This window comes from Butyrivibrio sp. LB2008 (assembly GCF_000621565.1).
In the GTDB taxonomy this organism is placed as follows: domain Bacteria; phylum Bacillota; class Clostridia; order Lachnospirales; family Lachnospiraceae; genus Butyrivibrio.
This window is the reverse complement of sequence record NZ_KK211306.1, coordinates 143,620-201,290: the sequence shown is the minus strand read 5'-3', so window position 1 is coordinate 201,290 and position 57,671 is coordinate 143,620. Positions and strand designations below refer to the sequence as shown.

The window sequence follows — 57,671 nt, the reverse complement described above, 5'->3', positions numbered from 1 at the left end:
CGTGACCGTATATCGTCTTATTATGGAGAATACTATAGAAGAGCGTATAATCACGCTTCAGAACAGGAAAAAAGAGCTTGCAGACAAGCTACTCAATACAGGTAATATGAGTAATCCGACTCTTACCAAGGAAGAGCTCCTCGAGCTTCTCGGATAATAAATAAAAATCAAGACGCAACCATAACAATAAATGGTTGCGTCTTCTTTATACTTCGTGATAAAGGATGGGGAAGAGATCGGCCTGGATAATACTGATATCGTGCGGGTCGTCTTCTCTAAAGGCGATATAATCGCCAATCTCACCGGTGTAGTAGCGCTCTTCATTCAAAGCGGTGAAGAGCTTGACTTTTTTGGTGAGAGGTTTTGCATATATTTTTGTTTTGCCGACGCTGATCGCGGTCTTAGCGAAAGACATTACTTTTTTCTTTTTGCCGGTCGCAGTGTTTCTTATGCTCGGAGCATATTCGAAAGTCTTGTCAAACGGCTTGTCCAGAGTCTTGTAGGAGTTTCTGAGTTCGTTTTCCGTAATGGGATAAACTTCACCTGCAAGACCTATCATCAGATAGGTTGTGGTGTCTATGAGGACATCCATATCGCCATCCAATGTTCTTATCGTTATCTCTGTATTGTCAGGGAAGATATCGTCAAGCTTTACATAACCAAGCTCTTGAGTTGTCTTTGAATATTTTTTCATCTCGCTTGCATCAAGCGTCATTTCTTTTGCATAGATTATCTCGTATGTATCAAAGTATCTTTCCATACGTTCGTGAAGTATATTGGTGGAAAAATTCACATACTGTTCATCGGTCTGCAAAGGGAAAAGATGCATAAGCTTCTCGGGACGAAGTGTTCCGCCGGCTTTGTATATGTGACCGCCGCCACCGCCTATTCCTTTTGCAAGAAAAGCGGCAAGCTCATTTGCATGAACTTCTTTTATGCAGCTTCTGACAGAAAACTTTACTTCACTCTGACTTATATAATAGCTAAGGCACACGTCCACACCTGCGGTTTCGAGTGAGAAGTCACTCATTACTCCGAGTATGTTGGGATCGCAGGGCTCCGATTTTATTATCAGATATTTGTGATCGCTGAAATATTCGTAGTTCAGTATCGCATTTCCTGTTACCTTGAGCTCGTCAAGGGAAATGTTTGAATTACTCATCTCCACAATGATGCTTCTGTTAATAACAAGCTCGTCCTGCATATCCTTATCAAGCGGGTGGGAGATTTCGGAAAACTTGTTTGTGTCTGTATAAAGACCGTAGTAAAGAGCTGTTGCAAGGAGCGGCTCGTCGTTTACGTCAAGGCCTTCCTTTTTGAGCAGATCCCAGATAATCGTAGAGGCACTTCCTATACCGTTTTTTACTTCGGAATGTTCGGGAAAGTCATCAATTATCTGGTGATGGTCAATTATGGCTATGTGCTTTGCAGGTGTCTTTGTGACATTCCTCTGTCCGTATTGACAATCTACGGTTACGAGGAGTTCCGGAACATCGGCAAAATCGGGTTCATAGCTGACCGGTATATTTAGCTTGTCCAGCATGATTGTAAGATTACTTTTCCTGATCATATTTTTGCCGCGGTATATCAGCCTTACTTTTTTGTTGTTGTTTTTAAAATACCACCACAAACCATATCCGGATGCCAGTGCGTCGGCATCCGGATTGTCATGACACTGTATGACAATATCATTGTATTTCAGGAGTTCGTTCAATCTCATAATTAGTCTATTCCGTATTCTGCTTTCATTTCATCGCTCATTTCGATGTCCCCTATTATATTTTTACCCTTTTGGATGAGTTCTTCAAGTGTATAGTGCTTGAAAAAACCAAGTTTATTGAACTTATTCTCATCGTAAAATGAAACTATAAAGGTATCGGATTCGCTGTTATATCCAAAGCAGGACTTGATAGCAGTAAGCTCAAGCCATCTGCCTGTATTTAAAATATTGAGTGTTGTGCCTTGTTGTATGTATAAAAGTCCACTATCTTTATAATAATCAAATTTTATATTATGTAAAGTAAGCCCTGTGTGATCAACGGTCAGTTCCGATTGTCCGAGATATTCTCCGGTCTCTGCGTCATATCTGTACAAAAAGCCCTGATCGTAAGGAATCAGAAGGATTTTCTTTTCGGCAGGATCTTCGGGTGCATAGATCGAAGCGCAGTAAGGCTCAAGGTCCGGACATTTTATCTCATAAAGAGTATTTGCCGAATAATCTTTTACCAAAATAGATGATCCGTTTGCTATGACGATTCTCTGTTCGTCCGAAATGAGGCTCATCATTGTTGTCTTTCCCCATTTTTCGGGAAGTTGAACCTTCTTGGCACTTTGTCCGTTGAGCGTAATAATGTAATCGACATTTTGACCCGACAAATAAATTATACCTCCGGAATAGTCAAATTGTAGGTTATCATATGCGACAATTTCAGAAGGTATGAGATAACGATTTTTTTTCTCAGTTGAAAGTTCGTATACTTCAATGAAAACCTGGTCATTCTGTTCCTTCTTGTATGCTATTGCACCGTGGTCAAAATAGATCTTTGAATCCGAGAGAGGGGAATCTCCGGTGGAAACGGCGTAGTCTTTCTTGTCCCCGGTTTTTACATCTATCGCGGTTATCGTGTTTTTCTTGGATGCAGACAAAAGAGAAACGAATATCTTGTCTTCGTATACATCCAGAATTTCATATCTGCAAGCCTCACTGTATCCAAGTTCAGTCTTGGTGATAAATTTCTTGGTGGTCGCATCGAAGATTGATGCGTATTCTGTCCCTTTTTCTTTGCTTAGAACAACAGCGGTATTTCCTGAAACAAATGTGTTTGAAGGATTTATCATATAGAAATCGGGGCAGTTCTCAAATGCCTTGAGGTTTGAATCATATACATTATCTTTGAACTGAATGATCTCATCACTGTCTTTTATATGTACAAAAAAGCCGTTTTTCTCCGCGGAACGGTCAATATTATCCGGGAAAAATCGCTCTGATTCCATATAATTTGCTTTTGCGGAAGATTGTATCTGAGATACACAGCCGCTGCTTGTTACAAGCACTGGATCGGGCATACATCCTGACATGTGCATGTTGATAATAGACGAGTTCAGATCATAGCTGCCTATGACCTCGCCGGTTTCATAGTCCAGAAGTCTGAACATATTTCCTTCATATACATAAACAATATTTTTTGCCGGAATACTGATAAGTTCTGAGTTGTAGGGGACTGTGGTGTATGAAAAATCGTATTTCCAATTTGTTCTAAGATCATCGGTAGTTAAGCATACGATGTCGCTGTGATTTTCTGTCTGAATGGTCTTGCCGTACTTCTTTGAGTTCTTCGTTGTTTCTGCTATGTAAATCTTTATGTATATATTTTTTTCATCCTGCCAAAAGACATCTGAGATGTAATCTCCGGTGTTATACTCGCCAAGAGTATCAAGGGTTACGGATTTGGTTGTATTTTCCTGTGGATCAAACAAAACAAGCGTATCCTTAGGAGAAGAGAGTGTCGCAATATATGCAAATCTTTCATCGGAAGGAGATGCAATATACTTTTCGGGTGTCGGTACTTCTTCAGATTCAAAGGCAGGCTTATATGTTGCTGTTAATTTTCCGTCTGTTGCTGAAAAGACGTACACTGTTCCCTGAGTGTTCGGAACAAGGAAAGTCTTTCCCGAGACGATTATATTCTCACTGTCGTAGGTCTCGTTTTCCTGAGGAAATATGTTCCACAGTGTCTTTCCGGTCTGTGCATCCACACAGCAAAGCTCATTTGCTCCGGTCAAAAGAAGCATATTATTTGGGATAAAAGATATACCGGAATAATCTGCAGCGGATAGCGAAAAAGTATTTTTGTGAGTCTCAGTGTCCCAGATCATAATGTTGCGTCCGAGATCTGTTGCTGCAAGATACTTTCCGTCACCTGATACTTCATAATACTGTACTGCGGTCTGAGGAACTTTGTAATTCCACACGGAACTGCGTTTTGCGGATGAATTGGAAACATATGCAAGTGAAGCCCTTGTAATTGCCCGTTCTGCCTCGGGAGTAACCGGGCAGTCGGGATTGCTTTCGCTTGGAAGAGCTTCGAGAGCAAGTTGTATTGCCGGGAAGCGCTCGCTATTGGCAAGTTTTTTATCCGATCCGTTTGCAAGGAGCTGAGATCTGTCTTCAAGAGATTTGATATATTTTTCCTGTACCTGCTGTCTGCTTTTTATCATATAGTTTGCGAATCCTGCAAATAGTGCGATAGTGCAGAACGCTGCGATGGAAAAGTATATTAGCTGTTGCTTGAACTGTCTTTTTTGTACAAGCCCTTCGTAGGAACAGCCGGTAATTGTTGCAAGGAGCCTTGGAAGTTCCTTGCGTACAGCGCTCTTATTGCTTGCCCTGAAATCAAATGTTATAGGCTGATGTGGTTCATGCACTGTTTCATAGCTTCCGTTACTGTTTTTTCTTATGATCTTCTTGCTCTTAAGGATTTCGGGAATCGCATCACAGGTTTCTCCGTCTGAAATGACGGCTAAAATGTGTTCTATAGTATGATCCTGTAAAAAGAGCTTTATTTCCTGTGTGATCCTGTCCGATTTGGCTGTTTCGGGCGAGCAGACAACTATCATGTAATTTGAAGTTAATATCGCATTGTTGATATTATCGAGAGCCGTATTGTTTATAGGTGGCTCAATCGGATATCTGAATATTTTTTCTATTTTTTTTGTATCAGAGTCGTTTAGAAGCTTTTTTGGAATAGGATAGTATTTCAGCTTCATTTCAATCATCTCTGAAATTTTGTTGTTGAGCTCTGAATGCTCATATGTAATATACGCGGTATACTGTTGTTTCATTTAATAATAAATCCTTAACTAACTATTAATAAAAAAATCACCAAATGCTAGAATAATATATCTATTGAAAAAAAACAAGAAAAGAATGATAATATGTAAATTATGACGAAGAAAAAGCTTGCTCTCGAGGTGATCTCGAGGTTAAAAAAAGAATATCCCGAGGCAAAATGTACTCTTGCCTATGACAAAGCCTGGCAACTTCTTGTAAGTGTGAGACTTGCGGCGCAGTGTACGGATGCAAGGGTTGACATGATCACTCCTGTTTTAATTGAAAAATATCCGACAGTGAAGGCACTTGCAGAGGCTCCCGTAGAGGAAATTGAAAAGATAATCCGTCCCTGCGGACTCGGCAATTCCAAAGCAAGAGACATTTCTGCATGCATGAAGGCCATAAACGAAAAGTACGGCGGCAATGTTCCTGATAATATGAAAGAACTCCTTGCGCTCCCCGGGGTTGGAAGAAAGAGTGCGAATCTTATAATGGGCGACGTTTTTGGACAGCCCGCTATCGTTACGGACACGCATTGTATCAGACTTTCCAATCTCATTGGCCTTGTCGACAACATAAAAGAACCTGCCAAGGTTGAGAAAGAACTTTGGAAGATCATTCCACCCGAAGAAGGCAATGACCTCTGCCATCGCTTTGTCCTTCACGGCAGAGCGGTATGCATCGCCAGAAGACCCGACTGTGCAAACTGCTGCTTAAGGGATATATGCAAAAGCTCAAAATGAAATTAATAATAGAAATGTTTTCGTCCCTTGATCCTTCATAATTCAAACTCTTATTTTCTTGATTTTGCTCAAGTTCTCTTTTTATTCAATGTGATAGATTAGTTAAAGGTAACGCGATTAAACCGGAAGGAGAGAGAATGAGAGATATCGAATATCTTAGACTTCTCAGCAAAGAGTTTCCCACATCAAGGAAAGCCGGCGCTGAGATTATCAATTTGCGGGCAATCTGCGCACTCCCAAAGGGGACGGAATATTTTTTTTCTGATATTCACGGGGAGTATGAGAGTTTCTCGCATCTTTTACGAAGTTCATCAGGTATTATACGAGCCAAGATAGAAGAGACTTTCGGGAATATGATGTCCGAAGATGATCAGCTTGAGCTTGCCAATCTGATATATTATCCGACTGAAACAATTGAAAAAAAGAGACATGATGAGAATATCACTATCAAGCAGCTTCATGACGGTCAGAAGATTACGATAAACAGGCTTGTTGCCATATGCAAGGTCGTAAGTTCCAAGTATACAAGGTCAAAGGTGAGAAAAAAGATGCCGCCCGATTATGCATATGCAATCGATGAATTGATGCATCTTGATATGAATGATTCCAATAAAAAGGCTTATTACAATGAAATTATAAACGGAATAATCGAGATTGAGTCGGCAGATGAATTTATAATCGCGCTTTGTGAGCTGATTCAAAACCTTACGATTGATTCGCTTCATATTATAGGGGACATTTTTGACCGTGGACCAAGGCCGGATCTTGTAATGGAAGAAATCATGAATTTTCATGATGTTGACATTCAATGGGGCAATCATGATATCGACTGGATGGGGGCTGCGTGTGGAAATACGGCGTGTATAGCCAATGTTTTGCGAATAGGAACAAGCTATAATTCTTTTGATGCGCTTGAAGACGGCTACGGAATAAACTTAAGGCCGCTTTCCATGTTTGCGGCGGAAGTTTACGGAGAAGATCCGTGTGAAAATTTCAGGCCGCATCTCCTTGATAAGACCGAGTACGACTGCGTAAATCCCGATCTTGCGGCAAAGATGTGCAAAGCGATAAGTATTATCCAGCTAAAGCTTGAAGGCGGGCTGATAAAACGTCATCCTGAGTACAAGCTCGAAGACAGGCTTCTTCTTGACCGAATTGACTACGAAAAAGGCGAGATAGACATTCTTGGAAAAAAATACAGATTAAGCGATACGAATTTTCCGACGATCAATCCTAAGGCTCCTTATGAGCTTACGCCTGAAGAAGAGGAACTTGTGCATACATTAAAGCTCAGTTTTATGCATTCAAAGCTCCTTAGAAAGCATGTTCAGTTTCTTTATTCACACGGATCGCTGTACAGGACGATAAACAACAATCTTCTTTATCACGGATGCATTCCCATGGAGGAGGATGGAAATTTTGCATGTATGACAACTTCTGACGGAAGTTTTTGCGGCAAGAAACTTATGGACTACCTTAATTCCAGGATTCACGATGCTTTTTTCCTCGACATCAGAGATGACAGGGAGAAAAAACAGGATGCAATTGATTTTATGTGGTATCTGTGGTGCGGGCCGAAGTCGCCTCTTTTTGGAAAAGACAAGATAACTACATTTGAACATCTTTTCCTCAAAGATTACAAAGAATTATGTGTGGAGAACTATAATCCGTACTATAAATATTCTGCGGAGGAGCTTTATGCCGATAAGATTCTGAAGGAATTCGGTCTTGATCCCGAGTGGGCGCATATAATAAACGGACATGTTCCGGTTAAGACCAAGAAGGGCGAGAGCCCTGTTAAGGCAAACGGGAAGCTCTACATTATTGACGGAGGACTTTCCAAAGCCTATCATGAACAGACCGGAATTGCCGGATATACGCTTATCTATAATTCGAATCACCTTGCTCTTGCGGCGCATAAGCCGTTTGTAAAGGGGCAGGAGAATACACCGACAATTCGTATTACGGAAACGACCAAGAAGCGCATACTTGTAAAAGATACGGATATAGGAAAAACGCTGATCGGGCAGATTGAAGATCTTAAAGAGCTTCTTGCAGCCTATGAAAGCGGGCTGATAAGGGAAAAATAATACTGAAAAAAGTTTATAAAAAAGTTATTTGACGTTTTTTGCGAGTTTGATTAAAATAACTATAACCTAGGAAGTATGTGCTAATTTAGTGCAAAAGTACAGAGTACGAAGGGAAAAGGGTCTATATGGATACAAGTGGACTTAGTGCGGAACAGCAGGCTTTATTGGCCAGTATAATGGGTAAATCCTCACAGGCAGGTGGGGGTGGATTCAATCCTTCGACGCCGGCATCGGCAGGAGGAGCAGCGCCTGTGCCTTCGGCTGCGGATAATGGCAAGATGCTCAGCCAGGCAGAGATAGATGCTCTGATTGCTTCAATGGGCAAATGAGGATAATGGGTCAAGCAGGATTTATAGGAATTTTTTGGCGTCGACATAGTATGTCGGCGCTTTTTTATTGAATAGGAAATTTCTCTGAAATTTCCTATTCAATAAAAAAGCGCCGCAGGGATGCGCAGCTCGCGGTAAGGAATATATTGCATACGCAATCCGCTCACGCGCTAGCATTTCGCGAGCGAAATGCTTTTTTACTTTAAGAATTGCAAAAAATATATTATCATAATATTGTGAATAAATGATTGCTTATATGCGAATTGGTGTTCGTGTGACAACGTAAGCAGCGCCTTATCTAACGGTTGAAATGTTTGGAGGGAGAAAAAGATGTATATTGCGATGCAATGCAGTGACAGCAACGGAACCCTGAATACGGAAGTTTGCACCTTTTGCGGAATAAGATATGACACAAGGTACAAATCGGCAGTTATTTCCACGGAACATCTCAACCATGACTATGTTATCCCTATGGAAGCAAAAGATTATGAGAGTGCAGTGAGGCAGATAATGGACGCGCTTAAGAATCATGCGGATATCATAAGAATTGAAGAGGGAATAGTATGCCGCGGAAGAAAAGGGGAATCTCGGCATGTTGAACCGCAGAAGCTGGTTATTGCACAGATATGACAACAAGGAGGAAGACAATGGGTAAAAAAGTATTGGTGGCTTATTTTTCTGCCGGAGGCGTAACCGCAAAAGTTGCAAAAGAGCTTGCCGCAGTTACGGATGCTGATATTTATGAGATTGTTCCAAAGGAAAAATACACGGCGGAAGATCTTAACTGGCAGGATGAAAAATCGCGAAGCAGCATTGAGATGAAGGACGTTGCTTCACGACCAGAGATAGCAGACAACTCTGCAAACGTAGATACGGCGGATGTTATTTTTATTGGCTTTCCCATCTGGTGGTATACAGCGCCGCACATCATAAACAGTTTCCTTGAATCCTATGATTTTGCGGGTAAGCACGTAGTTCTTTTCGCAACATCAGGCGGAACCGATATTGAGAAGAGTGTAAAAGACCTTCAGAACACCTACACTCGCATCCGTTTTGACGGAGGGAAAAAGATAAATATAGGAACTTCCATGGACGAGCTTAAGACATGGGCCGGAAAATACATTTCCTAAAAGATTGAAGGATATAGCCTGATTGATGGCTATATCCTTTTTACGTCAATATTTTTCCCACCTCATTTGACATCCGTTTTGCTTGTGGTAAAATTTTGTAGATAGTCTATGCTTTTATTTATAATAGAAAGCATGGTTTGAATAGTTATATTGGAGGAGTAATATCTCATGTCAGAAGTATACAATCATCATGTAGTTGAAAAGAAGTGGCAGCAGGTCTGGGACGACGAGAAGGCTTTTGCTGCAACAAATGACTTCACAAAGCCTAAGTACTATGCGCTTGTAGAATTTCCTTATCCTTCGGGACAGGGACTTCATGTAGGACATCCCCGTCCTTATACAGCGCTTGATATTGTAGCAAGAAAGCGCAGAATGCAGGGATATAACGTACTATATCCTATGGGCTGGGATGCGTTCGGACTTCCTACAGAGAATTATGCTATTAAGAATCATATTCATCCCAAGATCGTTACAGAGAATAATGTGAAGAGATTCAAAGAGCAGCTTCATTCACTCGGATATTCTTTTGACTGGGACAGAGAGATAAATACAACGGATCCAAAGTATTATCACTGGACACAGTGGATCTTCAGAAAGCTCTTCGAAGAAGGACTTGCTTACAAGAAGGAGATGCCTATCAACTGGTGTACTTCATGTAAGGTCGGCCTTGCAAACGAAGAAGTTGTTAACGGTGTCTGCGAGCGTTGCGGATCACCCGTTGTTCGTAAGGTAAAGAGCGAGTGGATGCTCAAGATCACTGAGTATGCGGACAAGCTCATCGATGGACTTGATACTGTTGATTACATCGAGAGAGTTAAGGTTTCACAGAAGAACTGGATTGGACGTTCAACAGGTGCCGAGGTAGACTTTGCGATCAAAGATACCGAGGACAAGCTTACAGTATATACAACAAGATGCGATACACTCTTTGGAGCTACTTATATGGTAGTTTCACCTGAGCATCCTTATCTTGATAAGTACAAGGACAAGATCGCAAACTTTGATGCAATCCTTGCTTACCGTGAGGAAGCTGCCAAGAAGTCTGACTTCGAGCGATCAGAGCTTGCAAAGGATAAGACAGGTGTACAGGTTGACGGTATTGTTGCTGTTAATCCCGTTAACGGCAAAGAGATTCCTATCTGGGTTTCAGATTATGTACTTATGAGCTACGGAACAGGTGCTATCATGGCCGTTCCCGCACATGATGACAGAGACTGGGAATTTGCAAAGAAATTTGATCTTCCTATCATCCAGGTTGTTGCAAAGGATGGAGAGGAAGTTGACGTTAATGCTGCTGCATTTACTGACGTTGCAACAGGAGTACTTGTTAATTCAGGATTCCTCAACGGTCTTTCTGTAGCAGATGCCAAGGCTAAGATGATTGAGTTCCTTGAGGAAAAGAAGATCGGACATGCCAAGGTTAATTATAAGCTTCGTGACTGGGTATTCTCACGTCAGAGATATTGGGGTGAGCCTATCCCTATAGTTCACTGTGAGAAGTGCGGATATGTATCTATACCTGAATCTGAGCTTCCTCTTCTTCTTCCCGAAGTAGAGAGCTACGAGCCTACAGATAACGGTGAGTCACCTCTTGCAGCTATGACAGACTGGGTAAATACAACATGTCCTTGCTGCGGCGGTCCCGCTAAGAGAGAGACAGATACAATGCCTCAGTGGGCAGGATCTTCATGGTACTTCTTAAGATACTGCGATCCTACAAACGACAACGAGCTTGCAAGCAAAGAAGCTCTTAAATACTGGATGCCTGTAGACTGGTATAACGGAGGAATGGAGCATACAACACTTCACCTTCTTTATTCAAGATTCTGGCACAAGTTCCTCTATGATCAGGGCGTAGTTAACACACCAGAGCCTTATCAGAAGAGAACTTCTCACGGAATGATCCTTGGTGAGAACGGCGAGAAGATGAGTAAGTCAAGAGGAAACGTAGTTAACCCTGACGATATCGTAAGAGACTACGGTGCAGATACACTTCGTACTTATGAGATGTTCATCGGAGCATTTGACCTTGCGGCTTCATGGTCAGAGGACGGTGTTAAGGGATGTCGCAGATTCCTTGACAGAGTATGGAAACTCCAGGATATCATGACTGACGAAGAGGGCTATTCAAAAGATCTTGAGACCAAGATGCACCAGACAATCCAGAAGGTTTCATTCGACTTTGAGAACCTTAAGTACAATACAGCTATCGCAGCAATGATGGCACTTATAAATGACTTCTACAAGAAAAATGCCGTTACAAAGGGCGAGTACAAGACACTTATTACACTCCTTAACCCTGTTGCTCCTCATATCACAGAGGAAATTTGGCAGGCAATCGGATGCGAAGGTCGTTTATATCAGCAGAGCTGGCCTGAATTTGACGAGGCTAAGACAGTTACTAACACTGTTGAGATCGCAGTTCAGATCAACGGCAAAGTAAAGGCAACTCTTAATATCAACAAGGAAGACCATAAGGACGAAGTAATCGCAAAGGGTAAAGAGCTCATTGCCGACAAGATTGAGGGCAAGAACATAGTAAAAGAAATCTATGTTCCGGGAAGAATTGTAAATATTGTAGTTAAGTAATCACTAGGTTAGTTTTTTCGAACCTGGTTCGAACGTGTCGCACTGAGCAAAGTGAAGTGCGACTTTCATTAAAAAGAACATCTATAGCAAGAAGCAGTAATCGTGTACCGACCCCCAAAAGTTAGATTTTTGGTCTAACTTTTGGGGGTCGGTACAAGTCTTAGTGGGCTATTGCTTCTCTTTTTGCATATATAAATGTTATAATGTTAATAGATGTGCCAAATACCATCATCAAAAGAGTTTGACTTGCCGGGCACTATCATATACAAGAATTTGGGAAAGAGGTAAGAAACGGGATGCCAGGAGGAGTTTACGATACTATCAATAGGATTTTCGATACCTTCGCGGTTACATCGAGAAGCCGTTATGTATTTGTCTATGATATGGCAAAAAATATTTCAAGATGGTCACTGAATGCAGTTGACTATTTTGGGCTTACGAGTGAATACATTTATAATGCTTCGGCAGTGTGGGAGAGCAAAATCCATCCGGATGACAGAGAGAAGTACAACGAGTATCTCAAGCAGGTTTTCGTCGGTGTTAAGCTCGATCCTAATTTCGAATACAGAGCAAGAAATAAAAACGGTGAATATGTGGCATGTTCATGCAGGGGAGTCGTAATAAAAGACTATGTCGGTAAGCCCTCTTTTTATGCATGCTCAATAACAAATAAGGGAATAATAAACAATAACGATCCGATAACTCTTTTGCCCAATCAGTATGAAATGCTCAATGACATGAGGAGTCTGAAAAATGATAAGAAGACCTACGCGGTTCTCATGATCAATTTCATAGACTTCGGTGATGTCAACAGACGATACGGTTATATGACGGGTAACAGCGTGCTTAGAACGCTTGCAACTAAGTTTGCAAATGACGGTGCACCTATAGGAAAGGCATACAGAGGAGAGGGAACAATCCTTGGATTGATAAGCGAGAATATTGATCTCGAACCGCTAAAAAGGCTTTTTACAAGGCTTAAAAACTTTACCAGAGAGGGTATTGTAGTTGACGGAAAAAGAGTCGTTGCCGAGCTTGGCGGAGGCATAATAGTCGCTACGGACTTTAATATAGACGAGCATTCCATTTATACCAGCGCCAAATATGCACTTGATTATTCCAAGACGCAGAAGCGCGGAAATCTTATGGTCTTCCAGAACGACAGGGCGGAAGGCAACAAGAGCAATATGGCTCTTGTAAATGAGATAAGAAACAGTGTAATAAACGGATATGACGGTTTCTATCTTGAGTATCAGCCGATCTTTTCGGTTACGGATAATCAGCTGGTCGGAATGGAAGTGTTTGTCAGATGGGAGAAGGAGCCGTACGGATCGGTCTCACCGTCTGAGTTTATTCCATGGCTTGAGCAGGACCCTGTTTTCTACGCACTTGGAAACTGGATATTGGAGACAGCGCTCGGAGAAGCGATTGAGATAAAGAGAAACCATAAGGATTTTTACCTGAGTGTCAACCTCGCATTTATGCAGCTTGAAAGATCTGAATTCAGAACGGTTCTTTTGGAAATACTAAGAAGAACAGGTTATCCTGCGACGGGGCTTTGCCTTGAACTTACAAAGAGCAGCAGGCAACTTGGAATGGAACACTTAAAGAGCCAGGTGGAGTTCCTTAAATCATGCGGACTTAAGATAGGACTTGATGCCTCAGACTTTGCGGCGATGGATCTTGTAAGACACCTTCCGATTGATCTGGTGAACCTTGTTCCTTCCATGACAGGCGGAATGGAAGACAATATTACAACCAAGTACATGGTTGAGGCGGTTACTTCTTTTGTGCACAGACTGGGGATCAGGACCTGTTTCACCGGAGTTGAGGACGAAGAGACCGCAAAGATTGCCAAACAGTACCCGATTTCCGATATGATGGGTTATTACTTCGGCCATCCGTGCAGGATAGAGCAGTTTAAAAAAGAATATTTATGATATAGGAGCAAATAGTCAGAAGTTTATTATAAGAAAGGATCAAGATGAGCAGAACCTTTCGTTATATTCAAAATGATGATGTTCTTAAGTCATTCATAAAGTTCAAAGATACCATACTTATTGAGAGGCCGCTTGTCATAGCGCGGCACGGGGACTACAGTCTTACTATGACCAGAGTATCCGACAATTCGCTAAGGCTTACGATATTAAATTCTGAGAAGAAAAAGAAAGTCTTCAGCAGGACCTATGATGTGGATAAGACGACAGATGCGCTTGTATCACGAGGCACAAGACATGCATGCCAGAAAATGGCGGAGCTAAGTGATGAGGAAGTAAACAGAAAAAGGCTGCAGATCTGGAAATGGTATGTCCTTGACTGGCAGGAGGAAAATATTGACAGTGACGGAGAAATCCTGAAAGCAGAACTCATGTGGGATGAGTATGTCGACAGGACCAAAAACGATGTGCTTGATATCGAGGCGTTTCTTCACGGTGATTACCTGAATCTCGGTAATACGCTGATGCTTATAGAAAAGTACATGAACGATCCGCTTCTGCAGGAAATGTTCAGAAAATTCGCAATCGAAGACATTATGGAGATGACAAGCGAAGATACCAAGGACAAATCAATTGCTGATAATGAAGCCAAAAATCAGACGGAAGAGATAAAGAAGCACACATATAGGTTTACGGTGAGCGTCGAAGCTACGGACAAAGAGCATGCAAGACAGGCACTGTTATATTATCTTGCGGGAGATGAGAGAATAAAAGTACAGAAATAATGCAAAAGAAATAAAGCACCAAGCTTCTTGATTAAAAAGAAGTTTGATGCTTTTTATTGATAACTGTACTAATCACCTGATTTTAACGAACGCTAATGACTTTTTTTCAGGATTGGCTTCTTTCCTGTGAATGAGTTCGGTCGTGTGTACGGTGTACTCTGAAGAATATTCTTCATCCGATACATTTCCGTTCCCAATCATATCCAATGCTTTGAATTTTCCGTAGGAAAGGTTCTGCTCTTTTGCCTTGATCGCATCTGCCATGATCTCGATACAACTCTGGCTGATGCTGTTCTTTGCCTTAGCTGAACGTCTCATTCGTTGCCCTCCTCATCTCATAAGAAATAAAATTACTAAATGAATTTCTTGTATACAATAGGCCCCTCAACCTATTGTGGTTTGACAACAAGATTTCACTTAATGAATACATTATATACTATTTGTCGTTGAAATAATAGTGAAAATTTGCCACTTTACACTGTCAAATTATTAAAATTTTATGAAATTATCTTTCGATTTCGCGTAGACAAAACGACGTTCACATAATGAATATAAGAATTTACGAATACTAATCAGGGAAGTTGCATTTAATTTTAAATTGTGTACAATATAATGAGGTTCATTTAATTGTTTTGGAAATAGGAGTTAATATGCAAAATATAGTGGAAAACAAGCAGTTTGACGAAGAGAGAGCACTGTACAATCTTACTGATGCCACAGTGAAGGCGTGCAGATTTGAAGGACCCGCAGACGGTGAGTCCGCGCTCAAAGAGGCAAGGAACATAAAGGTGGAAGCTTGCAGCTTTTCGCTCAGATATCCGCTTTGGCATGTGAATGACTTTGATATATCAGACTCGACGATGGATGAGTTTACAAGAGCTGCTCTTTGGTATGATTCAAACGGAAAGATATCAGGTTCCAAGCTTGGCGGAATAAAGGCGCTCAGAGAGTGTAAGAATATAGTTATTGAGAACAGTGATATCGTATCTGAAGAGTTTGGATGGAAATGCGATAATATTACTTTGAAGGATTCCAAAGTAGAATCGATGTATCTGTTCCTTGACAGCAGGAACTTAACCCTTACGAATGTTGATATGAAGGGCAAATATTCTTTTCAATATGTTGAGAATATGGAAATATCAAATTGTAACTTCGATACCAAGGATGCGTTCTGGCACACCAAGAACGTGACCGTCAGGGACAGCATTGTAAAGGGCGAGTATCTTGCATGGTATTCTGAAGGGCTTACGCTTATTAATTGTAAGATAATAGGAACCCAGCCGCTTTGCTATTGTAAAGATCTTAAACTTATAGACTGTACAATGGAAGGCTGCGATCTTTCTTTTGAATACTCGGATGTTGAGGCGAGTATAATAGGAAGTATAGATTCGGTCAAGAATCCAAGATCTGGCAAAATAGTGGCGGATGCCGTAGGTGAGATCATTACCGAGGCACCTGTAATAGACTGCAACGGAGAGGTTATTATCAGATGAAAAAAGGGCTTGTTTTGGAAGGTGGAGCAATGAGAGGCATGTTCACTTGCGGCGTGCTTGATGTTTTTCTGGAAGAAGGAGTTGAGTTTGACGGAGCTGTGGGAGTTTCTGCAGGAGCTACATTTGGCTGCAATATCAAGTCAAAGCAGCATGGAAGGGCACTCAGATACAACAAGAAGTATTGCGCGGACAAAAGATATCACAGCATTTCATCTCTTTTGACCACGGGAGACATTTATAACGTCAAGTTTTGCTATGATGAGCTTCCTTACAAGCTTGATAAATGGGATATTGAGACATTTAAGAATACGCCGATGGAGTTTTACTGCGTTGCAACGGACATTATGACCGGTAAGCCCGTATATCATAAGTGTCTTACAGGGGAAAAAGATGATATTGTCTGGATTCAGGCTTCGGCTTCAATGCCGCTTGTATCAAGACCTGTAGAGATAGATGGCGGCAAGTACCTTGACGGCGGGATATCAGATTCAATTCCGCTTAAGTTTATGGAAGAGCAGGGGTATGATGACAATCTGGTTATCGAGACGCAGCCCGTTGACTATATAAAGAAGCCTCAGGCATATATGCCGCTTGTCCGCTTTATGCTTCGCAAATATCCAAACATGATAAAGGCAATGGAAGAGCGATACATCATGTATAACAAAGAAAAGAGGTACATACGGGACAAAGAACTTGCAGGAGAAGTAAAAGTTATTCGTCCCGATGCACCTCTTGACATAAGCGCTGTCGAAAAAGATCCCGCGCAGCTTCAGCGCGTTTACGATCATGGAAGAGCAAAAGCACTGGAGTTTTTGGCAAAAAATAATTAATCGTTCTATCTGGATAATATATCAGTAAACAGTTTCGCGTCATCGGTCTTTATCATATTAATCGCATATCCGTCGTATGCATCGGGATTGGTGAGCTGACCGGTGATGCTGGATTCGTCATATCCGTTTCCGATAGCGAAGGTGATATCCAGATTAAGAATACGTGCGTATTGCTCAAGGAGTGGCACGTACGTTTTGGTAAGGAAATCATCTTCGGTACTGTATATATTTATCCATACTTTTTTCATTGGATGTGTGGTTGGATTAAGCTGGTGGGATACTGCTTCGTAAGTAACATTCGGATTAAGGAACGAAGTGTAGTTTTCCTCCGTTACAGCCAGATTTAATGCTGTAAATGCGCGTTCTCTCTCGGAATAATAGTAGTCTGTATTGGAGAGAACGTTGCCGGCATCGTCCATAACACCGATTCCTGTATTTACATCAACACCGTCTATACCGTTTCTTAAAATGCGGAGTGTCAGGTATGTCTGTATATTGGCTCTTTGGCTGATACTTCCTTTGAATCCGTCTTTGATGGCTGCGACACAGTCGCTGTTCGCATCATATCCAAATACAGGGACACCGTTATTGCGTGCCCAGTTTTCAAACATACTAAGTCCCATTCCGTCGTTATTGGAAATTATCACATCTATATCATCACCGAAGGAATTGGCCCAATTGTTAATGGCAGTACCTGCTGCATCTGCATACCATGTAATTCCGTCGGAAGATTTCATTTCCTGTGATGCAAGTTCTCTTATCTTATATTCTTTTCCGGCTATTATTGCGCTTCCGTCCTGTACAATATCGGAACTTCCGTCAAGATTCAATGATACAGGAGCTGCATTTATAACATCATTTTTCATTACGGCTGTTCCGCAAACTTTTCTTGCAATCCTGGTTCTTGCAACTGAGATGTTATGTCCCATATCACCGATTGCAAGCACATATCCGATGATCCCGTCGCCGTTTCTGTCGATGGAAGCATCGCTGTTTGTGATATAGCCTATTATCATTTCGCCTTGCAGATCAGCGCCTTGTTGCATATCAACGCCGACGTAATAAGAGTTCTTGTTGAAAGTTACGGCGTCAATATCAAGTTCACCGGTCTCACTGTTTGAAGGCTGTCTGTTAAACCATACGACAGGCTTTTCATTGTTTGTATCAAGAGAGTCGGCAATTGAATTGCTTGCATTATTCTGAGCGCAGGCTGAAGATGTTAACATGGTAGCCAGTATTATCGGAAAGAAAAGTTTTTTACCTGATTTCATAGTAAGTAAGCTCCTTATTACATATTTTCTTCTCTAAAATCATTTGCAAGGAAAAGAGACATTTTTTCTTTTACTCTTCTTGTACATTCTTCAACTTTCTCGCGAGGAATGGAACAGAAGATACCGACCAGTTCCTTATCAAGCTGTGAACCTGCGGCAATCTTCAGTGAACCAATCGCATCATCGTAGGATCTTGACGGTTTGTAAGATCTGACCATAACTATTGCGGAGTAAGTGTCGGCAATGGCTATTATTCTTGATGCAAGTGGGATCTCATTGCCATTAAGGCCGTGATATCCGTTTCCGTCTATTCTTTCGTGATGGTACAAGATCCAGTCGGATATTTCATCAAAAGAGTGGATCTGCTTAAGTACCTGAACACCAATATCTGCATGCTTCTTTATAATGTCCCATTCTTCAGTTTCAAGTTTTCCCGGCTTGTTGATGACTTTGCTCGGAATTCCCAGTTTTCCGACATCGAGAAAGAGAGCTGCATATCTTAAATTTTCACATCGAATGGTCTTTTTATACTTGTATGGAAGATAGTCATATATGAGCATCGCGATTTCCATAACATGAAGGGAGTGGCCATCGAGATTGGTATCTCTGGCTTCTATCATTCCGATGAGGCACTCAGCTATATCTTTTGTCTTACTCTTTACACTGCCGATGACAACAAACATCCAGTTGGTAAAAAGAAAGATCAGCAGAGAAAAAACAAATATAATAAGGCCAAATAGGAAGCTGTCACCGCTTATTACGATTGCTACGCAAAAAAGCAGACATATAGCTATATATAGGCAGTATGAAGCTAAGAGTATCACTTTTTTCTTTCCTTCAAACTCAGTGATGATATCTTTGTGAAGGCTGAAAAAAGATATGCACTCCAGCGTTGTATATACCGCTATTATGATTGCACATAAAATAAGGGCTTTTACTACAATTATCATATCTGTACTCCCTTATTGGAAAAATGACATCCTAAATAACCGAGATGCAGTTTTTTCCATGTTGTTTGGAACGATAAAGAGCTTCGCCGGCGCGCTTATAAACAGAGTCAATGTCAGGATCTTCGGAAGATACGCTTGCAAGTCCCAAAGAAGCATTGATTCCGTGAAGTTCGCCGATATTTACTGCATTTAATTTGGCCAGAATGTTCTCTAAAATAGCAGTTATGCTTTCAACATTTTTCTGACCTCTTATAAACATTATGCATTCATCTCCGCCGAGTCGTCCGGCAAAGGTGGATACATTGTGGACGGCTCTCTCGGTAAATGACCATTTCTCAAGCATGTCTATGTTAAGTTCTTCAATTATTATGCGGGAAGCCATCTGGATTGCCTTGTCTCCGATCTGGTGGCCCAGTTTATTGTTTATTTCATTGAAATTATCAAGGTCGAGCAGACATACGACGATATATTCATCGAGTTTTACCGAGTCTTTTATTATCTGATCCGCGATTGCAAAAAAGCGGTCTTTGGTGAGCAAATCTGTAAGAGTGTCAAAGCTTGAACGTATCTCAAGATCATGTTGGATCTGAATATTCTTTTGAAGTGTATAGAACTGATTTATCTTACTGTGTTGGAAATTGTAGTGCATGATAAGCGAGAGCAAAAGGAATATCATTATATTGTACATATCGATATTGGCAAGGTTGTTTGGCTTATAATTAAATGATGTGTACAGAAAAATACTGCTGTAGAAGATGAGAAGGACGGTGAATCTGATCATTGTGTCAATGTAGGCAACAGAAACAATAACAACCAGGACAAGATATATGGTTGCTGCAAGATACGGTTGTGAGATCGAAGAACATATTCCAAAAGATATCAGCTGAAAAAAGCTTATATGAACAAAGACAGTCGTATACTTGATGCATATTTTTTTTAATGCAAAAATAACTACTTCGAAGATCAGAGAAAAGATCATAAACGAGTAGTATATGGTGTAGTTCTTTCTTAATAATCCGAACTTGTTCAAAAGACATAAGATCATATAAACAATGGATAAAAAAAGAATCCAGCTGTTAATGATCCGCATGTACTTGTAATTTGTATTGTGTATAAGTTCTTTGCAATCATTGTAGCGATTTTTCTCAAAGCCGTAGTAGTTTATCTTTTGCCAATACATGTTTTGCCCTCATAGACGGTATTGCTGTCAAAAAATAACTATTTACAGTACAATTATACGCTATTTTTTGCAAAAATAAAATGGACCTAAGGGACGGGGTTATTGGACTATTTTAAAAAGTTTTATTTTTTCAAGTGTATGTGTTATACTTGCTTTTGTTGTTATTAAGAATTTTCAATTGCTCACTATGAGCAGAAAGGAGGACGATCATGAGATACATGACTATTTTTGGAACTATTAACGTAATTGACAGAGGCATGATTGTCCGCCGTCTTTTTTTCTGATCGTTCGATCGGATCATTCAAAGATATGTAACAGAGCGGGACAAGTGTAGCCTCTGATATTTCGGAGGTTTTATTTTGATACTCGTAAAAGGAAAATATGCAGAAGCACAGATCATGTGCAAACAGGAGCTTATTGGCTCAGAGGTAGATAAGTATGCCATTTCACAGATACAGATGATTTGTGATAACAGAGCGGCGGAAGGCTCGGTAATAAGAGTTATGCCCGATGTTCACCCGGGGAAAGTGGGACCTGTCGGCCTTACCATGACGATCACAGACAGGGTACTGCCTTCACTTGTGGGCATTGATATCGGATGCGGAATGCTCGCAGTAAAGCTGGGAAAGATCAGAAATGATTTTCAGAAGCTTGACGCGGTGATCAGAGATAATGTGCCGGTTGGATCATGCATAAGGAAGAGAGTTTCTAACGGCGCGGATTTTGACTTGGAGAGGCTTCGCTGCCGCAAGCACATCAGAAGTGATAAGGCTCTTTTGAGCATCGGCACGCTTGGAGGCGGCAATCACTTTATTGAGCTTGATATTGATGAAAATAAGGAAGTGTATCTGATCATCCACAGCGGCAGCAGGAATCTTGGAAGAGAAGTGGCTGAATACTACATGGCAGCAGGGCAGAAGCTTCTCAAGGACCGGGGAGAAGAGAATGTTCCTTATGAGATGACGTATCTTACAGGGACGCTTAAGGAGGACTACCTTAATGATCTTGCGGTAGTGCAGGAGTATGCTGCTTTGAACCGAAAGACAATTGCATCAGTGATCATGAAAGGTATGAAGTGGAAGGGGAAAGAAGAGATTTCCTGCATTCACAACTATGTCGATCTTAGCGGGGATAAGCCGGTTCTCAGAAAAGGTGCGATCTCGGCTGCGGAAAATGAGGATGTCATTATACCTGTAAATATGAAAGAGGGAGTGATCCTTGGAAAAGGCAAAGGAAACTCTCTTTGGAACAATTCTGCGCCGCATGGCTCGGGAAGGATATTATCAAGGGGAGATGTGGCCGGTTCGCACACCGTATCTGAGTTTAAGGCATCGATGAAGGGAATCTATTCCACATGCATTGGAAAAGATACTCTGGACGAGGCACCGTTTGCTTACAGAGGTATTGATTATATTAAGGAAGCTATAGAAGAAACGGTGTCTGTAGATAAGATACTTAAGCCAATCTACAACTACAAGGGAGGAAATTCATAAATGATATTACAGATAAGCTCCGGAAAGGGCCCTGTCGAGTGCAGGGTTGCTGTAGGAGGAATATACAGAGCTCTGAAAAAAGAGTTTTCGGATATTGAGATGATAACTGCTGTGAAAGGAGAGGTTGAAGGAGCTTTTTCATCAATTGTCTTTTCGTCAGTGCAGGACCTTTCAAGGCTTGAAGGAACAATGCAGTGGATCTGCAAGAGCAAGTACAGACCGGGGCACAAGAGAAAGAACTGGTTTGTCGATGTGAGCATTATCCCTGAGCCTGAAGAGATAAGCGAAAAGCTCACTTCTGATACTGTGCGTATTGAGAAGTTTCACAGCGGCGGTCCCGGCGGCCAGAACGTCAACAAAGTCGAGACCGGAGTCAGAGTCATCCATACCCCCACCGGCATCACGGTATCGTCCACAAGAGAACGTTCCCAGTTCGCCAACAAGCAGGACGCCCTCAAGAAACTGTCCGCAGTCCTAAGAGAAATGAACGAAACAAACAAGGACCTGCAGAAAACCGACGCCTGGAGCAAACACGCGCAGATCGTGCGAGGTAATCCTATTCGCGTTTATGAAGGGGAGAGGTTTGTGATAAGGGGACGGAGCTGAGGTGACGTGGGAGGTGGCGGTATGCCAGTGGGTGCGGTGTACAGCTTTTCTGTACGCCGCTCGTATGGTGCCTCTTCCACTTATCTATGATGTTTTTCGGATAGAAAAGCAGTGGCACACAGATAAATATTGAGTAGGAGTCGATGCTTATCTGTGATTTTATGATGTATTTCAGAGAAGAAAGCAGTTGAACACAGATAAATATTGAGTGGTGGCTATGTTTATCTGTGATTTTATGATGCATTTCAGAGAAAAAAGCAGTGGCACACAGATAAATATTGAATGGGAGCCTATGTTTATCTGGGATTCTAAGATGTATTTCATAGAAAAAAGTAGCAAAACACAGATAAGTACGAGGTGAGTGCCTTTAATTATCTGTGTTTTCTCAAAGGATTCCGGCAAAAATAGCAGAAAAACACAGATAAAAGAATGGTGGAGTAGCATATTTATCTGGAAATCCCCAATTGCCGCCCAAAGCTTTCCCACTACATTAGCATCTAGAGTAATACTTTTTCTATGATATAATTGAATTCAGTTACAGTTTGTTTTTCAGTGATTTAGTAATTTTATATTTTAGATTTCAGTGCACTACAGCTTCAAACAAATATCAAAAAAGCGGAGCAACCACATGATTACTTCAGATCAGACGCAAGAAATTCTTTATGTAATAACAAATCACAAATTTCCAAGCGATAATTACGGAAATGATGATTTTCTCAATAACTGGCCTATGATCTATATCCTTGAGAATGGGAAAAAAATCTATATTGGTGAATCTACCAATGTTTCCGAAAGGATGAAGCAGCATTATAACAATCATGAGAAAAGAGAATTCAAGCAAGTTCATTTTATATATTCAGAAAGATTCAATCAGTCTGCGACATTTGACTATGAATCCAAGCTGATCCAGTTTGTTTCCGCAGATGGCAAGTTTATCATAACCAACAAAAACGATGGTATCGCCAACAAGAATTATTTCAGAAAATCTGATTACGACGATACCTTTGAACAGCTATGGAATGAGCTGATAAGCCATCACCTCGCCGACCATTCCCTTGAATGGATCAAAAACAGCGAGTTCTACAAATATTCTCCGTTTAAAGAATTGAATAAAGATCAAAAGAAGCTTGCAGATGAGATTATCACTGAGATTCGAACCGATAAGAATAAGCCGGTCGTTGTGGAAGGCCGCCCGGGCACAGGAAAGACGATAGTTGCAGTTTATCTGATGAAATATCTCAGAGATTATCAGGATGAAAAGACTCATGAATATCCTTTTCGTGAAAAGAAGATGGGACTTATAATCCCGCAGACATCATTAAGATCGACACTCAGAAATCTTTTCAAGAAGATTGAAGGACTTGCGGCAAAAGATGTAATGGGCGCTTCTGATGCGGTAAACGGCGGAAGCTGGGATATTCTTTTTGTTGATGAAGCCCAGAAATTGCAGGTGAGGCGTAGTATTGTCGGATATCAGACTCATGACAATAATAATACCAAGCTTGGTCTTCCAAAAGACGCAACAGAGCTTGACTGGGTTCTGAAAGTCGCGAAGACACCTGTATTTTTCTTTGATCCCGACCAGTTGTCCGGCCCTTCAGGAACTCCTTTGGAAATCTTCGATAATAAATTAAAGCATCAGCTTGGCATAAAGAACCGCATGAGCGCATATGCAAAGCATTATCTTAAGATGCAGATGAGAGTTGCCGGCGGTGAAGAGTACATCAATTACATAAATGATATTCTTCATGATACATGCACTTCCGGGCAGACGTTTTCAAACTACGACTTTAAGATTTTTACTAAGTTCGAGGACTTCAACAGACAGCTCTATATAAAAGAAAAAGAGTTTGAACTTTGTCGTATGTTGGCCGGCTACGCATGGGAGTGGAAGTCTAAGAATAATAAAACGGCTTACGACATCGAGATTGAAGGCATAAGCAAAAGATGGAATCACTGCCTTAATAACTGGATAAACAGCGAAGGCGCTTTGGATGAGGTTGGATGCATTCACACAAGCGCAGGTTATGACCTTAATTACGGTTTTATTATCCTTGGAAAAGATATCAGATATGACGAAAACGCGAAGAAGATATATGTGGACAAATCCTCATACTTCGACAAAAGAGGTAAACAGTCCGCAACAGATGAAGAGCTTGATAAGTACATAAGGAATATCTATTACGTCCTCATGACAAGAGGTATAAAAGGAACATATCTATATGTGTGCGATGACGCGCTTCGTGAGCATTTCCTAAAGTATGTAGAAAGGTTTGACGTGACATGAATTTTGAGCAGGTGAAAAGAGAAGTCATCAAATTTACAGAAGAAAGAAACTGGGATCAGTTCCATACTCCTGAAAATCTTGCAAAGAGTATTTCGATAGAGGCAGCAGAACTTCTCGAATGTTTCCAGTGGAGTCCTGATTATGACAAAGATGCAGCAACTGAAGAACTCGCAGATATTGTGAATTACTGCATCCTTATGGCGGATAAGATGGGAATAAACATAGAAGATGCCGTGATGGATAAGATAGCGAAGAACAGGGAAAAGTATCCTGTGGAGAAGAGCTTTGGAAGTAGTAAGAAGTACACGGAGTTGTGAAATAATAGCTACACTTGTTCCGATAGTTGTTTTCATGAGGTCAATCCTATGCAGTTACCACATTCTGAAGAACTAAATATCGGCTACCTAAGCAGACTTTTTGACAATACCACAAACTGTTACAAGTTCTTTTGGTTTCAGGCGATACTGCGGAAACTGGATGGGAAGAATAACAGTTTTTCTTTTGATGAGCTTATTAACGAGATGATCGCGGATGCCTGGTATATGGTGACTGAATATCACCTGCGTCTGGGGCCGCTTGGTATAACGGATAATCTCGAGGAAGTGGTTAAGTATATTCATAATGAATATGGTTTTATGTCTTCGGAGAAAAGAGAGAAGATAATAGCTTTTTTGCAGACTACCGAGGATAAGAGTATTGCGAAATACAAAGCGGATCTGACTTTGAATGTTCCTTATCGTCTGCAGGTTCCTTTCTATGATGAGATAAAAATAGAAAGAAACATGTGGAACGGTTCTAAGCAGAATCTGACTGCCGAGATTAACCGTCAGCGCAGATTGATGTATTATTTTGTGCGGATAGCGGGGCTTGATACAAAAATTGAGATAAACAGTCTGTGGGCAGAATATCTTTTTAAGCATAAAGAGATACTTCGCGGCTGGGCGCAGTTTAAGCTGATACAATATTTGCAGAACAAGAATCCGAGCGTTCCCGGAATTGCGGATAAGATTGAGGCGCCTGCTTCAAGGGATATAGAGCGCGTGAGGAAGTATTGGAAGCTTATAGTGCAGATAGATTCTTCAATAAAAGATATTTATGGCGATGTATCTTTGGCGCACGAGGTAATATCAGTCGATCACTTTGTTCCGTGGCAGTATGTTGCGCATGATGAATTATGGAATCTCCATCCTACAACCAGATCAATCAACAGCAGTAAGAGCAATTCGCTTCCTTCCTGGAATATGTACTTCAGGGCACTTGGTGACATCGAATATCGCGCGTATGATCTGAAATCGAAGAATGAAACCGTAGCTCATGAATTTAATAAGATAGCGCCATATCATCTTAATAATCAGGAAATACGGAATCAGTTATACTCAGATGAATTGGACAAAAATACATTTATAGAGCGGCTTGAGCATGTAATAAAGCCTGTATATGAGTCGGCGCAGACGCTGGGATTTAAGGAGTGGATTTATGATGGAAGTAATAACATATAATAAACTTGTAAGGGACAGGATTCCCGAGATTATTGAAAAGGATGGCAAAACCTGTGAGACAGAGGTCTTGGCGGACAAAGATTATCTGGCAATGCTTGATGCCAAGCTTGACGAAGAACTTACTGAGTATCATCAAGATAAGAACATTGAAGAACTTGCGGATTTAATGGAAGTAATCTACGCCGTTGCCGAAGCAAGAGGGTACTCTATTGAGCAATTGGAAGCTGTTCGAAAAGAGAAGGCAGAAAAAAGAGGAGCTTTTAAAGATAAGATTTTCCTTAAAACCGTGCAAGCACAGTTACTCACTTGATTTCAACGGACCTTTTTTGATATTATAAACACGTTTGATTTGCAATTTTATGTTGTTGCAAGTATCGATTATATAAAGAAGAGAAAGTGGAAATTACAGATTTTTTCCACCGGGAGTGAAAATGGATAAAAAGAAAAGTTATAAGTGGATTGAATTGATTTGTGTGTGTGCCTTGTCATTACTCGTTGTATTTGGTGTGACGTGCGGGATCGGTACACTTTTTAGCGGTTGGCATTTTGTGGATGACCACGAGTTCCTGGAGTATTCATATTTGTTCAATTACAAGAATATGTCTTTGATGGATGTGATAAAGGATGTAGACAGAGTGTCTTTCATATCCAGAAACAATCTCCTGTATTATCCGACAAGAATTATTATGACATATATTATAGGAGCGGATGTTGTTGCGCTTAGCGTTATCAAGGCAGTTGAGACAGCTATTGCCATGATCCTGCTTTATTATTGTGGAAAAGAGCTTATAATTACTGATTCAAAAGCTCCTTGTTCAACCAAGGAAGCGCTGAAGAACGGTGTTGTTGCATTTTTCTTTTCACTTGTATGTCTTGTGGGATTTCAGGCTCCGGTATGGTGGAAGCTTGGTCCTGAGCAGATGCAGGCTTTACTTTGCTTTGGCATTGCATTTTTGTGCCTGTTAAAGTGGGAAAAGAATGAGGAAAAAATCGCATATGGTATCGTGAGTACAATATTTGCCGTACTTATGGGATTCTTCCATGAGTCATTTTTCCTTGTAATGCCTTTCCTCGCTCTCTGGCCTGTTTATGAGAATATCAGACGTATCAGAAACAGCGGAGCAGAAACAACACTTACTTTCGATAAGGATTTGAAAAAGCTGCTTGATAAGTACTGCGGCAAAAAGTTGTGGTATGTTGTTGCCGTAATGTTGCTTTGCGTCGGAATTATTCTGAGCACTGTGATCCGACTTGGATTTAACAGCTATTCTCCCGTAGGTTTTGACAGTAGTTCTTCAATAGGTTCATATTTCAGAGCTTTTATTTATTCTATGAACCATGATTGTAAGTGGTATAAGGTTTTCGGAATTCTGCTTATCGGAGTTCTTTTAACATATTATAACGAGTTTAAGCGCTATTGGCCTGAGCTTGCGATTACAATAGTATTTATGTTGCCACAGTTCGTTCTTTATTCTAAGGAAGGAATTGAGGAGAGATATCTTTTACCTGTAGTTATCGGATTTGCTATGTTCTTTGTTATATTTGTGTACAACAGCAAATTGCTGGCAGGCGGACGTAAGAAGGTTTATATAGCAATTTCTGTAATGATGCTTTTATTTAATACTCACAGTATGATCGTTGAGGGTGACTATTACAGATTCAGAGGAGAGAGTGTGACCAAATCTCTTGAGGAGATAGAGAGCCTTTCCGACAGAGGCTACAATGTCTTGTGCTGCTTTGGAATATGTAATCCCGAGGCTGACTGGACTGTTGATATGTATCTGAAAGCTCATGGAAAAAAGGATATATACTATTGGAGCGAAGGAGCAGGTTTCATCTCAACCGAGAGACCGTTCTTTATAGATGGTACTGACAGCGGACTTACTGTGCAGGATATGGATGTAATCTATATGTACAACAGAAATGACAGGCATTTCGAGATTGAGCCCAGTATCGACCTCGAAGGATTTACATGCGTGAAAAGCGGAAGCGTGGATGTTTATTTTAAAGATTCAGTGCTTGATGAACTTGGACAGGAAGAGATAGACGGACTTAAGATTAGACCTACTATTTACGGAATCGGAAAATAAATTGACTAATTTATAAGCAATGTGGATGGACGGATGATTGGATTGACGGATAAACAAAAGAAGGTAATTGTTATAATTTTGGCTGTTATATTGGGAGTGTCCCTGATTCCGGTATTTATCGTTGCGGGATACGACTGCGCGAGCGGCGATGATTACAACTACGGGGCGTGGGCGCATCAGGCAATTGTCAGTGGCGCAGGATTCCTTAAGGCATTGGCGGAAGCGGGAGAGACGACAATCGGAACCTGGAAGACCTGGCAGGGAACTTGGTTTGACTGTTTTGTATTCTGTCTGCATCCCGAGGTGTTTTCTGACTCGGCATATGTTCTGGTGCCGTACATTTTTGTGATTATGCAGATTGCAGCATATTTGGGATTTGCTCATCACTTTTTGAAAGTAAGATGGAAACTTGGAAATTATTATTGGGCCGTTGTAGGCTTGCTGTTCCTGATATTCAGCTTCCAGCTTGTGCCTTCACAGAAGTCTGGAATGTTCTGGTGGGTAGGCTGTGTGCACTATGTTATGCCCATGTGCATGGTACTGTGGGGAACGGTACACGGCGACAGGTTTCTTATGTGGCACAAAAAAAGCGACCTTATCTGGCTGAGCGTAGTAAGTGCACTTATAGGCGGAGCAACATATCCTGCGGCGCTTTTACTTCCTATTGCTGTGGGGCTGTTGTGGCTTTCAGGCTTTGTATTTAATAAGGACAGTGGAAAAGATAAGAAGAACCTTCTTTTACTCATTCCGCTTGTACTCGATGTTATAGGACTTGTCATCAGTATTATTGCTCCCGGAAATGCCGTAAGGAGCGCGTCGGATATAAGTCAGGGCGCAGAGCCGTCAGGTGGCGCCATAGCAACAATATTTAAGAGCATTATCTACTCTGTTACGGATGCTATTGATATGTTCATTGGGCAAAAGACATTTGTGGTCATTTTGTTCATTGTAATCTGTATTGTTACTGTGATTGCATTTAACGCAGCAGCCGGGGGAAAAGAGTTTAAAGCAGTATTTGCGCACCCTCTTTTGTTCGTGGTTGTCATGTTCCTTGTAAATGCCTCAATGTACGCGCCAAGGCTCTATGCGGGCGGAGTTGTTTCATCGGGATATTATAACTTTAATTTCTGGACCTTCTGCCTGTGCACGATAGCAGGAATCATCTATATTTGCGGATATCTTTTCTTCGTAAAAGAAATTAAGATAAGTGCCGGAAAACTAAAGATTGCCTGTATCGCAGCTCTTTTGATATGTCTTGCTGTTGCATTTGTCGGAAGACACGGAGTTAAAGAATACACGGATTATATTTGCCTTGAGTATTATCTTAGCGGTCATGCGGATGATTACAAGGAGCAGATAGCGCTGCAGAGACTTCTGATGGAAGAAGAGGGCGTCGATGATGTGGTTGTACCTGAGATCAATAATGAACAGGGACCGCTGATGCAGATGCCTATTGTGGCAGATTCCGAGAATATAGATAACGTAATGGCAGCAGGCTTTTATGGTAAGAACAGTTGCAGAGCGATTCCAAGAGATGAATGGATCGAGCAATATGGGGAAAAATACGGATTAAAATGATGATGACAGAGCATATTTTCGCATGGTTTGTGTTTAAATATGCTCTGTTTTTATATACAAAAAAGTAAACACAAGAAGGCGTGTTACGCGGTCTGTTGCTGAGTTTAAGAGCGCCTTTTATGTTATAATGTTTTTCAGATAAAAGATGTCTTTATAAATTTGGGGGCTTTAAATGCTGAGTATATATTTTGGTGACATGAAGGATGCTATTTATCATCCGCCTACATATTTTGACAATACTTATGAGGACAATTGGATAACAGATCCTTTGTCTGTTGAAATGATAAAGGATGTGGATAAATCAGAGGTGGTTGGGCCTAATCTTATTCAGAGTACGGTTTTGGGGCCTATTCCTCCTAAGGCTTTATCCGGCGGAGTTAAGACGCTTATGCTTTTTAAGTTTGATGAGACCGGGAAAGTTTTTAATGCATCAGCATGCGGAAACAATTGTGCAAAGTGGATTCTTAAGATAGCTGATAGCAAAGATCTTACTATCAATCTTCGACATATTATGGATTTTGGTAATGGTGATTTTAATATAAAGATTCTTAACACTGATATAGTGGTAAAAAATATGTGTGAATTAGCAGATGTTGCGGGAGAGTACGTATAAAGCATATGCGCGGAAAACATAGAGTAGTTGTACAGAATAATAAACTTCATTATGAATTTGAGATAAAGAGAAATATAACTATTATCCAGGGAGACAGCGCTACAGGTAAGACTACGCTTATTGAGATGATTACGCAGTTCCAGAATCTTGGTGCTTCAAGTGGTATTGAAGTTATTTGTGATGTGCCATGTAGGACAATCTCGGGCATTGACTGGAAGTTGATATTGAATAATACACATGATAGCATTGTTTTTCTTGATGAAGAGAATTCTTTTATAAATACAAAAGAATTTGCAGATATAGTCAGCGGTTCAGATAATTACTTTGTGATCATAACAAGAGAGAATCTTTATAGTCTTCCCTACAGTGTAGAGGAAATCTATGGTCTAAGGGCTTCGGGAAAGTATCAGAACACAAATAGAATATATCAGGATTTTTATAATATATATTCTACTACGCAGGAAAACCCTGTGGAGCCGGAAGTAGTTATTACTGAAGATTCAAAATCAGGATGCGATTTTTTTACAGCTGTTTGCGAAGAAAAAGGGAAAAAATGTATAAGCGCAGATGGGAAGTCTAATCTTTTTCGTCTGGTAAAGGAAAAAGAAGGAGAAGAAATCTGTGTAATTGCGGATGGAGCGGCTATTGGGCCTGAGATGAACAGGCTTTACGAGCAGGTAAGAAAGAATCCGAAATTAAAGCTGTATCTTCCGGAATCTTTTGAGTGGATAATTCTTAAATCCGGAATTGTTGGTGGAAAAAAAGTTGACGATATTCTGGCGCATCCGGAAGACTTTATAGAATCACAGTTTTTTTTCAGTTGGGAAAGATATTTTGAAAAGTTGCTTATTGAGCAGACAGAAGGCATGTATCTGCAATATAAAAAAGCCAAGTTGAATGCTGCATATTTGCATGATAAGAACAAAAGAGCAATTCTCAGTGTTCTGGGTGAAGGAAATTTGATAATATAAAAGTGCTTTGTGATATATGGGTATAAGTAAACCTTAGAACTGTAGGCATTGCCTACAGTTTTTATATTGCAATTGTCCATTTACAGTTTCTGGTCTCAAAGTATAAGCGTACCTTCCTCTTGGAATTTAGAACGATAACAACGCATTCGTATACAAGGGTAGTGCAACCGGATGCATGGATTCCGTCAGGAGTAGTGTACGACCCTTTAAGGTTCATAGGCCTGTATCCTTTTATTGTATAGTTTTCATAAACTCACATATGCACCAAAGAAATTTCCATTTTTAAATTTTATGCTTGACAACTCATATATGTGAGAGTAAAATCATAAAACATAAAGACAAGGGCGTCTTAGAGAATAACTCTAAGGCGCTTTTTCTGTTTTTCGGGCTGTAACTGTGCGTTTATGCCCTTATGCAATCGGTTTAATATATCCGGAGTATTATAATCTTGATTGTATACAAGTATTCGTGGATTAAAGAATATTTGTGGGATCGTTGAAAAATCGTAGGAATGAAGCGGCTTTTCAATAGATGCGATTCATAATTTTAAATAATAAATATCAATTCTGATGCAATGGGGCATCAACCTTCTACGGTATGAGTAGATGGCTGATGTCCTGTTGTTTTTTTGTTCAAAAAGAAATAGATATTGAACAAAAAGGGAGAGGAGAAATTGTATGAGTGAAGAAATCTTAAGTGCAATAGATAGCAGTGTCTTCGGTGTCTGGTTCCTCATAGGAGCAGCCCTTGTATTCTGGATGCAGGCCGGATTTGCAATGTGCGAGGCCGGTTTTACAAGAGCCAAGAATACCGGAAACATCATCATGAAAAACCTTATGGACTTTTGTATAGGAACCGTAGTGTTCATCCTGATCGGATTTGGACTTTTCCTCGGTGAGGATATGGTCGGAATCATCGGAAAACTGGGATTTGATATTTTTACAAACTATGCAGGCTTTGATTGGTCCAACTTCGTATTTAACCTTGTTTTCTGTGCTACAACAGCAACAATCGTTTCAGGATCGATGGCTGAGAGAACTAAGTTCTTATCATATTGTGTGTACTCGGCAGTTATTTCAGCAGTTATCTATCCTATTGAAGCACACTGGACATGGGGCGGAGGCTTCCTTTCTCAGATGGGCTTCCACGATTTCGCAGGTTCCAACTGCATTCACATGGTAGGCGGTATTTCAGCTCTTATCGGTGCAGCAATCCTTGGACCCAGAATCGGTAAGTTCGAAAGAGATAAGGACGGAAAGGTTACTAAAGTAAATGCTTTTCCCGGTCACAACCTTGTAGCCGCATCACTTGGTGTTTTCATTCTTTGGCTTGGTTGGTACGGATTCAACGGAGCAGCTTGTACTTCAATCGATCAGCTCGGATCTGTATTTGTAACAACAACAATAGCACCTGCACTTGCAACAGTAACATGCATGATCTTTACATGGGTTAAATATGGTAAGCCTGATGTTTCAATGTGTCTCAACGCTTCACTTGCAGGACTTGTAGCTATCACAGCTCCCTGTGATGTAACAGATGCATTAGGTTCAATCATCATCGGAATCGTAGCCGGACTTCTTGTTTGTTTCGGCGTTTGGTTCCTTGATTACAAGCTTCACATTGACGATCCCGTAGGAGCAGTTGCAGTACATTGCTTAAACGGTATCTGGGGAACAATTGCAGTAGGTCTTTTCGCAACAAATACAGCACCAGGTTATTCAATCGCTGATTCAGCAGGAAATGAGCTTGTAGGTCTTTTCTACGGCGGCGGATTTAAGCTCCTTGGATTACAGCTTATCGGTTTGATCTGCACAGCAGCTTGGACAGCAGTAACTATTACAATTACATTCCTTGCTATCAAGAAAGTTATGGGACTCAGAGTTACAGAGGAAGAAGAAATCCTCGGACTTGACTCCACTGAGCATGGACTTGCATCAGCATATTCAGGATTTGCCATCATGGATGTTTCAAACACCCTGAACATGTCAATTAACGAAAATACAGACCTCGGAGTAAGTTCTTACGAAGAGGCTTCAGAAATACAGAAGAAAGCTTCGGTGCCTGTTGTTACAGCACCTGTACATACAGAATCAGGAATTCATAAAGTTGTTATTATCGCTAAGTTGTCCCGCTACGACAAACTGAGACGTGCGATGAACGAACTCGGCGTAACCGGGATGACTGTTACACAAGTCATGGGTTGCGGCATCCAGAAAGGCTCAGGCGATATGTATCGCGGAGTTGAGATGGACGCAACCCTCCTTCCTAAGATTAAGTTGGAAGTGGTTATCAGCAAGATTCCTGTAGAAGATGTAATCGAAGCTGCAAAGAAAGCCCTTTATACAGGACATATCGGAGACGGCAAGATATTTGTTTACAGTCTCGAAAATGTCGTTAAGATTCGCACCGGCGAAGAAGGAGCAGCTGCTCTTGCAGATGTTGAGTAGGCTGCGAGGACTTAAAAATATAATTCATGCAACAAAGGCGTTTGCGCAATAGCCATTAAGGCAATATATACAATAGTTTGCGATTTTGTGCCACTACGATGAGACTGACAGGCTCATCGTAGTGCTTGGCGCAATCAGAGCAAAATTTAAATGAAATTACAGAAATCCGCACCTGCTGCGGATTTCGTGAGAACATGAATCAGGAGTCAGCCAAGCCCTATCGACGAAGTCGATTCAAATTGGCTTGGTTGATGCATTCTTGAACATCATGTTCAAGAATGCATATATTGCCGCTCAGGCTACTACGCAGACCGTTTGAATAAATGAAATACCGGGAGGAAGGATAAAGTATGTGCGCAATTCTTACATACGCTAGAGCAGATGTTGCTCAGGAATTTTTTGAAGAAATGTTATATAAGACTCATTCCAGAGGCCCCGACATGTCGAGAACTCTGAAGGTTAGCGAAGGATGGCTGGGATTTAACAGACTCTCCATCATGGGACTGAATGAAGCGGGTATGCAGCCCTTTTCATTAAACGGAAACGCAGTTATATGTAACGGAGAGTTATATGGATTTGAGCATATCAAAAAATATCTCATTTCCCTGGGCTACAGCTTTAAGAGCGAAAGTGATTGCGAGATACTGCTTCCTCTTTATGAGAGGCTCGGAACCAAAATGTTCAGTCTTTTGGACGCCGAATTTGCATGCGTGATCTATGATGCGGCACAGAAGAAGTTCATAGCCGCAAGAGATCCGATTGGTATCAGACCTCTTTATTACGGATACGACGATGAAGGATACATTCTTTTTTCATCGGAACCAAAGAATATCACAGGTGTTTGTCGGAAAGTTATGCCTTTCCCGCCCGGACATTACTACGAGGACGGGAAATTTGTATGTTATAAGGACATGACTGATGTAAAAGAAATTTCGACAGACAGCCTGGAAGTCATAACAACCAAGATACACGACAAGCTCGTAAACGGAATAGAGAAAAGACTCGACGCTGATGCGCCTGTAGGATTCCTTCTTTCCGGAGGACTTGATTCATCACTTGTTTGCGGTGTTGCCGCAAGACTTTCGGATAAGCCGATCGAGACTTTTGCAATAGGAATGGATATCGACGCAATCGATCTTAAATACGCAAGGGAAGTTGCTGAGTACATTCACAGTAATCACCACGAAGTCATAATCACCAAAGAAGATGTGCTTAACGCACTCGAGCCTGTTGTTGAGGCGCTTGGAACTTATGACATCACAACTATAAGAGCTTCAATTGGAATGTATCTTTTGTGCAAATGGATACATGAGAACACTGATATCAAGGTAGTTCTTACAGGTGAGATTTCAGATGAGCTCTTTGGTTACAAATATACGGACTTTGCTCCGAGCGCAGAAGCCTTCCAGGAAGAGGCCAAAAAGAGAGTGAGAGAGCTTCATATGTATGACGTTCTAAGAGCAGACAGATGTATCAGCGTAAACTCACTAGAAGCCAGAGTTCCTTTCGGAGATCTTGATTTTGCAAGTTATGTAATGAGCATCAATCCCGAAAAGAAACTCAATACATATGGAATAGGAAAGTTCCTATTAAGAAAAGCTTTTGAAAAAGATGAAGTTATCCCAAGATCGATCCTTATGAGAGAGAAGGCAGCTTTCTCTGATGCTGTCGGACATTCACTCAGGGACGACCTTATGGAATATGCTGACGGGAAATACTCTTTTGCAGATCTTGAAACAATGAAAAAGAAGTATACTCATGCAACTCCATTTACAAAGGAGTCTCTCCTTTACAGAGAACTGTTTGAGAAGTACTATCCCGGACAATCAGATATGGTAATAGATTTTTGGATGCCTAATAAGAGCTGGGAAGGATGCAATGTTGACGATCCTTCCGCAAGAGTTCTTTCAAACTATGGAGCATCGGGAAAATAAATATTAAAAACGGAGGAAAATAAAATGATTGATGCAGAAAGATTAACAGAAGAATTTGGATGTCTTGTTTTTAATGACAAGGTCATGAAGGACAGACTCCCTAAGGACATATACAAAGCAGTTCACAAGACAATTGAGAAAGGAACACATCTTGAGCTTGATGTTGCAAATTGCGTTGCAGCTGTAATGAAAGAGTGGGCAGTAGAGAACGGTGCTACACACTTCACGCACTGGTTCCAGCCTATGACAGGTCTTACAGCCGAGAAGCATGACAGCTTCATTTCACCTACGGAAGACGGCAAGATCATCATGGAGTTTTCGGGAAAAGAGCTTGTAAAGGGTGAGCCTGATGCTTCAAGTTTCCCTTCAGGAGGACTTCGTGCAACATTCGAAGCAAGAGGATATACAGCATGGGATCCTTCATCACCGGCATTTATTAAAGACGGATCTCTTTACATTCCTACAGCATTCTGCTCATACGGCGGAGAAGCTCTTGATAAAAAGACACCTCTCTTAAGATCAATGGAGGCTCTTTCAAGAGAAGCTGTAAAAATGCTCAAGCTCCTTGGATATGAGGATGTAAACAGAGTAAGCACAACAATCGGTTCAGAGCAGGAATACTTCCTTATCGATAAGGATGATTACAAGCTCAGAAAAGACCTTCTTTTCACAGGTAGAACACTTCTTGGTGCGCCTGCAACAAAAGGTCAGGAGATGGAAGATCACTACTTCGGTGTTATCAAACCTAAGGTTTCAGCATACATGCACGATCTTGACGAGGAACTATGGAAACTCGGAATTCCCGCAAAGACAAAGCACAACGAGGTTGCTCCTTCACAGCACGAGCTTGCACCTGTATTTGAGACAGCAAACATTGCTGTAGATCACAACCAGCTCACAATGGAAGTTATGAAGAAGGTTGCCGACAAGCACAACTTCGCATGTCTCTTACATGAGAAGCCGTTCGAGGGAATCAACGGTTCAGGTAAGCACAACAACTGGTCTGTCTGCACAGATACAGGAATGAACCTCTTAGATCCCGGAAAAAACCCCGGTGAGAACACTCCCTTCCTTGTATTCCTTATGGCAGTTATCGCAGCTGTTGATGAGTATGCACCACTTCTTAGACTTTCCGTTGCATCTGCAGGAAACGATCACAGACTTGGCGGAAACGAGGCGCCTCCGGCAATCATTTCAATTTTCGTTGGTGACGAGCTTAGCGAAGTACTTAAGGGTGTTGAAGAAGGAAATGCATACCACAGCAAGGGCAAAGTTCAGATGGGTATGGGAGCAGAAGTTCTTCCTCATTTCACAAAGGACAACACAGACAGAAACAGAACATCACCTTTCGCATTTACAGGTAACAAGTTCGAGTTCCGTATGCCCGGTTCTGCAGTTTCTGTAGCAAACGCAAACATCGTTCTTAACACAGCTGTTGCAGAAGAGATCACAAAGATCTATGCAAAGCTTGAGGGCGTTGAGAAAGATAAGCTTAATGACAAGATCGCGGAAGTACTTAAGGAGACACTTGTAGCTCATAAGAGAGTTCTCTTTAACGGAAACGGATATACAGATGAATGGGTAGCAGAGGCCGCAAAGAGAGGACTTCCCAACCTTAAGTCACTTCCCGATGCACTTCCTTACTTCAAGGAAAAAGAGTCAGTTGAACTCTTCACAAAGCACGGCATCTTCACTAAGGAAGAGATTGATTCAAGATATGAGATTCTCCTTGAGAACTATTCAAAGTCAATCCACATCGAGTCTTTGACATTGCAGGAAATGGCTAAGAAAGACCTCATGGAAGGACTTATCGCATATCAGAGCGACCTTCTTGATGAAGCATCAGGAAAGAAGAGTCTTCTCGGAGAAAAGAGTGCAGCATTCGAGATTGAGACACTCAAAGCAATTGACGAAGCTCAGGGCAAGATGAGCGAAGCTCTTAAGAAACTTGCAGCTGATACAACAGTTGCTGAGGGTAAAACTGAGGTTCTCGATCAGGCAGCTTACTACCAGAAGACAATTCTTGCAGATATGGATGAAGTGAGAAAGTATGCTGATGCTGCAGAAGCACTTGTTCCTGACAGCTATCTCGGATATCCGACATACGGACAGATGCTTTTCTCATTAAGATAAAAAGGAAAAAGGAAGGATAAAAATGGAAACTTGGATGAATGAACATGATGCCTGCGGTATAGGTGCAGTCATCAATATAGACGGAAGTGCAGACAACAAAGTTCTTGACGATGCGCTCAAGGTAGTAGAAAAACTTGAGCACAGAGCAGGAAAAGATGCAACAGGAAAAGTCGGTGACGGTGTAGGAATTCTTGTACAGATTTCTCACAGATTCTTTTCTCTTGAAGCTAGAAAAATCGGTATTTCTCTTAAAGAAGCAGGCGATTACGGAATAGGGATGTTCTTTTTTCCTCAGGAACCTATGAAGCGTATGTTTGCAAAGCGCATGCTTGAAGTCATTGCTGAAAAAGAGAATCTTAAGGTACTTGGTTGGAGAGATGTTGAGACTCATCCCGAAATTTTGGGTGAAGTAGCAAGAAACTGCATGCCTCATATTTCTCAGTGCTTTATTGAGAGACCTTCGGATGCGGCAAGAGGAATTGAATTTGACAGACGTCTTTACTGCCTTAGAAGAGAGTATGAGAAATCTTCTGAAGATACTTACATCTGTTCATTTTCATCCAGAACCATTGTTTATAAGGGAATGTTCCTTGTAGGACAGCTTCGTAAGTTCTACGAGGACCTCCTTTCTCCTGACTACAGAACAGCGATTGCGCTTGTGCACAGCCGCTTTTCAACAAATACAACTCCTTCGTGGCAGCGAGCTCATCCGTACAGGATGATCGCCCACAACGGAGAGATCAATACAATCCGCGGAAACAGCGACAGAATGCTTGCCAGAGAAGAGACTATGTCTTCTGACGTTTTCGGAGATGACCTTTCAAAGGTTTATCCCGTTATCTCATCTTCGGGCTCTGATTCCGCAATGCTCGACAACACACTTGAGTTCCTTTACATGAACGGAATGGATCTTCCTCTTGCAATGATGCTCGCAATTCCCGAGCCTTGGAAGCACAATGACTTCATGGACAAGGACAGAAAAGATTTCTATCATTACTATGCGACAATGATGGAGCCATGGGACGGCCCTGCGGCAGTTCTTTTCACAGACGGCGAAGTATTTGGCGCAACACTTGACAGAAACGGTCTCAGACCTTCAAGATACTACGTTACAAAGGACGGAAGACTCATCCTTTCATCGGAAGTCGGTGTCCTTGATATTCCTGAAGAGAATATCATAAAGAAATCACGTCTTTCACCGGGACATATGCTCCTTGTTGATACAAAAGAGGGACGCATAATATCAGATGAAGAGTGTAAGAACAGGTACTCACAGGCAAAGCCTTACGGTGAGTGGCTTGACAGATATCTTTTGCACCTTAATAAGCTCAACATTCCCAACAAGAAGATTCCTACACATACACAGGAGATGAGGGATAAGCTTTACAAGGTGTTCGGATATTCATATGAAGATGTTAAACAGCAGATTCTTCCAATGGCGATGAATGGCATAGAGCCTACAGTTTCCATGGGTACAGATGTACCTCTTGCTATGCTTTCAACTCATCACCAGCCGCTTTTCTGCTACTTTAAGCAGCTCTTTGCTCAGGTTACAAACCCGCCGATCGACTCTCTCCGTGAGAAAGTCGTTACAGATACTACCGTTTATATCGGTTCTGACGGAAATCTGTTAAAAGAAAAGAGCGACAACTGCAGAGTTTTGGAAGTTAATAATCCGATACTTACAGGCGTTGACCTGATGAAGATAGAAGCTCTCGATCAGCAGGGCTTTTCGGTGAGAAAAATCTCACTTTTGTATTACAAGAATACTCCCGTCGAGAGAGCTTTGGAGCAGCTTAACATATCTGTAGACAGAGCTGTTGCGGACGGAGTAAATATCATTATCCTTTCAGACAGAGGAGTTGACGAGAACCATATGCCGATTCCTTCACTGCTTGCGGTTTCATCTGTTGAGCAGCATCTTGTAAGGACAAAGAGGCGCACAGCCGTATCACTCATCCTTGAGAGCGGCGAGCCAAGAGACGTTCACCAGATCGCAACACTTCTTGGTTTTGGTGCAAGAGCAATTCATCCTTATCTTGCACAGGAGTGCATTGCCGAGCTCATAGATATAGGAATTTTGGACAAAGATTATCATACAGCTATTGCGGACTACAACAAGGCACTTCTCGGCGGCGTAGTTAAGATTGCTGCAAAGATGGGTATCTCTACTTTGCAGTCCTATCAGTCTGCGAGAATTTTCGAGGCTATAGGTCTGTCAAAAGAGCTTGTTGATAAATACTTTACGGGAACAACCAGCAGAGTAGGCGGAATCGGCATAGAGGAGATCGGTGAGGATATCGAGCTTCGTCATGATAAGGCATTTGATCCTCTCGGACTTGCAACCGATTCAACACTTGATTCTATCGGATTCCATGCGCTCAGAAGCGGCGATGACAAGGAAGACCACATGTATAACCCCAAGACTATCGTTACTTTGCAGAGAGCGGTAAGAGAGGGCGACTACGATAGATTCAAGGAATATACACAGATGGTTGATGACGAGGACAGACCTCATACACTGAGAGCTCTTTTGTCCTTCGTACCTGCCCAAAAGCCTGTTCCGATCGAAGAGGTTGAGAGCGAAGAAGAAATCGTTAAGCGCTTCCAGACAGGAGCTATGTCTTACGGATCTCTTTCAAAAGAGGCTCACGAGACACTTGCTATCGCTATGAACAGACTCTCCGGAAAGTCAAATACCGGTGAGGGCGGTGAAGATGTTGCACGTTTCGGAACAGAGAGAAACAGTGCCGTTAAGCAGGTTGCATCGGGAAGATTTGGTGTTACAAGCAGATATCTTCAGAGCGCACAGGAAATCCAGATCAAGATGGCGCAGGGGGCAAAGCCCGGAGAAGGCGGACACCTTCCCGGAAAGAAGGTATACCCTTGGGTTGCAAGCACACGTTTTTCAACCCCCGGTGTTGCTCTTATTTCACCTCCGCCGCACCATGACATCTATTCAATAGAAGATCTTGCACAGCTTATCTACGATCTTAAGAATGCAAATGACAGAGCAAGGATCTCTGTTAAGCTCGTTTCTGAAGCAGGTGTGGGAACAATAGCTTCAGGTGTTGCAAAGGCAGGAGCACAGGTAATCCTTGTATCCGGATATGACGGAGGAACAGGTGCCGCACCTTCATCTTCTGTTCACCATGCCGGACTTCCTTGGGAGCTTGGTGTGAGCGAAGCTCATCAGTCACTTATAGACAACGGACTTAGAAGCAGAGTTGTTCTTGAGGCTGACGGTAAGCTCATGACAGGTAGAGATGTTGCTATCGCAGCACTTCTCGGAGCAGAGGAATTCGGATTTGCAACAGCTCCCCTTGTATGTATGGGATGCATGATGATGCGTGTATGCTCAAAAGATACATGTCCTGTCGGCATCGCAACTCAGAATGAGGAGCTCAGAAAGAGATTTACAGGTAAGCCTGAGTATGTCATGAATTTCATGCTCTTTGTTGCAAGACAGCTTCGTGAGATCATGAGTGAGCTCGGATTTAGAAAGCTTACCGATATGGTCGGAAGAACAGACTGCCTTAAGATGAGAAGCGTTCCCAAGGCAAGATGCAAGGACGCTGCAGATCTTAGCAGAATTCTTGACAGCAAATATGCAGGAATCGAGAAGAATCACTTTGATCCTAAGGATGTATATGACTTCGGACTTGTTAATACTTTGGATTCAAAGGTTCTTATTCCTGAGTATGAAAAAGGAAAGAATGCCCTTAAGGCAATCGCTGTTAAGGCAAATGAAGATGAGGAAAGAAAGGCAGCTGAATCCGAGAGAGTTAAGATGAAAGTCGATATCTCAAGTACCGACAGGAGCTTTGGTACACTTCTCGGAAGCAGAGTTACCAATGACTTTAAGAATACTCTTCCCGAAGATTCCGTATTTGTTGAAGCATACGGCGGTGGCGGACAGTCATTCGGTGCATTCCTTCCTAAGGGCGTTACTTTGAAACTTTACGGTGATGCCAATGACGGATTCGGTAAGGGACTTTCAGGCGGAAAAGTTATCGTAAGACCTTCCGAGAAAGCTACATATAAGGCACATGAGAATATCATCATAGGTAATGTTGCTCTTTACGGTGCAACAGCAGGAAAGGCCTATGTATGCGGTGTTGCGGGCGAGAGATTCTGTGTAAGAAACTCAGGAGCAATCGCTGTTTCCGAGGGATGCGGCGATCACGGTCTTGAATACATGACAGGCGGAAAAGCAGTCATCCTTGGAATGACAGGTAAGAACTTTGCTGCAGGTATGAGCGGCGGAATCGCATATGTTCTTGATAAGGAGCATACTCTTTATCTTAGAATGAATAAAGATATGGCATCTCTTTATGAAGTGACCGAAAAGTACGATATTGCAGAGCTTAAGCTGATTCTTGAAGATTATGTAAAAGAGACGGGCTCTGAGTACGGAAAAGAAATCCTTAAAAACTTTAAGAGCTATATTCCCGACTTTAAGAAGATAGTTCCAAACGATTATCAGAAGATGCTTACGGCAATAAGCAAGTTTGAGGAACAGGGAATAGACCACGACCACGCTGTGTTAGAGGCGTTTAAAGAACTGGCATGAACAGCGCATCGGCGCGACAAGAGTCACAAGTGACTCTTGAGCTAATGGGTTACTTCACTTCATATATAATAGGAGATGTAAAATGGGAAAAGAAACAGGCTTTCTTGAATATACAAGAACAAATAATAAAGATATCCTGCCTGAAGACAGAATTCTTAACTTCGAGGAGTTTCATGCTCCTCTCGATGTTAAGGAGAGAAGAGAGCAGGCAGCAAGATGCATGAACTGCGGAGTTCCTTTCTGTCAGTCGGCAATGAATCTGGGCGGAATGGTAACGGGGTGTCCTCTTCACAACCTCATCCCGGAGTGGAACGATGAGATTTACAAGGGACACGACGGACATGCTTTTGCAAGACTTCATAAGACAAGTAACTTCCCTGAGTTTACGGGAAGAGTATGTCCCGCACTTTGCGAGAAGGCATGTATGTGCGGACAGAACGGCGAAGCCGTAACGGTTCACGACAACGAGCTTTACTTAATAGAAACAGCTTTTGAAAAGGGCTATATCAAACCCGTAGTTCCTGAGATAAGGAGCGGCAAAAAGGTAGCTGTAATCGGAAGCGGTCCTTCCGGACTTGCGGTTGCCGATGAGCTCAATCACAGAGGACATAATGTTGAGGTCTTCGAGAGAGAAGATGAGATCGGCGGACTTCTCATGTATGGTATCCCCAACATGAAGCTTGATAAGAGCGTTATAAAAAGACGCAGAAAGCTCATGGAGGAAGAGGGCGTTGTATTCCACACAAATTCCGATATCGGTAAAAATGTGAGTGCTGCAAGCCTTAATGAGAAATTTGACGCGGTGGTTATGTGCTGCGGTTCCAAGAAACCAAGACCGCTTAACGTCGCAGATCCGGAGAAGATCAAAGGCGTTTACAATGCCGTTGATTTCCTTACACAGACAACAAAGGCACTTATGCAATGCCAGGATAAGAGTGCACAGACTCTTTCAAAGCACGGCGGCTTCATAGATGCAAAGGGCAAGAACGTTGTTATCGTCGGAGGCGGTGATACAGGTAACGACTGTATCGGAACTGTTATCAGACATGGAGCAAAGAGTGTTACGGCTCTTGAGATGATGCCCAAGCCTCCTGTAACAAGAGCAGCATCAAATCCATGGCCCGAATGGCCCAAAGTTCTTAAGACTGACTATGGCCACGAGGAAGCAATTCATGTTTTCGGAGAAGATCCGAGAGTATATGAGACAACAGTTAAGAGCGTAACAACGGATAACAAAGGAAATATCAAGAAAATCGAGACTGTTAAGGTTACTTTCAAAGATGGAAAGTTAACTGAGGTTCCCGGTTCCGAGCAGGTTCTTAAGTGCGATATTCTCCTTATCGCAGCCGGATTTATCGGATGTGAAGACTATTCTGCCGATGCGTTCGGACTTAAAAAGAGTCAGCGCGGAACAATTGTTACAGAAGCTGACAGTTATCATGTGCCGAATACAAAGCTCTTTTGCGCGGGCGATATGCACCGTGGACAGTCACTCGTTGTATGGGCTGTTTACGAAGGCCGCAGCTGTGCGAAGGAAGTTGATTCCTACCTGATGGGATATACAAACTTATAAAGATGCTCTAGACTCCCTTATCCGCTTACTTAGTAATAAGTAGGCAGGATAAGGGAGTTTTTTTATTATTAAACTCTTTTTAACAAATAATTACAAACGAGTTAACTTTTGTATTGAAAAAAACGACCTGTTGCGCTATAATTACTATTGTAAAGGCTGAATACTTGTAAGAAATGTTAAGCTAGTTTTTAGAAAAGAGGAGTAATTTATGAGAAAAAGCCTAATAGTCATGGTAACATGCCTGGTCCTTGCATCTGTTTGTGTGGGATGCGGATCGGAAAAAGAGTTAAGCATGGGAGATGTTGAGATAAATCCTATAGTTGAGGAAAAACCTGTAGTAGTAGATGAGAACGGAAAGGCTGTCAAGAAAGATGAGATCTCAGCCGATCTTAATCAGGTATTCGAGCAGTTTGAGGGCTCTTGGATATTTGATTCAAGACGTGGGGCGGCTGTTATGGTCGAGAAAGCTAACGACAGCATGTACACTTTTCCGGGAGCATCATGGGTGGTATCTATTTCAGGCGGAGATGTAATGACAGACCTTGACGTAGTTGAATACACTTCGAACACAATATCTTTTTGCAAAAAGAATGCGGATGGAGATTATTATTACAAACTGTCATTCGGAGATGATGTAAAGAGTATTGAGATGGCATGCGGAGACACACAGAATTCGGCAGATTCGGTACTTATCTGCAATGAGAAAAGTGAGGGATGACTTCAATGATAAAGGGGAAAAGAGAAGCCATAGCGAGCCATATCTTTTTCGTCCTGATGTTTCCGGCAGTATTATTTGCGGGGTGCGCAATGGATGAAAATGAGTCCGGGGGGACAGGAGTAGCTATACAGGACAATTTAGCAGAAGTTAGCAGTGCAGGCGATTTTCTAAGCGAGGGAAAAGATAGTGATACATCAGAGGGGGCTGCCAAAGAAGTGAATCTTGAGGATTTCCTGGGGGTAGACGGAATGACTCAGACAGAGCTCGATATCGAGGATTTTTGGGCAGCAAATGATGTAGATAATCTTATTGAGAAGTACAATAGTATAGAGATAGTGAGCTCTTGTTATGAGGACGGAGCAGCACTTCCTCTGTACACGAATAATTATTGGTATTCAAATGAATACAGAGCAAACATGAATGAGCCGGGTGATGCATATATTATCAAGGATGGTGTAAGGGTGGTAAGCCGTCCCGATTATATGAGCTCTGACAATAAGGAAGAGACCGGTGTCATGATAGAACTTTATTCTTCGCCTGACAGCAGGATAGAAAATGTTGTTGAGAATATCTATGCGAAGAAAGATGAGAACCTTATCAAGCGTTGCCTTCAGGGAAATGGGGAAGTTTATATAGAAGCAGAAAAAGAGATGGTATATCCCAATGAAGACGAGCTTGAGAATAAGGAACTCCAGGAAAAAACAACAAAATGGTGCATGGTCTTTGATGAGGAGACTAAAGAATTAAAGAGAGCTGCGATTTCATCAACAAATATTTTGGGTGGAGTAATAGATACACGTTACTACACGGTTACACTGGGAAGCGAGATGCCTGAGAAGTATTGGGCTTTGAAGAAGACTCTTGATGATAATTTAGCTGCTTCAGATGAAGACTCAAGAAATGTACATTTTGTATACGGAGCGGGAAATTCCACTAAAAAAGAAGGTGATTTTAAGGTAAAGAAGGGAACCAATGTTATATTTGAGACATCTAAGGGAAATCTTTTCCTTGATGCTGATGGTACTATTCCTTATGATTCATCGGATCTTACAAGTGATATTACGGTTTACAGATTAAAAAAATAAGAATAAGAAATAAAAAATATGAAGAATGCAAGGGGCTGTCGTTACGGCCCCTTTAAAAATAGAACAAAGAGTCGCGAGCGACTCTTTGTTCTTTGAAATTGTTATCAAATAAGAATTGTTTGCCTTTGTTCTTTATGAACAGATTGCAACACTTGTGGCTACGCCGCCTTCAACAGTGATCTCTAATACGAGCTCTGAATCGGCACAGCTTGCAAGGGCACTCTTAAAGTTACTCAAAGGAATTGAATCCTGACTGCCTACCATAGTGAACTTGGTATTTGAGTCAATCTTGAAGGAATATGATCCGTCATCTGAATTTGATGTCTGTTCCTCGCCTGCAGCACTGCTATATCCGTATACACCTGTGATAAGAAGCTCGTTGTCTGTAAGTGCGGTATCATAAGCAATACACAATACAGCACCATCTTCATCAGGGTTTCCAGCCTGATTCTTTCCGGTTGATAAAAGTGTTGCAGTATATACACCGTCATCTGTTACCGGAGTAGCGCTGCCACTCTTTACAAGTTCGCTGTCTGCGAAAGGATCTTCGCCGCCAACTTCCTGTGCAACAGATACTGATTCGCCGTCAGCAGTCTCTGCATCTGTATCGGTTGCGATATCAGTGTCGGATTCTGAATCATCGTATGATTCCATTACAATTTCATTAACCTCTTCTGAATCTCCCAGTGAACAACCAACTGAAAGAATTCCAATGGATAAGCAAAATAACATGCTTACTATTTTCTTTTTCATATAAAACCTCTCTCTACAATTATTAACGATAAATTAATTTTATCACAAGATTTTATTTTATCAAGCATAAGTCAATGCAAAACAATAAACTTTTCGTAACTTTTCTGATTTAAGGTGGATAAATTCTTATCTTGCGTGGAGATAGGCGGTGGAATATAATTGTCCTTACAGTTTTTTGCTGAGTAATATTTTTATGTCGGTTTGGAGATCTGAGATGTTTATTAAGTTTATTAAAAAAGAGATGGTACTTACGATTTCTTTTGTGGTAGCGCTTGTTTCAAGTTTTTTTGTCCGTCCGGATATGCAGTATATCGGATATATTGATTTTAGGACGCTCAGTATTTTATTTATGTTGATGCTTACGATGGCGGGGCTTCAGAAGCTGGGGATCTTCAAACAGGCTGGAGAGTTCCTTGTATATAAGGCGAGGGACACAAGAGAGATGATAGCGATTCTGGTCGCATTGTCTTTTTTCTCGGCAATGGTAATCACAAATGACGTGGCACTTATAACATTCGTGCCATTTACAATAATAGCTCTTGGAATTGCGGGGCGCACAGATATGCTAATTCTTACCGTGGTTCTCGAGACGATTGCGGCAAATCTCGGAAGTATGCTTCTTCCTATAGGCAACCCGCAGAATCTTTACCTTTATTCCAAGGCCGGGATGTCGCTTGGACAGTTTTTGGGATGTATGCTTCCTTATTCTATATTTGCATTTATCCTTCTTGCGGCGGTCATATTCGTGAGAGCCGACGGATCGGGTATCGAGAAGAGTGAGAAAGAGAAATTTATCAGAACAGGTAAGGAAAAGAGGCTGATTTTGGTTTATGCCCTGACCTTTGTGGTTGCAATCCTTGTGGTTGTAAGGGTTATTCCTTATGAAGCGGCACTTGCTGCAGTTCTTGCGCTTGTCCTTTTATTTGACAGAGAAACGTTAAAAAAGCCTGATTATTCATTATTGTTTACATTCATTTTTCTTTTTGTTTTTATAGGAAATATGAAGAGGATTCCGGCTTTTTCAAATGCTCTTTTATCTGCTGTTAACGGAAATGAAGTTGTGCTTTCCGTTGCGCTCAGTCAGGTGATAAGTAATGTTCCCGCGGCGATTCTTTTGTCCGGCTTTACGGGAAGTTACGACAAGCTGATCGTCGGAACGAATTTCGGAGGACTTGGAACGTTGATCGCTTCTATGGCGAGTCTTATCTCTTTTAAGCTTTATTGCAATACCAAAGATGCGAACAAGAATAAGTATATTCTTGTATTTACGGGATATAGCCTGCTGTTTCTGGCGGCACTTTCTTTTGCGCGAATGGGAATTTCTTCAGGCGCAGGAAGGTATGTAATGAATAGTCTTTCCTTTTTGAAATAGGAATAAGAAAGACTGATCTGATTCAGCTTTTTGATAAATTTAATAAAGAAAAGAGGTATTAAAAATGTACATGGAACCTGAGAAAATCATTTGCAAGAATGGCAAAGAATACAAGATGACATCAATAGGACCTGACAATGCTGTGGAATACTTGGATTTAATGTATCAGGTTTCAAGTGATACACATTTTATGGCAAGATACGGCGATGAAGTTAAGCGTGACGAAGCGGGAGTAGAAGCTGAGAAAGCCAGACTTAAGAGGCTTGCGGATGACGAGCGCCAGGCCATGATCTCTGTTTTTGACGGGGATAAGATAATCGGAAATGTTGCGGTTTACAGTAGCGGAGCGATTCACAGGAAAATGGCCCATCGCTGCAGCATGGGAATCGGTATCAGAAAAGAATACCGCGGACTGGGGCTTGGAAATATACTTGTGAACCGCGCGATTGAATTTGCCAAGGAATCGGGCTATGAGCTTATGGAACTTGGTGTTCTTTCCGACAATGAACCTGCGCGCTCTTTATATGAGAAGATGGGCTTTACCGAATGGGGACGACTTCCCGATGCTTTCAGGCTTGATTGCGGCAAGAGTATTGATGAGATAACGATGTACAAAAAGCTCTAAACCATGGTCTCTTGGGGACGGGGGTAGTGGACCGTTTTGAGTTACAGGCAAGTTACATACAGAAAAGGAGATTTGAATGCGAGTTACTGAAAGCTGTGCGAAATGTCTTTTTAATCAGCAAAAGAATCTTACAGATGACGAGGAATATCTTGCTGAGGTGAAGGCGATAATAGAGGGCAGGGATAAAGATGATACTTCACCTTATCTGGTATATAGGATCAACAGAGCTTATGAAGCCCGTTTTGGCAAAAAGGCTTCCTATAAAGATGTAAAGAAGAAGTTCAATGACCTTGTTATGTCTATGGAAGATGACCTTCGAAAGAAAATCGAGAGTTCAAAAGATCCGCTTTTTAAGGCGCTTGTTTTTGCAAGAATCGGAAATTATATAGATTTTGGCGCAATGAACAATGTTGATGAGGAGACGTTCCTTGCTTTGTTCGACGATCCGAAGATGAGAAGCGAGGATGAGGAAGATATCAGGTCGCTTTTTGCGCAGTGTGAGACTGCAAAGACATTTCTTTTGGTTGCGGATAATTGTGGCGAGATTGTACTTGATAAGCTGTTTCTTGAGCAGCTTGGCAAAAAATATCCGCAGCTTGAGATTTCCGTGATGGTAAGAGGCGCGGATGTGCTAAATGATGTTACGCTTGAAGACGCCGAATATGTAGGACTCGGTAAAAAATACAGGCTTATTCAAAACGGCAATTCCGCGGCAGGAACGATTTATAAGATGTTGTCTGATGAGGCCAGAAAAGCTATAGACAGCGCGGATATCATTCTTGCGAAAGGACTTGGAAATTATGAATCTATGTGCGGGCAGGGAAGACATATCTTTTTCTCATTCCTGTGTAAATGTGAGCTGTTCACAAACAGATTTAATGTTCCTAGATTAACGGGAGTGTTTGTTGAGGAAAGTTTTGCGGAATAATGTTTTAGACGGAGGAGAGTATGAAGACTATCGGACTTATCGGAGGAATGAGCTGGGAGAGCACGATCACTTATTATGAGATTCTTAATAAGGAGACGGCGGCGATACTTGGCGGGTTCCATAGTTCCAAGATTTTGATGTACAACGTTGATTTTGCCGAGCTTGAAAATAATATGAGTACCGGAAATTGGGACGGCAATGCGAAGATTCTTGCCGACGCCGCAGTGAGACTTGAGAAGGGCGGAGCGGATTTCATTGTGATTGCGACCAATACGATGCACAAGCTTGTTCCGTATATTGAGGAAAAGATAAATGTCCCGATCCTTCATATTTCTGACGCCACCGCTGATGCGATAAAGCGTGACGGTCACAGGAAGATTGCACTTCTTGGAACGAAGTTTACCATGACGCAGGATTTTATTAAGGACAGGCTTGTTAATGCGGGACTTGAGGTGATGATTCCCGATGAAGAAGATATTGAGCTTGTAAATGATGTTATTTTTAATGAGCTTTGCCTTGGAAAAGTACTTGATTCCTCTCGCAAGGAGTATCAGAGGATTATTTCATATATGAAAGATCGCGGCGCAGAGGGCGTAATCCTCGGCTGCACCGAGATAGGAATGCTTATTAAAGAGAAGGACAGTGTTCTTCCTACATATGATACGACAATCATTCATGCGACCGAGGCCGCGAGACTGGCGCTTGCGTGAAAAGAAAGTGCAAAAGATGAATCTGAGAATTACAAACGATGGAAATGAGCAGGATATTTTGGATGTTTTTGAGATGCTCAAGGCGTATAATTTAAGTAAGCTTGAGACTTCGGAAGTGGTTCCTGTCGGAGTTTATTATGAGGACGAGAACGGCAGGAAATTTGCGGGCCTTACATGCGAGATTTTTGGCAACTGGCTTTGTATCAAGTATTTGGTTGTGGATGAGAGCTTGAGAGGTCAAGGCATTGGAAGTAAACTACTTACTGCGGTTGAGGAAGAAGCTAGGAACCGTGGTTGCAGGTTTTCTTTTGTTGATACTTTCTCTTTTCAGGCTCCCGATTTCTATGTGAAGCATGGATATAAGGAAGTTTTTGCGTTAAAGGAGTACCCGATAACGGGAGCGCGATATTACTATACCAAGGAATTGTGATATGAAAAGGTAGGTGCACCGCACAGAATGCTAGCGTAGAACGCGTACGGTGCGAAAAATGATGTGTGCACCGCACAGAATGCTAGCGTAGAACGTGTACGGTGCGAAAAGAGATGTGTGCACCGCACGGAATGCTAGCGTAGAATGTGTACGGTGTAAAAAGAGATGTGTGCACCGTCCAGAATGCTAGCGTAGAACGTGTACGGTGCGAAAAGAGATGTGAGCACCGCACGGAATGCTTGCGTAGAACGCGTACGGTGCGAAAAATGATGTGTGCACCGCACGGAATGCTAGCGTAGAATGTGTACGGTGTAAAAAGAGATGTGTGCACCGTCCAGAATGCTTGCGTAGAATGTGTACGGTGCAAAAAATGATGTGTGCACCGCACGGAATGCTTGCGTAGAACGTGTACGGTGTAAAAAGAGATGTGTGCACCGCACAGAATGCTTGTGACAAAAGGATACGGTGTGAAGCAAACGGAGGACAATCTATGCCGAATGAAAACGGAACGTGGATAATGTATGGCGTATCATGGAATGATCCTGAGTGTCTTCACAGTGTGGATGAGGCGATTGACTATATAAATGAGGTGGGTTTTTTGCCTCTATTTAAAAATGATATTCCCGGCTTTTCGATTGAGGAGAGGACTGTGCCAAAGTATTGGTGGTGCGGCAATCCGGATGTTGATCCGTGGGAATGGAGAGAGCTTATAGCGCGAAGCGGGAAGGTTGCCTATGGGAAGTTCTTCGATAAGAAGGCAGGATTTATTTCTAAGAAGTGGCTTCCGTATTTTGTGAATGTCAGAAGAGATGGCTACGACTTTGATGCACTCTGGGAAGATGGCAAGGCATCTGCAAAGCAGCGCAAAATCATGAATCTTTTTGCTGAAGAAAATGAAGATGCAGAATATTATTCCAATGAACTTAAGGCGCAAGCCGGCTTTGGAAAGGGCGGAGAGAAGAACTTTGATGGCACGATAACAGGGCTGCAGATGCAGACATATCTGTGTGTTCGTGATTTCAGGCAGCGCAAGAACAAGCTTGGCGAAGAGTACGGCTGGCCCATTGCCATATATTGCACGCCCGAGCATCTGTGGGGATATAAGCATGTGACGAAGGCGTACAGTGAGGCACCACAAGAATCTGCAGATAGAATTATGAAATATATGAATGAAGTATATCCAATTGCGACAGAAAAACAGATCAAGAAAATAGTCGGACTGAAATGAACATGCCGATTATGAACCCGCAAACGGAGAGGAAGGTATGAACTAAGTCAAATCAGGGGAGGAGGTGTGATTAAATTTTGTTATTTACAGGCAGACAATAGCGAAAAGTTCAAAGTCTGCCCATCTTTTGTTTCTTTAAAAGTCTTTTAAGGTTCTATTTTCAAAATCAGCATCATCTAAAAAAAAGAAAAGGGGTTGTGATTTTCTTGTGAAGATCACTTCAGAACAGGTAAAACTCAATGAAAAAAGTATTGTGGTACAAACATGTTCTTTCTGTAATTCTTTCTTTATCCATTGTTTTTTTTCAAATTATTACAATATCAGCCACATCGGTTGATATAAAAGCGGATGGTTCCAATTCGGATTCTACAGGCGAAGTTAAGCTTATCGATGAGGATTTAAACGATCTTGGCGTTGAAATCGATAATGAGAGCGAAAAGCTTGAAGAAGAAAATGATCCTGATGAAGAAGTCAGGGTAATCATTGTAATGGAGGGTGACAGTGTCCTTGATAAAGGATATGACACCGTAGAAATTGCTGACAGTTCGTCTGCGATTCGCGAGGTGGACAAAATCGAATCCGAGCAGGAAACAACTGTTGAAAAAATCTCAGAGGAAGCTCTTGAAGGAAATGAGCTTAAGGTCAATTATTCTTTTTCCATTATTGCAAATGCCATATCTGCAGATGTTACATTTAAGGATATAGAAGCCATAGAGAAGGTGGACGGAGTTGAGGCTGTTTACACGGCAAGGCGACATGAACCTGTTGAAATGGCCGATCCTGCAACAATATCTTCAGGCGAGATGGTTGGAAGCTATCAGACATGGGCAACGGGATATACGGGGGCTGGACAGCGTATTGCTGTAATTGATACCGGTATAGATGTTGATCATCCTTCTTTTGATGCGGGCGCGTTTATGGCTCATTTAAAGGAGACTGCGGAAGATTCGAGTAAGGAGATTTCAGAATACGGCTTATTGGATGAAGCTGAGATTCAGAACGTCCTTCCGCATCTGAATGCCTTTAAAGATGATGAAAACGTAAGCGCAGAAGATCTTTATCAGAGTGAAAAAATCCCATATGCATTTAATTATATAGACAAAGATATGGATATCACACATGACAATGATGAGGCGGGAGATCACGGAACTCATGTGTCGGGTATAGCAACGGCAAATTATTATGTGCCGGATTCAAATGCGGAGGAAGGCTATGCAACTCAGGCTCAGGGAGTTGTAGGAATAGCGCCGGATGCGCAGCTTCTTACAATGAAAGTATTTGGTAAAAACGGTTCGCCATTTACCGATGATTATATGGCTGCAATAGAAGATGCGATTCTTCTTAAGGTCGATACCATAAATATGAGCCTGGGTTCTCCGGAGGCAGGAAATACATATGATTCCGAAGAGTATGTAAATGAGATTTTTGACAAGCTTCAGGGAACAAGTACAGTTGTATCTGTGGCTGCCGGCAATTCAGGTCGCTGGAGTGAAAATAGCCTGATTGGCGCAAATTTAAGCGGAAATGTAAATATGGATACGATAGGTACTCCGGGCTCTTATGAAAAAGCATTTACGGTAGCAAGCGTTGTAAACAGCGGCATTGTCTCATGCTTTTTCACATTTGACAACGATAAAAAGGTGTTCTATACGGATCCGACAGGAACAGAGGCACCGAAGTTTGAAACGTTTGATAAAACAAACGGGGGCGACGGAACAGAATATGACTATGTATTTCTGGATTCGCTCGGTGCAGCCGGGGATTATGAGAATATTGATGTTAAGGGCAAGGTCGTATTTGTATCAAGAGGAGTGTTGTCTTTTTCTGAGAAACAGTTAAATGCACAGGAAGCAGGGGCAATAGCGATTGTAGTCTACAATAACACATTGGGAACAATCATCATGTCAATGGGCGGAAATGACGCCAAGATTCCGGCATGTGCGATAACTTTGGCAGAAGCAGAGGTAATTAAGGAAAAGAGTACTCAAAGAAGCGATGGGTTATATGAGGGAAAGATAACTGTACATTCAATTCCCGAATTGCATAAAAATACTGATGATGGATACACAATAAGCAGCTTCTCTTCGTTCGGAGTTCCGGACAGCCTTGACTTAAAACCTGAGATCACATCGCCCGGAAGTAATGTATATTCGACGCTTAATGACGGTAAATACGGACTTTCAAGCGGAACATCAATGGCGGCACCGTCAATTGCCGGTCAGAGTGCGCTTGTTCAGCAGTATGTAAAAGAGAATAATCTTGCGGATAAAAATGATATTTCGGTAAGGACTCTTTCCCAGTCACTTATGATGAGTACGGCTATGCCGCTTAAAGGAAATAACAATCCGGAAAATCCCGAGTATACTCCGCGTGTTCAGGGAGCCGGACTTTCTAATGTTCAAAATGCAATATCGTCGCCTGCATATATTCTTTTAGGCAATAAAGAAAATAACGACGGTATGGTTAAAGCTGTTCTTGGAGACGATCCCGAAAAGTCAGGCTGCTATGAATTCTCTTTTGACATATATAACATGGATGTGGATCCTCAGTATTATGTTCTTGATTCATCAGTCCTTACGGAAGAACTTATGAGTGCGGGCGGGCTTAAGTATTTTATGGGTAAATCTTACAGGCTCAGTCCTTCTGTAGAGTTTACGGCAGATGATACCAAACTTGTTTATGACCTTAACGATGACGGAAAAGTAAACGGTAAGGACAGGAAAATATTATTGCAGTATGTGAACGGTTCAAGATCGGTTCCTTTGATTGAAAGAAATTATGAATACTACGACTTTAATAAAGACGGAGTGATAAGTACAAAAGATGTATACCTTCTTTCAAGACAGCTAAAAGGCAAAGCGGAAGTTGCAGATCTTGGGCTGAGTGTGGTTGAAGTAAAAGACAGCACGAAGGTAAATGTAAAGATCACTCTTTCAGACAGCGATAGGAAATATCTTGAGGGCTACGAGAACGGAATGTATGTCGACGGATATATCTACGTAAACGGACCTGTACCAATGTCGGTTCCATTCCTTGCTTTCTATGGAAACTGGATGGATTCTCCGATGTTTGAAGATTATGACTATATGAAAGCTGTATATGACAGTGACTATGCAGATAATGTAATTACATACTCAGGTGTTGAAAAGACCAACTGGCTGTCTACCAGTCTTTTTGGAACCAATGAGGAAAAAATGTATGTTCCGAACAAATATGTAAAAGAGGATGAGTACATTGCGGACAGAAATGCACTTAGTTCTGAAAACGGGACATTTATTGCAAAACAGTATTACAGCCTTATAAGAAACGCCGGAAGGTTAATCCTGACCATAAGAGATGTTGATACCGGCGAGAAATATTTTGAAAAAATTGATAAGGATGCCCTGGCGGAATATTACCATGTTAAAGTCGGCGAATGGATGAATACAAAAGGAGAAATTGAGCTTAACTGGGCAGGAACCGATGCAGACGGCAATCCTTTGCCTACCGGAACCAAAGTGGAAGTCGTGCTTCAGGCTATCCCGAGCTACTACAACAATGTTGAAGATGTGTCTGAACTTAATGCGGACGGAATGTTTATAAGAACTCCTTTCGTGATCGATAATGAAAAGCCGTCTATCATAAGCAGTGAGACGAAAGACAATAAATTAAAAATCAGGATGCATGACAACAGATATACGGCAGCAGTGATTCTTTTAAACGAAGATGCTGATGTTGTAGGTTTATATGCGGTAAATCAGACCAAGGCCGGAGAAGACGTCGAAATGGAAGTGGACCTTGATAAAGAATTCTCTTATGTTGCGCTTGTGGATTATGCAGACAACAACAGAGTCTATGAATATGACAGAACGGCCAAGTCTATAGGTGAAGAGAGCGCGGCAGATATGTCGAGCGATGCGGCTTCTGTAGCTTCTTCAGATATGTCTGACAGTGCTACTACAGAAGTATCGGATGATGCTTCGGCTGATAAGTCGGATGATGCGGCATCTGATTCATCAAGTGATGAATCATCTGAGGATAATTCAGGTGATCTGGAAGTGGCTAAGACATCAGATACCAAAAAAACAGAAGATTCATCGAGCGATGAAGCAACAGCGGGCATAGCGGATGATGTGGCATCAAAAGAAACTTCCAAAGAAGTTGAGGCAGGAGGAAATTATGACGACTAAAATATCAAGGAACTTTTTTATAATAAGCATAATAGTGGTTCTTGTGTTTATATTCGTTCCGGCGATTAGCGTTAAAGCAGCTGATGCGGCGCCTGTTCATACAAACATAGATACTTCCAAAAAGGGCGGAAGTCAGTATATAACCTATAAGCTTACTCTTGATAAGACTGAAGTGACGGATGGAAGAGTGGTGATAGGATATGACGGAGATATTCTGGAACTTGAGAATGATTCACAGGGAATTGGTTTTAGCGAGGAAGATATAAATACGAAAAAAGAAAACGGAAAAGAGCTGTTCTCATATGCCTTTGTTAATGATGAAAAGAAGTCTGCGGGCGGTACACTTATTACACTTAAATTCAAGGTTAAGGATGAAGTGTTTAGGCAAAATACAGCTATTGATACGCAGATTATAAGCATCAACAATGAAGATGAGGAAGTTCTTGGAAATACTTCACTGTCAGATACTTTTTCTGCAGGAAAATCAAAGCTCAAAAAGCCTGAGATCTCAGATATTACGCAGTCTATGCTTGGCGTTTATGTATCATGGAAAAAAGACGGCGATGCTGACGGATATTATCTGTATCGCAGTACGTCAGAGAAGGGAGAGTACGTACAGGTTGCGAAACTAAGCCTTATTACAACATATCTGGATCTTTCGGTTGAGAACAGACAGACCTACTACTATAAGCTGGTTGCATACAGAGGAAGCGGTGATAAACAAGACCTTTCCGATGAGTCAGCACCTAAGTCTGTGACTGTCAAAAAGTTCTGGGGGTTGTTTGACTGATGGATGGGAAATCCTTATCTAAATAACATTGATACCGTCTCTAAGAGACCGTGCGGGGGATTTTGACTGATAAACTGCGGAATTTTACGATGCAAAAAATTCCGCAGTTTTTTTGTAACCTTTTATGCTGCCCGATTGTATTATTAATATAAGGCTTTATAAAGGAGTATCTAATGAGAATACCTGTACAGGAATTGGTAGAAATGTACAAGGACAACATCTACGCCGCGGCGTTTAACATATGCAAGAGTGCAGCAGATGCTGAAGATGTGGTTCAGGATACATTTTTACAATATTACATGACTAAAAAAGAATTTGATGACGAAAAGCACATCCGATACTGGATACTAAGGGTGGCAATCAATAAAGCAAAAAATATTCAGTCCTCATTCAGACGGAAAAATGAAATGTCGCTTGAAGATTATGTCGAGACGCTTACGTTCGAAACGCCTGAAAGCAGAGAACTATTTGAAGAAGTTATGAAATTGCCGGAGAAGTACCGCGTTGTGATCCATCTTTTTTACTATGAGGATTACAGCGTAAAAGAGATAGCGAAGATACTTAGAACTACGGAAAGTAGCGTTAAGGTCAGGCTGTCGCGCGGACGTGCCAAATTAAAAGACGCGCTCAAGGAGGAATGGGAAGATGAGCAATAAAGAAAATTATAAGAAGGCTTTTTCTGTACTTAAATCCTCCTGCGACTTTACTTTGGAGGAAAAGAGAATGAACAGAATTAAGAGAGAAAATACACATAGAAATCTTTTGGTAGCGGCAGCAGTTATGCTTGTGGTTTTGGCAGGTTCAGGGACTGCATATGCAGCTGATTTAGGTGGAATCAGAGAGACGGTTCAGATGTGGATTCACGGCGAACAGACTGATGTTACGATCAATGACGAATCAATCGAGTA

At 41.6% G+C, this 57,671-nt stretch carries 45 protein-coding genes (2 of these 45 only partly in view); 38 read left to right on the top strand and 7 right to left on the bottom strand.

Annotated elements, in window-relative coordinates; genetic code table 11:
- Positions 1–157, top strand: the 3' portion of a protein-coding gene (locus T356_RS19500) for a DEAD/DEAH box helicase (RefSeq protein WP_051563441.1). Its footprint begins 2,918 nt before the window's first position; 157 of the gene's 3,075 nt are visible here — the last part of the coding sequence; its start codon lies beyond the left edge, outside the window; the stop codon is at positions 155–157.
- 48 nt (positions 158–205) lie between these two features.
- Here T356_RS19500 and T356_RS0113475 read toward each other — a convergent pair whose 3' ends face one another.
- Both T356_RS0113475 and T356_RS0113470 read right to left on the bottom strand, forming a co-directional pair.
- The gene (locus T356_RS0113475) at positions 206–1,720 is read right to left on the bottom strand and encodes a DHH family phosphoesterase (protein ID WP_026514934.1); all 1,515 of its coding nucleotides are present in this window, start codon (positions 1,718–1,720) and stop codon (positions 206–208) included.
- A gap of 2 nt (positions 1,721–1,722) precedes the next feature.
- Positions 1,723–4,842, bottom strand: coding sequence for an outer membrane protein assembly factor BamB family protein (locus T356_RS0113470; protein ID WP_026514933.1), 3,120 nt, complete (start codon positions 4,840–4,842; stop codon positions 1,723–1,725).
- A 102-nt stretch (positions 4,843–4,944) separates the two neighbouring features.
- Between T356_RS0113470 and T356_RS0113465 the strand changes: the two genes are divergently transcribed.
- The 8 genes from T356_RS0113465 (at position 4,945) to T356_RS0113430 (ending at position 14,434) form a co-directional block, all read left to right on the top strand.
- Positions 4,945–5,574, top strand: a complete 630-nt coding sequence (locus T356_RS0113465; protein ID WP_026514932.1) for an endonuclease III domain-containing protein — start codon at positions 4,945–4,947, stop codon at positions 5,572–5,574.
- A gap of 137 nt (positions 5,575–5,711) precedes the next feature.
- Complete coding sequence (locus tag T356_RS0113460) at positions 5,712–7,664, top strand: fructose-1,6-bisphosphatase (RefSeq protein ID WP_026514931.1); 1,953 nt, start codon at positions 5,712–5,714, stop codon at positions 7,662–7,664.
- A gap of 125 nt (positions 7,665–7,789) precedes the next feature.
- Positions 7,790–7,993: a hypothetical protein gene (locus T356_RS0113455; protein ID WP_026514930.1), complete on the top strand. Its 204-nt coding sequence runs from the start codon at positions 7,790–7,792 to the stop codon at positions 7,991–7,993.
- A 330-nt stretch (positions 7,994–8,323) separates the two neighbouring features.
- Complete coding sequence (locus tag T356_RS0113450) at positions 8,324–8,623, top strand: hypothetical protein (protein WP_026514929.1); 300 nt, start codon at positions 8,324–8,326, stop codon at positions 8,621–8,623.
- A gap of 17 nt (positions 8,624–8,640) precedes the next feature.
- Positions 8,641–9,123: a flavodoxin gene (locus tag T356_RS0113445; RefSeq protein WP_026514928.1), complete on the top strand. Its 483-nt coding sequence runs from the start codon at positions 8,641–8,643 to the stop codon at positions 9,121–9,123.
- Positions 9,124–9,291: 168 nt separating this feature from the next.
- On the top strand, positions 9,292–11,712 hold the full coding sequence (gene leuS / locus T356_RS0113440) for a leucine--tRNA ligase (RefSeq protein WP_026514927.1): 2,421 nt from the start codon (positions 9,292–9,294) through the stop codon (positions 11,710–11,712).
- 296 nt (positions 11,713–12,008) lie between these two features.
- A complete protein-coding gene (locus T356_RS0113435) occupies positions 12,009–13,652 on the top strand; it encodes a sensor domain-containing phosphodiesterase (protein ID WP_026514926.1) in 1,644 nt (547 codons plus the stop codon).
- 44 nt (positions 13,653–13,696) lie between these two features.
- Positions 13,697–14,434: a hypothetical protein gene (locus T356_RS0113430; protein ID WP_026514925.1), complete on the top strand. Its 738-nt coding sequence runs from the start codon at positions 13,697–13,699 to the stop codon at positions 14,432–14,434.
- 72 nt (positions 14,435–14,506) lie between these two features.
- Here T356_RS0113430 and T356_RS0113425 read toward each other — a convergent pair whose 3' ends face one another.
- On the bottom strand, positions 14,507–14,752 hold the full coding sequence (locus T356_RS0113425; RefSeq protein ID WP_026514924.1) for a hypothetical protein: 246 nt from the start codon (positions 14,750–14,752) through the stop codon (positions 14,507–14,509).
- Positions 14,753–15,084: 332 nt separating this feature from the next.
- On the opposite strand from T356_RS0113425, the gene T356_RS0113420 reads away from it, so the two are divergent.
- A complete protein-coding gene (locus T356_RS0113420) occupies positions 15,085–15,927 on the top strand; it encodes a DUF3737 family protein (RefSeq protein ID WP_026514923.1) in 843 nt (280 codons plus the stop codon).
- Positions 15,924–16,757 (top strand): patatin-like phospholipase family protein, encoded by an 834-nt coding sequence (locus T356_RS21685; protein ID WP_026514922.1) that lies wholly within the window; start codon positions 15,924–15,926, stop codon positions 16,755–16,757. Before T356_RS0113420 ends, T356_RS21685 begins: the two co-directional genes overlap by 4 nt.
- Positions 16,758–16,762: 5 nt before the next feature.
- Here the strand turns inward: T356_RS21685 and T356_RS0113410 are convergent, their stop codons facing one another.
- The 3 genes from T356_RS0113410 to T356_RS0113400 are packed head-to-tail and all read right to left on the bottom strand — an operon-like array spanning position 16,763 to position 20,158.
- Positions 16,763–18,028 carry a substrate-binding domain-containing protein gene (locus tag T356_RS0113410; RefSeq protein WP_026514921.1) on the bottom strand — a complete coding sequence of 422 codons (1,266 nt, stop codon included), beginning with the start codon at positions 18,026–18,028 and terminating at the stop codon, positions 16,763–16,765.
- Between the two features lie 17 nt (positions 18,029–18,045).
- Positions 18,046–18,978 (bottom strand): HD-GYP domain-containing protein, encoded by a 933-nt coding sequence (locus T356_RS19495; protein WP_051563440.1) that lies wholly within the window; start codon positions 18,976–18,978, stop codon positions 18,046–18,048.
- Positions 18,979–19,009: 31 nt separating this feature from the next.
- On the bottom strand, positions 19,010–20,158 hold the full coding sequence (locus T356_RS0113400) for a GGDEF domain-containing protein (RefSeq protein ID WP_026514920.1): 1,149 nt from the start codon (positions 20,156–20,158) through the stop codon (positions 19,010–19,012).
- Between the two features lie 398 nt (positions 20,159–20,556).
- On the opposite strand from T356_RS0113400, the gene T356_RS0113395 reads away from it, so the two are divergent.
- From T356_RS0113395 to T356_RS0113310, 17 genes are all read left to right on the top strand, one after another.
- Positions 20,557–21,651, top strand: coding sequence for an RNA-splicing ligase RtcB (locus T356_RS0113395; protein WP_051563464.1), 1,095 nt, complete (start codon positions 20,557–20,559; stop codon positions 21,649–21,651).
- Positions 21,652–22,257: a peptide chain release factor H gene (gene prfH / locus T356_RS0113390; RefSeq protein ID WP_026514918.1), complete on the top strand. Its 606-nt coding sequence runs from the start codon at positions 21,652–21,654 to the stop codon at positions 22,255–22,257.
- Between the two features lie 628 nt (positions 22,258–22,885).
- Entirely contained in the window at positions 22,886–24,544 is a 1,659-nt protein-coding gene (locus T356_RS0113380; protein ID WP_035781161.1) for a DUF2075 domain-containing protein, read from the top strand.
- Entirely contained in the window at positions 24,541–24,861 is a 321-nt protein-coding gene (locus T356_RS0113375) for a nucleotide pyrophosphohydrolase (protein ID WP_026514916.1), read from the top strand. The genes T356_RS0113380 and T356_RS0113375 overlap by 4 nt, the downstream gene beginning before the upstream one ends.
- A 48-nt stretch (positions 24,862–24,909) precedes the next feature.
- Entirely contained in the window at positions 24,910–26,043 is a 1,134-nt protein-coding gene (locus tag T356_RS0113370; RefSeq protein WP_026514915.1) for an HNH endonuclease domain-containing protein, read from the top strand.
- Positions 26,021–26,353, top strand: coding sequence for a nucleoside triphosphate pyrophosphohydrolase (locus T356_RS0113365; RefSeq protein ID WP_330370944.1), 333 nt, complete (start codon positions 26,021–26,023; stop codon positions 26,351–26,353). Before T356_RS0113370 ends, T356_RS0113365 begins: the two co-directional genes overlap by 23 nt.
- A 121-nt stretch (positions 26,354–26,474) precedes the next feature.
- A complete protein-coding gene (locus tag T356_RS0113360; RefSeq protein WP_026514913.1) occupies positions 26,475–28,133 on the top strand; it encodes a hypothetical protein in 1,659 nt (552 codons plus the stop codon).
- Positions 28,134–28,166: 33 nt separating this feature from the next.
- Complete coding sequence (locus T356_RS0113355; protein WP_026514912.1) at positions 28,167–29,711, top strand: hypothetical protein; 1,545 nt, start codon at positions 28,167–28,169, stop codon at positions 29,709–29,711.
- Positions 29,712–29,883: 172 nt separating this feature from the next.
- Complete coding sequence (locus T356_RS0113350; RefSeq protein ID WP_026514911.1) at positions 29,884–30,324, top strand: DUF4869 domain-containing protein; 441 nt, start codon at positions 29,884–29,886, stop codon at positions 30,322–30,324.
- Positions 30,325–30,329: 5 nt separating this feature from the next.
- Positions 30,330–31,295, top strand: coding sequence for a hypothetical protein (locus T356_RS0113345; protein ID WP_026514910.1), 966 nt, complete (start codon positions 30,330–30,332; stop codon positions 31,293–31,295).
- Positions 31,296–31,972: 677 nt separating this feature from the next.
- A complete protein-coding gene (locus tag T356_RS0113340; RefSeq protein WP_026514909.1) occupies positions 31,973–33,742 on the top strand; it encodes an ammonium transporter in 1,770 nt (589 codons plus the stop codon).
- Positions 33,743–34,092: 350 nt separating this feature from the next.
- The gene (gene asnB / locus T356_RS0113335; protein WP_026514908.1) at positions 34,093–35,676 is read left to right on the top strand and encodes an asparagine synthase B; all 1,584 of its coding nucleotides are present in this window, start codon (positions 34,093–34,095) and stop codon (positions 35,674–35,676) included.
- 24 nt (positions 35,677–35,700) lie between these two features.
- Complete coding sequence (locus T356_RS0113330; RefSeq protein ID WP_035781158.1) at positions 35,701–37,809, top strand: glutamine synthetase III family protein; 2,109 nt, start codon at positions 35,701–35,703, stop codon at positions 37,807–37,809.
- A 22-nt stretch (positions 37,810–37,831) separates the two neighbouring features.
- Entirely contained in the window at positions 37,832–42,382 is a 4,551-nt protein-coding gene (gene gltB / locus T356_RS0113325) for a glutamate synthase large subunit (protein WP_035781156.1), read from the top strand.
- A gap of 82 nt (positions 42,383–42,464) precedes the next feature.
- The gene (locus T356_RS0113320) at positions 42,465–43,955 is read left to right on the top strand and encodes a glutamate synthase subunit beta (protein WP_026514905.1); all 1,491 of its coding nucleotides are present in this window, start codon (positions 42,465–42,467) and stop codon (positions 43,953–43,955) included.
- A gap of 208 nt (positions 43,956–44,163) precedes the next feature.
- On the top strand, positions 44,164–44,673 hold the full coding sequence (locus T356_RS0113315; protein ID WP_026514904.1) for a hypothetical protein: 510 nt from the start codon (positions 44,164–44,166) through the stop codon (positions 44,671–44,673).
- A gap of 5 nt (positions 44,674–44,678) precedes the next feature.
- Positions 44,679–45,758 (top strand): hypothetical protein, encoded by a 1,080-nt coding sequence (locus T356_RS0113310; RefSeq protein ID WP_155839040.1) that lies wholly within the window; start codon positions 44,679–44,681, stop codon positions 45,756–45,758.
- Between the two features lie 132 nt (positions 45,759–45,890).
- Here T356_RS0113310 and T356_RS0113305 read toward each other — a convergent pair whose 3' ends face one another.
- Positions 45,891–46,511: a hypothetical protein gene (locus T356_RS0113305; protein ID WP_026514902.1), complete on the bottom strand. Its 621-nt coding sequence runs from the start codon at positions 46,509–46,511 to the stop codon at positions 45,891–45,893.
- 214 nt (positions 46,512–46,725) lie between these two features.
- Here T356_RS0113305 and T356_RS19490 point away from each other — a divergent pair, with 214 nt between their 5' ends.
- The 10 genes from T356_RS19490 to T356_RS19480 form a co-directional block, all read left to right on the top strand.
- Positions 46,726–47,883 (top strand): SLC13 family permease, encoded by a 1,158-nt coding sequence (locus T356_RS19490; protein ID WP_051563439.1) that lies wholly within the window; start codon positions 46,726–46,728, stop codon positions 47,881–47,883.
- Positions 47,884–47,947: 64 nt separating this feature from the next.
- Positions 47,948–48,508 (top strand): GNAT family N-acetyltransferase, encoded by a 561-nt coding sequence (locus T356_RS19485; protein WP_035781154.1) that lies wholly within the window; start codon positions 47,948–47,950, stop codon positions 48,506–48,508.
- 76 nt (positions 48,509–48,584) lie between these two features.
- Positions 48,585–49,436 (top strand): damage-control phosphatase ARMT1 family protein, encoded by an 852-nt coding sequence (locus T356_RS0113290; protein WP_026514901.1) that lies wholly within the window; start codon positions 48,585–48,587, stop codon positions 49,434–49,436.
- 20 nt (positions 49,437–49,456) lie between these two features.
- On the top strand, positions 49,457–50,146 hold the full coding sequence (locus tag T356_RS0113285; RefSeq protein WP_026514900.1) for an aspartate/glutamate racemase family protein: 690 nt from the start codon (positions 49,457–49,459) through the stop codon (positions 50,144–50,146).
- 16 nt (positions 50,147–50,162) lie between these two features.
- Positions 50,163–50,576 carry a GNAT family N-acetyltransferase gene (locus T356_RS0113280; protein WP_026514899.1) on the top strand — a complete coding sequence of 138 codons (414 nt, stop codon included), beginning with the start codon at positions 50,163–50,165 and terminating at the stop codon, positions 50,574–50,576.
- A gap of 490 nt (positions 50,577–51,066) precedes the next feature.
- Entirely contained in the window at positions 51,067–51,804 is a 738-nt protein-coding gene (locus tag T356_RS0113275; protein WP_026514898.1) for an AlkZ-related protein, read from the top strand.
- A gap of 239 nt (positions 51,805–52,043) precedes the next feature.
- Complete coding sequence (locus tag T356_RS0113270) at positions 52,044–55,973, top strand: S8 family serine peptidase (protein WP_026514897.1); 3,930 nt, start codon at positions 52,044–52,046, stop codon at positions 55,971–55,973.
- Positions 55,963–56,763: a hypothetical protein gene (locus T356_RS0113265; RefSeq protein WP_026514896.1), complete on the top strand. Its 801-nt coding sequence runs from the start codon at positions 55,963–55,965 to the stop codon at positions 56,761–56,763. Before T356_RS0113270 ends, T356_RS0113265 begins: the two co-directional genes overlap by 11 nt.
- Positions 56,764–56,936: 173 nt before the next feature.
- Positions 56,937–57,419 (top strand): RNA polymerase sigma factor, encoded by a 483-nt coding sequence (locus T356_RS0113260; RefSeq protein WP_026514895.1) that lies wholly within the window; start codon positions 56,937–56,939, stop codon positions 57,417–57,419.
- Positions 57,409–57,671 carry the start of a hypothetical protein gene (locus tag T356_RS19480; RefSeq protein ID WP_051563438.1) on the top strand. The gene runs 328 nt beyond the window's last position, so only the first 263 of its 591 coding nucleotides appear in the window; it begins with the start codon at positions 57,409–57,411; its stop codon lies beyond the right edge, outside the window. Before T356_RS0113260 ends, T356_RS19480 begins: the two co-directional genes overlap by 11 nt.

Coding starts and splice junctions, on each gene's coding strand:
- T356_RS0113475 (WP_026514934.1), bottom strand. CDS start 1,720: ATGAGATTGAACGAACTCCTGAAATACAATGATATTGTCATACAGTGT.
- T356_RS0113470 (WP_026514933.1), bottom strand. CDS start 4,842: ATGAAACAACAGTATACCGCGTATATTACATATGAGCATTCAGAGCTC.
- T356_RS0113465 (WP_026514932.1), top strand. CDS start 4,945: ATGACGAAGAAAAAGCTTGCTCTCGAGGTGATCTCGAGGTTAAAAAAA.
- T356_RS0113460 (WP_026514931.1), top strand. CDS start 5,712: ATGAGAGATATCGAATATCTTAGACTTCTCAGCAAAGAGTTTCCCACA.
- T356_RS0113455 (WP_026514930.1), top strand. CDS start 7,790: ATGGATACAAGTGGACTTAGTGCGGAACAGCAGGCTTTATTGGCCAGT.
- T356_RS0113450 (WP_026514929.1), top strand. CDS start 8,324: ATGTATATTGCGATGCAATGCAGTGACAGCAACGGAACCCTGAATACG.
- T356_RS0113445 (WP_026514928.1), top strand. CDS start 8,641: ATGGGTAAAAAAGTATTGGTGGCTTATTTTTCTGCCGGAGGCGTAACC.
- leuS (WP_026514927.1), top strand. CDS start 9,292: ATGTCAGAAGTATACAATCATCATGTAGTTGAAAAGAAGTGGCAGCAG.
- T356_RS0113435 (WP_026514926.1), top strand. CDS start 12,009: ATGCCAGGAGGAGTTTACGATACTATCAATAGGATTTTCGATACCTTC.
- T356_RS0113430 (WP_026514925.1), top strand. CDS start 13,697: ATGAGCAGAACCTTTCGTTATATTCAAAATGATGATGTTCTTAAGTCA.
- T356_RS0113425 (WP_026514924.1), bottom strand. CDS start 14,752: ATGAGACGTTCAGCTAAGGCAAAGAACAGCATCAGCCAGAGTTGTATC.
- T356_RS0113420 (WP_026514923.1), top strand. CDS start 15,085: ATGCAAAATATAGTGGAAAACAAGCAGTTTGACGAAGAGAGAGCACTG.
- T356_RS21685 (WP_026514922.1), top strand. CDS start 15,924: ATGAAAAAAGGGCTTGTTTTGGAAGGTGGAGCAATGAGAGGCATGTTC.
- T356_RS0113410 (WP_026514921.1), bottom strand. CDS start 18,028: ATGAAATCAGGTAAAAAACTTTTCTTTCCGATAATACTGGCTACCATG.
- T356_RS19495 (WP_051563440.1), bottom strand. CDS start 18,978: ATGATAATTGTAGTAAAAGCCCTTATTTTATGTGCAATCATAATAGCG.
- T356_RS0113400 (WP_026514920.1), bottom strand. CDS start 20,158: ATGTATTGGCAAAAGATAAACTACTACGGCTTTGAGAAAAATCGCTAC.
- T356_RS0113395 (WP_051563464.1), top strand. CDS start 20,557: ATGTGCAAACAGGAGCTTATTGGCTCAGAGGTAGATAAGTATGCCATT.
- prfH (WP_026514918.1), top strand. CDS start 21,652: ATGATATTACAGATAAGCTCCGGAAAGGGCCCTGTCGAGTGCAGGGTT.
- T356_RS0113380 (WP_035781161.1), top strand. CDS start 22,886: ATGATTACTTCAGATCAGACGCAAGAAATTCTTTATGTAATAACAAAT.
- T356_RS0113375 (WP_026514916.1), top strand. CDS start 24,541: ATGAATTTTGAGCAGGTGAAAAGAGAAGTCATCAAATTTACAGAAGAA.
- T356_RS0113370 (WP_026514915.1), top strand. CDS start 24,910: ATGCAGTTACCACATTCTGAAGAACTAAATATCGGCTACCTAAGCAGA.
- T356_RS0113365 (WP_330370944.1), top strand. CDS start 26,021: ATGATGGAAGTAATAACATATAATAAACTTGTAAGGGACAGGATTCCC.
- T356_RS0113360 (WP_026514913.1), top strand. CDS start 26,475: ATGGATAAAAAGAAAAGTTATAAGTGGATTGAATTGATTTGTGTGTGT.
- T356_RS0113355 (WP_026514912.1), top strand. CDS start 28,167: ATGATTGGATTGACGGATAAACAAAAGAAGGTAATTGTTATAATTTTG.
- T356_RS0113350 (WP_026514911.1), top strand. CDS start 29,884: ATGCTGAGTATATATTTTGGTGACATGAAGGATGCTATTTATCATCCG.
- T356_RS0113345 (WP_026514910.1), top strand. CDS start 30,330: ATGCGCGGAAAACATAGAGTAGTTGTACAGAATAATAAACTTCATTAT.
- T356_RS0113340 (WP_026514909.1), top strand. CDS start 31,973: ATGAGTGAAGAAATCTTAAGTGCAATAGATAGCAGTGTCTTCGGTGTC.
- asnB (WP_026514908.1), top strand. CDS start 34,093: ATGTGCGCAATTCTTACATACGCTAGAGCAGATGTTGCTCAGGAATTT.
- T356_RS0113330 (WP_035781158.1), top strand. CDS start 35,701: ATGATTGATGCAGAAAGATTAACAGAAGAATTTGGATGTCTTGTTTTT.
- gltB (WP_035781156.1), top strand. CDS start 37,832: ATGGAAACTTGGATGAATGAACATGATGCCTGCGGTATAGGTGCAGTC.
- T356_RS0113320 (WP_026514905.1), top strand. CDS start 42,465: ATGGGAAAAGAAACAGGCTTTCTTGAATATACAAGAACAAATAATAAA.
- T356_RS0113315 (WP_026514904.1), top strand. CDS start 44,164: ATGAGAAAAAGCCTAATAGTCATGGTAACATGCCTGGTCCTTGCATCT.
- T356_RS0113310 (WP_155839040.1), top strand. CDS start 44,679: ATGATAAAGGGGAAAAGAGAAGCCATAGCGAGCCATATCTTTTTCGTC.
- T356_RS0113305 (WP_026514902.1), bottom strand. CDS start 46,511: ATGAAAAAGAAAATAGTAAGCATGTTATTTTGCTTATCCATTGGAATT.
- T356_RS19490 (WP_051563439.1), top strand. CDS start 46,726: ATGTTTATTAAGTTTATTAAAAAAGAGATGGTACTTACGATTTCTTTT.
- T356_RS19485 (WP_035781154.1), top strand. CDS start 47,948: ATGTACATGGAACCTGAGAAAATCATTTGCAAGAATGGCAAAGAATAC.
- T356_RS0113290 (WP_026514901.1), top strand. CDS start 48,585: ATGCGAGTTACTGAAAGCTGTGCGAAATGTCTTTTTAATCAGCAAAAG.
- T356_RS0113285 (WP_026514900.1), top strand. CDS start 49,457: ATGAAGACTATCGGACTTATCGGAGGAATGAGCTGGGAGAGCACGATC.
- T356_RS0113280 (WP_026514899.1), top strand. CDS start 50,163: ATGAATCTGAGAATTACAAACGATGGAAATGAGCAGGATATTTTGGAT.
- T356_RS0113275 (WP_026514898.1), top strand. CDS start 51,067: ATGCCGAATGAAAACGGAACGTGGATAATGTATGGCGTATCATGGAAT.
- T356_RS0113270 (WP_026514897.1), top strand. CDS start 52,044: ATGAAAAAAGTATTGTGGTACAAACATGTTCTTTCTGTAATTCTTTCT.
- T356_RS0113265 (WP_026514896.1), top strand. CDS start 55,963: ATGACGACTAAAATATCAAGGAACTTTTTTATAATAAGCATAATAGTG.
- T356_RS0113260 (WP_026514895.1), top strand. CDS start 56,937: ATGAGAATACCTGTACAGGAATTGGTAGAAATGTACAAGGACAACATC.